Origin of the sequence: Cryobacterium sp. TMS1-20-1, from assembly GCF_004402355.1 — a bacterium.
Lineage (GTDB): Bacteria > Actinomycetota > Actinomycetes > Actinomycetales > Microbacteriaceae > Cryobacterium > Cryobacterium levicorallinum.
Genome location: NZ_SOGF01000024.1, coordinates 1 through 57671, shown reverse-complemented (window position 1 = coordinate 57671; position 57671 = coordinate 1). Strand labels below are relative to the sequence as shown.

55 protein-coding genes and 2 pseudogenes (1 of these 57 running past the window's edge) are annotated in these 57671 nt (G+C 63.7%); 46 read left to right on the top strand and 11 right to left on the bottom strand.

Translation table 11 applies throughout. The features are described from left to right. Positions 1-667, top strand: the 3' portion of a protein-coding gene (locus E3O45_RS05175) for an enoyl-CoA hydratase (protein ID WP_134442268.1). It extends 110 nt beyond the left edge of the window; the window shows 667 of its 777 coding nt (coding positions 111-777); its start codon lies off the left edge, out of view; it ends in the stop codon at positions 665-667. A 33-nt stretch (positions 668-700) separates the two neighbouring features. Continuing rightward, positions 701-1057 (top strand): annotated as a pseudogene (locus E3O45_RS18195) (MBL fold metallo-hydrolase); the annotation flags it as partial. A gap of 253 nt (positions 1058-1310) precedes the next feature. Here E3O45_RS18195 and E3O45_RS17920 read toward each other — a convergent pair. Further along, a complete protein-coding gene (locus E3O45_RS17920; RefSeq protein ID WP_241985232.1) occupies positions 1311-2153 on the bottom strand; it encodes an amidohydrolase family protein in 843 nt (280 codons plus the stop codon). A 436-nt stretch (positions 2154-2589) separates the two neighbouring features. On the opposite strand from E3O45_RS17920, the gene E3O45_RS05160 reads away from it, so the two are divergent. The 19 genes from E3O45_RS05160 (at position 2590) to E3O45_RS05070 (ending at position 21415) form a co-directional block, all read left to right on the top strand. Beyond that, the gene (locus E3O45_RS05160; protein ID WP_134442265.1) at positions 2590-3075 is read left to right on the top strand and encodes a MaoC family dehydratase N-terminal domain-containing protein; all 486 of its coding nucleotides are present in this window, start codon (positions 2590-2592) and stop codon (positions 3073-3075) included. A 7-nt stretch (positions 3076-3082) separates the two neighbouring features. After that, a complete protein-coding gene (locus tag E3O45_RS05155; protein WP_134442263.1) occupies positions 3083-3493 on the top strand; it encodes a MaoC/PaaZ C-terminal domain-containing protein in 411 nt (136 codons plus the stop codon). After that, positions 3490-4485, top strand: coding sequence for a thiamine pyrophosphate-dependent dehydrogenase E1 component subunit alpha (locus tag E3O45_RS05150; protein ID WP_241985231.1), 996 nt, complete (start codon positions 3490-3492; stop codon positions 4483-4485). The genes E3O45_RS05155 and E3O45_RS05150 overlap by 4 nt, the downstream gene beginning before the upstream one ends. After that, positions 4482-5465: an alpha-ketoacid dehydrogenase subunit beta gene (locus E3O45_RS05145; protein ID WP_134442261.1), complete on the top strand. Its 984-nt coding sequence runs from the start codon at positions 4482-4484 to the stop codon at positions 5463-5465. Before E3O45_RS05150 ends, E3O45_RS05145 begins: the two co-directional genes overlap by 4 nt. 10 nt (positions 5466-5475) lie before the next feature. Further along, positions 5476-5712 carry a biotin/lipoyl-containing protein gene (locus tag E3O45_RS05140; protein WP_134442260.1) on the top strand — a complete coding sequence of 79 codons (237 nt, stop codon included), beginning with the start codon at positions 5476-5478 and terminating at the stop codon, positions 5710-5712. A 106-nt stretch (positions 5713-5818) separates the two neighbouring features. Beyond that, a complete protein-coding gene (locus E3O45_RS05135; RefSeq protein WP_134442258.1) occupies positions 5819-6457 on the top strand; it encodes a TetR/AcrR family transcriptional regulator in 639 nt (212 codons plus the stop codon). A gap of 278 nt (positions 6458-6735) precedes the next feature. Then, the gene (locus E3O45_RS05130) at positions 6736-7887 is read left to right on the top strand and encodes an ABC transporter substrate-binding protein (RefSeq protein WP_166789407.1); all 1152 of its coding nucleotides are present in this window, start codon (positions 6736-6738) and stop codon (positions 7885-7887) included. Positions 7888-7979: 92 nt separating this feature from the next. Then, positions 7980-8993 (top strand): branched-chain amino acid ABC transporter permease, encoded by a 1014-nt coding sequence (locus tag E3O45_RS05125; protein WP_166789406.1) that lies wholly within the window; start codon positions 7980-7982, stop codon positions 8991-8993. Further along, complete coding sequence (locus E3O45_RS05120; RefSeq protein WP_134442359.1) at positions 8990-9760, top strand: ABC transporter ATP-binding protein; 771 nt, start codon at positions 8990-8992, stop codon at positions 9758-9760. The genes E3O45_RS05125 and E3O45_RS05120 overlap by 4 nt, the downstream gene beginning before the upstream one ends. Further along, positions 9753-10469, top strand: a complete 717-nt coding sequence (locus tag E3O45_RS05115; protein ID WP_134442252.1) for an ABC transporter ATP-binding protein — start codon at positions 9753-9755, stop codon at positions 10467-10469. Before E3O45_RS05120 ends, E3O45_RS05115 begins: the two co-directional genes overlap by 8 nt. A gap of 1 nt (position 10470) precedes the next feature. Beyond that, positions 10471-11337, top strand: a complete 867-nt coding sequence (locus tag E3O45_RS05110; protein WP_134442250.1) for a branched-chain amino acid ABC transporter permease — start codon at positions 10471-10473, stop codon at positions 11335-11337. A 4-nt stretch (positions 11338-11341) separates the two neighbouring features. Further along, the gene (locus E3O45_RS05105; RefSeq protein ID WP_134442248.1) at positions 11342-12136 is read left to right on the top strand and encodes an enoyl-CoA hydratase/isomerase family protein; all 795 of its coding nucleotides are present in this window, start codon (positions 11342-11344) and stop codon (positions 12134-12136) included. Then, positions 12133-13185 carry an alcohol dehydrogenase catalytic domain-containing protein gene (locus tag E3O45_RS05100; protein WP_134442246.1) on the top strand — a complete coding sequence of 351 codons (1053 nt, stop codon included), beginning with the start codon at positions 12133-12135 and terminating at the stop codon, positions 13183-13185. Before E3O45_RS05105 ends, E3O45_RS05100 begins: the two co-directional genes overlap by 4 nt. Next, positions 13182-14513, top strand: a complete 1332-nt coding sequence (locus E3O45_RS05095; RefSeq protein ID WP_134442244.1) for an MmgE/PrpD family protein — start codon at positions 13182-13184, stop codon at positions 14511-14513. Before E3O45_RS05100 ends, E3O45_RS05095 begins: the two co-directional genes overlap by 4 nt. Before the next feature lie 48 nt (positions 14514-14561). Further along, on the top strand, positions 14562-16136 hold the full coding sequence (locus E3O45_RS05090; RefSeq protein ID WP_198418219.1) for an AMP-binding protein: 1575 nt from the start codon (positions 14562-14564) through the stop codon (positions 16134-16136). Positions 16137-16184: 48 nt separating this feature from the next. Then, positions 16185-17345: an acyl-CoA dehydrogenase family protein gene (locus tag E3O45_RS05085; protein ID WP_134442242.1), complete on the top strand. Its 1161-nt coding sequence runs from the start codon at positions 16185-16187 to the stop codon at positions 17343-17345. Positions 17346-17354: 9 nt separating this feature from the next. Next, positions 17355-18926 (top strand): class I adenylate-forming enzyme family protein, encoded by a 1572-nt coding sequence (locus tag E3O45_RS05080; RefSeq protein WP_134442240.1) that lies wholly within the window; start codon positions 17355-17357, stop codon positions 18924-18926. After that, positions 18923-19939, top strand: coding sequence for an NADPH:quinone oxidoreductase family protein (locus E3O45_RS05075; protein ID WP_241985230.1), 1017 nt, complete (start codon positions 18923-18925; stop codon positions 19937-19939). The genes E3O45_RS05080 and E3O45_RS05075 overlap by 4 nt, the downstream gene beginning before the upstream one ends. 261 nt (positions 19940-20200) lie before the next feature. After that, positions 20201-21415, top strand: a complete 1215-nt coding sequence (locus tag E3O45_RS05070; protein ID WP_134442238.1) for a peroxiredoxin — start codon at positions 20201-20203, stop codon at positions 21413-21415. A gap of 401 nt (positions 21416-21816) precedes the next feature. Here the strand turns inward: E3O45_RS05070 and E3O45_RS05065 are convergent, their stop codons facing one another. Next, a complete protein-coding gene (locus tag E3O45_RS05065) occupies positions 21817-22998 on the bottom strand; it encodes an acetyl-CoA C-acyltransferase (RefSeq protein ID WP_134442236.1) in 1182 nt (393 codons plus the stop codon). 409 nt (positions 22999-23407) lie between these two features. Here E3O45_RS05065 and E3O45_RS05060 point away from each other — a divergent pair, with 409 nt between their 5' ends. The 5 genes from E3O45_RS05060 to E3O45_RS05040 all read left to right on the top strand — a co-directional run bounded on the left by E3O45_RS05060 (position 23408) and on the right by E3O45_RS05040 (position 30429). Further along, positions 23408-24424 carry an ABC transporter permease gene (locus E3O45_RS05060; RefSeq protein ID WP_166789405.1) on the top strand — a complete coding sequence of 339 codons (1017 nt, stop codon included), beginning with the start codon at positions 23408-23410 and terminating at the stop codon, positions 24422-24424. 114 nt (positions 24425-24538) lie between these two features. Next, positions 24539-25618: a sugar ABC transporter substrate-binding protein gene (locus E3O45_RS05055; protein WP_134442233.1), complete on the top strand. Its 1080-nt coding sequence runs from the start codon at positions 24539-24541 to the stop codon at positions 25616-25618. A 76-nt stretch (positions 25619-25694) separates the two neighbouring features. After that, positions 25695-27794 carry an SMP-30/gluconolactonase/LRE family protein gene (locus tag E3O45_RS05050; protein WP_166789404.1) on the top strand — a complete coding sequence of 700 codons (2100 nt, stop codon included), beginning with the start codon at positions 25695-25697 and terminating at the stop codon, positions 27792-27794. A 29-nt stretch (positions 27795-27823) separates the two neighbouring features. After that, a complete protein-coding gene (locus tag E3O45_RS05045) occupies positions 27824-28870 on the top strand; it encodes a hypothetical protein (RefSeq protein ID WP_134442230.1) in 1047 nt (348 codons plus the stop codon). Positions 28871-28872: 2 nt separating this feature from the next. Beyond that, positions 28873-30429, top strand: a complete 1557-nt coding sequence (locus E3O45_RS05040) for a sugar ABC transporter ATP-binding protein (RefSeq protein WP_134442228.1) — start codon at positions 28873-28875, stop codon at positions 30427-30429. A gap of 71 nt (positions 30430-30500) precedes the next feature. On the opposite strand, the gene E3O45_RS05035 is transcribed toward E3O45_RS05040, so the two are convergent. Continuing rightward, positions 30501-31883, bottom strand: coding sequence for a PLP-dependent aminotransferase family protein (locus E3O45_RS05035; protein ID WP_134442226.1), 1383 nt, complete (start codon positions 31881-31883; stop codon positions 30501-30503). 151 nt (positions 31884-32034) lie between these two features. Here E3O45_RS05035 and E3O45_RS05030 point away from each other — a divergent pair, with 151 nt between their 5' ends. The 9 genes from E3O45_RS05030 (at position 32035) to E3O45_RS04990 (ending at position 42247) form a co-directional block, all read left to right on the top strand. Continuing rightward, positions 32035-32910 carry a nitrilase-related carbon-nitrogen hydrolase gene (locus E3O45_RS05030; protein ID WP_134442224.1) on the top strand — a complete coding sequence of 292 codons (876 nt, stop codon included), beginning with the start codon at positions 32035-32037 and terminating at the stop codon, positions 32908-32910. 96 nt (positions 32911-33006) lie between these two features. Then, the gene (hydA, locus tag E3O45_RS05025; RefSeq protein ID WP_134442222.1) at positions 33007-34425 is read left to right on the top strand and encodes a dihydropyrimidinase; all 1419 of its coding nucleotides are present in this window, start codon (positions 33007-33009) and stop codon (positions 34423-34425) included. A gap of 10 nt (positions 34426-34435) precedes the next feature. Further along, the gene (locus E3O45_RS05020) at positions 34436-35452 is read left to right on the top strand and encodes a TIGR03842 family LLM class F420-dependent oxidoreductase (RefSeq protein ID WP_134442221.1); all 1017 of its coding nucleotides are present in this window, start codon (positions 34436-34438) and stop codon (positions 35450-35452) included. 8 nt (positions 35453-35460) lie between these two features. After that, complete coding sequence (locus E3O45_RS05015) at positions 35461-36420, top strand: ABC transporter permease (protein ID WP_134442219.1); 960 nt, start codon at positions 35461-35463, stop codon at positions 36418-36420. Between the two features lie 20 nt (positions 36421-36440). After that, complete coding sequence (locus E3O45_RS05010) at positions 36441-37271, top strand: ABC transporter ATP-binding protein (protein WP_198418218.1); 831 nt, start codon at positions 36441-36443, stop codon at positions 37269-37271. Next, positions 37268-38053: an ABC transporter permease gene (locus E3O45_RS05005; RefSeq protein ID WP_134442215.1), complete on the top strand. Its 786-nt coding sequence runs from the start codon at positions 37268-37270 to the stop codon at positions 38051-38053. The genes E3O45_RS05010 and E3O45_RS05005 overlap by 4 nt, the downstream gene beginning before the upstream one ends. Positions 38054-38101: 48 nt before the next feature. Next, entirely contained in the window at positions 38102-39247 is a 1146-nt protein-coding gene (locus E3O45_RS05000) for an ABC transporter substrate-binding protein (protein WP_134442213.1), read from the top strand. Positions 39248-39362: 115 nt separating this feature from the next. Beyond that, positions 39363-40718, top strand: coding sequence for an aspartate aminotransferase family protein (locus tag E3O45_RS04995; RefSeq protein WP_370450310.1), 1356 nt, complete (start codon positions 39363-39365; stop codon positions 40716-40718). Between the two features lie 29 nt (positions 40719-40747). Beyond that, positions 40748-42247, top strand: coding sequence for a CoA-acylating methylmalonate-semialdehyde dehydrogenase (locus tag E3O45_RS04990; protein ID WP_134442212.1), 1500 nt, complete (start codon positions 40748-40750; stop codon positions 42245-42247). Positions 42248-42319: 72 nt separating this feature from the next. On the opposite strand, the gene E3O45_RS04985 is transcribed toward E3O45_RS04990, so the two are convergent. Then, positions 42320-43234 (bottom strand): LysR family transcriptional regulator, encoded by a 915-nt coding sequence (locus E3O45_RS04985; RefSeq protein ID WP_134442210.1) that lies wholly within the window; start codon positions 43232-43234, stop codon positions 42320-42322. Positions 43235-43736: 502 nt separating this feature from the next. Here E3O45_RS04985 and pyrE point away from each other — a divergent pair. Together pyrE and E3O45_RS04975 are read left to right on the top strand one after the other, a co-directional pair. Further along, a complete protein-coding gene (pyrE, locus tag E3O45_RS04980; RefSeq protein ID WP_134442208.1) occupies positions 43737-44285 on the top strand; it encodes an orotate phosphoribosyltransferase in 549 nt (182 codons plus the stop codon). Continuing rightward, a complete protein-coding gene (locus E3O45_RS04975) occupies positions 44285-45379 on the top strand; it encodes a hypothetical protein (RefSeq protein WP_134442206.1) in 1095 nt (364 codons plus the stop codon). Before pyrE ends, E3O45_RS04975 begins: the two co-directional genes overlap by 1 nt. A 22-nt stretch (positions 45380-45401) precedes the next feature. Here the strand turns inward: E3O45_RS04975 and E3O45_RS04970 are convergent, their stop codons facing one another. The 6 genes from E3O45_RS04970 to E3O45_RS04950 form a co-directional block, all read right to left on the bottom strand. Beyond that, positions 45402-45686 carry a type II toxin-antitoxin system RelE/ParE family toxin gene (locus E3O45_RS04970; RefSeq protein ID WP_198418217.1) on the bottom strand — a complete coding sequence of 95 codons (285 nt, stop codon included), beginning with the start codon at positions 45684-45686 and terminating at the stop codon, positions 45402-45404. Continuing rightward, positions 45686-45955 carry a type II toxin-antitoxin system Phd/YefM family antitoxin gene (locus E3O45_RS04965; RefSeq protein ID WP_134442205.1) on the bottom strand — a complete coding sequence of 90 codons (270 nt, stop codon included), beginning with the start codon at positions 45953-45955 and terminating at the stop codon, positions 45686-45688. The genes E3O45_RS04970 and E3O45_RS04965 overlap by 1 nt, the downstream gene beginning before the upstream one ends. A gap of 203 nt (positions 45956-46158) precedes the next feature. Next, the gene (locus E3O45_RS17475; RefSeq protein ID WP_166789403.1) at positions 46159-46320 is read right to left on the bottom strand and encodes a hypothetical protein; all 162 of its coding nucleotides are present in this window, start codon (positions 46318-46320) and stop codon (positions 46159-46161) included. A gap of 99 nt (positions 46321-46419) precedes the next feature. Then, positions 46420-47220 carry an HAD-IIA family hydrolase gene (locus E3O45_RS04960; RefSeq protein ID WP_104131812.1) on the bottom strand — a complete coding sequence of 267 codons (801 nt, stop codon included), beginning with the start codon at positions 47218-47220 and terminating at the stop codon, positions 46420-46422. Positions 47221-47366: 146 nt separating this feature from the next. Further along, positions 47367-48011, bottom strand: a complete 645-nt coding sequence (locus E3O45_RS04955; RefSeq protein WP_134442203.1) for a metal-dependent transcriptional regulator — start codon at positions 48009-48011, stop codon at positions 47367-47369. Between the two features lie 36 nt (positions 48012-48047). Next, positions 48048-49319 carry an Nramp family divalent metal transporter gene (locus tag E3O45_RS04950; protein ID WP_134442201.1) on the bottom strand — a complete coding sequence of 424 codons (1272 nt, stop codon included), beginning with the start codon at positions 49317-49319 and terminating at the stop codon, positions 48048-48050. Positions 49320-49396: 77 nt separating this feature from the next. Here E3O45_RS04950 and E3O45_RS04945 point away from each other — a divergent pair, with 77 nt between their 5' ends. The 9 genes and pseudogenes from E3O45_RS04945 (at position 49397) to E3O45_RS04905 (ending at position 57099) form a co-directional block, all read left to right on the top strand. Further along, a complete protein-coding gene (locus E3O45_RS04945; protein WP_134442351.1) occupies positions 49397-50044 on the top strand; it encodes an RNA methyltransferase in 648 nt (215 codons plus the stop codon). A 42-nt stretch (positions 50045-50086) separates the two neighbouring features. Beyond that, a complete protein-coding gene (locus tag E3O45_RS04940; protein ID WP_104135897.1) occupies positions 50087-50455 on the top strand; it encodes a nuclear transport factor 2 family protein in 369 nt (122 codons plus the stop codon). Positions 50456-50652: 197 nt separating this feature from the next. Next, positions 50653-51138, top strand: coding sequence for a DUF3151 domain-containing protein (locus E3O45_RS04935; RefSeq protein ID WP_092447899.1), 486 nt, complete (start codon positions 50653-50655; stop codon positions 51136-51138). After that, complete coding sequence (locus tag E3O45_RS04930; RefSeq protein WP_134442198.1) at positions 51139-52425, top strand: adenylosuccinate synthase; 1287 nt, start codon at positions 51139-51141, stop codon at positions 52423-52425. Between the two features lie 41 nt (positions 52426-52466). Then, positions 52467-53282, top strand: coding sequence for a GNAT family N-acetyltransferase (locus E3O45_RS04925; protein ID WP_134442196.1), 816 nt, complete (start codon positions 52467-52469; stop codon positions 53280-53282). Positions 53283-53474: 192 nt separating this feature from the next. After that, on the top strand, positions 53475-54434 hold the full coding sequence (locus E3O45_RS04920; protein ID WP_370450309.1) for a DMT family transporter: 960 nt from the start codon (positions 53475-53477) through the stop codon (positions 54432-54434). Between the two features lie 28 nt (positions 54435-54462). Beyond that, positions 54463-54774, top strand: a pseudogene (locus E3O45_RS17765) (chorismate mutase); the annotation flags it as partial. Between the two features lie 262 nt (positions 54775-55036). Beyond that, a complete protein-coding gene (locus E3O45_RS04910; protein ID WP_241985229.1) occupies positions 55037-55972 on the top strand; it encodes an SDR family NAD(P)-dependent oxidoreductase in 936 nt (311 codons plus the stop codon). A gap of 116 nt (positions 55973-56088) precedes the next feature. Next, positions 56089-57099: an aldo/keto reductase gene (locus E3O45_RS04905; RefSeq protein ID WP_134442195.1), complete on the top strand. Its 1011-nt coding sequence runs from the start codon at positions 56089-56091 to the stop codon at positions 57097-57099. A 75-nt stretch (positions 57100-57174) separates the two neighbouring features. On the opposite strand, the gene E3O45_RS04900 is transcribed toward E3O45_RS04905, so the two are convergent. Beyond that, complete coding sequence (locus E3O45_RS04900; protein WP_166789401.1) at positions 57175-57546, bottom strand: DUF559 domain-containing protein; 372 nt, start codon at positions 57544-57546, stop codon at positions 57175-57177. Positions 57547-57671: the final 125 nt, after the last annotated feature.

Below are 57671 nucleotides of genomic sequence, written 5' to 3'. Positions count from 1 at the left end.
GGTGACGGCTGCCAGAGAGTTTGATGTCGACACAGAAATCGGGGCAATCATCCTGACCGGTTCCGAACGCGCGTTCGCCGCCGGTGCGGACATCAAAGAAATGTCGAGCAAGAGCTATCAGGACGCCTACCTCGGCAACATGTTCGCTGGCTGGGACGGCTTCACGTCGGTTCGCACGCCGACCATTGCAGCGGTCTCGGGGTATGCACTCGGTGGAGGCTGTGAGCTCGCCATGATGTGCGATTTCATCCTGGCCTCCGACACCGCAAAATTTGGCCAGCCCGAGATTAACCTCGGGGTCATTCCCGGAATGGGCGGAACCCAGCGGCTCACCCGCGCGATCGGCAAGGCCAAAGCGATGGAGTTGATCCTTACCGGGCGAATTATGGATGCGGAGGAGGCCGAGCGCGCCGGGCTTGTCGCACGCATTATTCCAGTAGCGGCACTGCTCGATGACGCCATCAAAACCGCTACCGCGATCGCCGGCAAATCGCTTCCCGTCGCCTACGCCGCTAAAGAATCGGTAAATGTCGCCTTCGAGTCCACGCTTGCCGAAGGCATCCGCTTCGAGCGGCGGGCGATCCACGCCACCTTTGGCCTGCACGATCAGAAAGAGGGCATGGCCGCATTTATCGAGAAGCGAGATCCCCAGTTCACCCATCGGTGAAAGCCATCAGTTCGGAGCTGCGGAACGTGCGCGGTGATTGAGGTAACCGGCACCGCGGCGAAGCATGCGTGGAATGCCAAGATCCTGCCCCCGGTGGAACAGGTTGCACCCCTCGTGTGGTCGATCCCCATCGTCTTTCCCGTCAATTCAGTTCGCTACACCTTCTGCTACGTGCTGATCGCGCCGTCCGGTGAGTGTGTCGTACTGGACCCGGGCTGGGATACTTCGGCGGGCTGGGCCCAGCTGTTGAACGGGCTGGCCGCTGCCGGCCAACCCCTTAAATCCGTGGTTGGTATCGTGTCGACCCACAGCCACGCAGACCATCTCGGTCTGGTGCGCCGACTCACCGATGCAACCGACGCATGGGTGGCCATGCTCGGACCAGAGAGCGATGCTCTGACCAGAAGAACGGATGCTGCCGCCACCCACAGGCTCGAGCGCACCTGGCTGAGGGGGTGCGGAGTACCCGACGGTACTGTGTCGTCGCTTCTGTCGGACGAAACCGAGTTGAACGCTGCCGGGCATGTCGCCTACCCAACCATGTTGTTGGCTCACAACGATCTGCTTTCACTGCCTGGTCGTACCCTGCGCCCATTTGGAGTACCTCGACCCGGATCGTCTGCCACTGGTCGGAAATCACCTGCTAGATACCCGCGCGCGCGTCACCGAACAACCGGGTCGCGTTATCCCAGCAAACGGCTCGCATCCAGTCGTCACCGAGACCCAACCGCTCGAGTGCCTCGAGCTGGTGCAGGTAGGGGTGTGGAATGATCGGAAAGTCGGTTCCGAGCATGATTCGGTCCCGCAGGTGCGGCAGTCGCGGGAGCAGGCTGTCGGGGAACGAGGTGCCCGTTGCCGTGAGGTCGGTGAACACGAGGGTTGTGTCTAAGTAAACGGACCCGAACGCTTCCGCGAGGTCCACGAAGGCCTCGAAATCGGGCTCGCCCATATGAGCGAGGATGATGACGAGCGCGGGGAAACGTTCGAGCACCGCACGCATCGGTGCCGGGCCAGTGAACTGGTTGGCGACCGGGGCGCCGCCGGCGTGGACGAGGATCGGCGTGCGCGACCGTTCGAGAAACGCCCACACGGGGTCCAGCATCGGGTCGTCGAGGAAGTAGCGGCCGACCTGCACGTGCACCTTGAAAATCTCTACACCCTCCTCAACGAGCTTGGCTACGTAGCCCGGGGCCGTGGGCTCCGGATAAAACGTGCCCGACCAGATGGATTCCGGGACGCGCTCGGCGAAGGCGCGCGCCCAGTCGTTGAAGAAGCCTGCGATGCCGGGCTTGTGTGCGTACGGCAGGGAGGTGAACCTGCGGACGCCGAACTGCCGGAGCAACTCGAGCCGCTGCTCCTGCGGTTCGCTGTAGCAAATATCCCAGCCGTCGACTGAGAATGGGCCCCCGCCGGAGAGTTTCTCCCAGACCCGGCGTTCGATGTTCGGCGGGAGAAAATGCGCGTGGATATCAACCAAGCCGGGCACGCCGAGCCGGTCCGTGAAGGCGCGGACAGCCGCTACTTCCTGGGCTCGCCCTGGTGCGATCTGTCCCGGTGCGGCTACTGCGTTCGCATCTGCCTCCGCCGCCCCAGTAGGCGAGGGTGCCCCCTCGTTCGCAGCGTAGCCGTGCCGTAAAACCTTCACGTAGCCGATGGCAGCCTCCTTGTTCAGTCCTTCGATCGTCAGTGAGCGCTCTCGACCGACTAGTCAGCCGAGAGTAATTCACTGCCCAACGCTCGGTCAACCCGGACGGGATCTACTTGCAGTCCAGCGCGACCAACTCGTCGGATAGGCAGTACTGCACCCAAAGCTGCGGTCCGCGGCCACGGTAAAGGCGCCCAAATCGGCACTTTCGGTTTGTGAAACGAAGTGCTAACGTCATATTCGACCGACTAGTCGGTCGCAATCATTCGGAGCAGCTATGAACGATGAAGTTTCAGCAATCCGCCTCGTGGCGCAGTCCATCGCGCACCAAGTCGGCACCCAGGAGCGATGCTACCTGGGCGCGATCACGGAGCGCGATTCCGCGCGGTTCCACGTGACGATTCAAGGCGCGGTTCCGGGCGATGATCGGAAACAGACGGGGATGCATCCGCTCATGCCGAGCGCGGTGCTGGCTTGGGGCGAGGGGCCTCCAGAGGATGACTTGATCGCAGACGGCAACGTCAAAGACGTCTTCGCCGGCGTCGACTTGGGCGGTCTCCGGCTCATGGGCGGTGGCCAGGATCTCGTGTTCCACCAGCCGGTCGAGCCAGGGACTGAACTCTGGATGGACGTGCAGGTCGAGGACGTCCAGCTAAAACAGGGCCGCTCCGGTGAGTTCATCACGCTACTTATCCTGCGCGAGTTCCGCGATGCCGCTGGCACGACCTACACGACCTGCCACGAAACTTTCCTGGCGAGATAGGAACGCGATGATCGACAAACTGGCTGCCGGGCAGCCAATCCAGGAACTGCGGGCCGAGCCAACCGCCATCAGCCTGTTCCGCTTCAGCGCGGTTACGTGGAACCCGCACCGCATCCACTACGACGCCGCCTATGCCGCGACGGAGGGTTACTCAGGTGCGCTCGTGCAGTCCCACCTGCACGGCGCGTTCATCCTCGAGTGTGTCCTGCGATGGGCGCCACCCGAATCTCGACTCTCCTCATTCTCCTGGCAGAACCGCGGCCCCGCGATTGCCGGAACCACGCTAACTGTCCGCGGCTCGATCGAATCCGTCGAGGGCCGTCTCGTGACGTGCGTGCTCGAGGAGGCCAACGAAGATGGCGCACTCTGCGCCACAGGACGCGCGACCCTCGAATTGAAGGAAGGACCAACATCGTGACCACCACCCCAACCACGGCGCCGACTATTGCGGTCGATCAGGGCCTCAAGTTATATCGGAGCATGTTCCGTATCCGGCGTTTCGAGACCACCGCCGGTGAACTCTTCGCTGGCGGCAGGCTGCCCGGGTTCATCCATCTCTCCCTCGGCCAGGAGGCCGTCGCGACCGGCGTGTGCAGTGCGCTCGACGACCACGACACCGTGTCGACGACGCACCGTGGCCACGGCCACTGCCTCGCTAAGGGCGGGGACCTGCAACAGATGATGGCCGAACTGTATGGCAAGGAGGGTGGCGTGACGCGCGGCCGGGCCGGGTCCATGCACGCTTCTGACAGCTCCGTCGGTATCCTCGGCGCGAACGGGATCGTCGGCGGTGGCATTCCGATGGCAGTTGGCTCGGCCCTCGCGGCGCAGCTGGATGGCAAGGGCCGCGTCTCGGTCGCATTCTTCGGGGACGGCGCCGTGGGCGAAGGCGTCTTCACCGAGTCGGTAAACCTCGCGACGCTCTGGAAGCTGCCAATGATCTTCGTCTGCGAGAACAACGGCTACGCCGAGCTGACTCCGACGACCGTCCACCTTGCCAACACCAGGATCATCGAGCTCGCCCGCCCGTATGGCATCGCCGTGGAGGCAGTTGACGGTAACGACGTGCTCGCCGTGCTCGCCGCGGCGACGCGAGCGGTCGCGAGAGGGCGGCGCGGCGAAGGCCCGACCCTGCTCGAGATGGACACTACCCGCTGGCAGGGGCACTTCGAGGGAGACCCACAGCGCTACCGCTCGAAGGAAGAACTCCGGGCGATGATAGACCGCGACCCCGTCGCTACTTGGCGCACGGGTCTAATCGAACTCGGCGTGAACGAGGAGAGCCTCGACGCCATCGAGGCTGAGGTGGCCGCCGAGGTGCAGGCCGCCGTGCAAGTAGTGGAGCAGATGGCCCCGAGTCGCGCCGATGAATTGCTGCGCGACGTCTATCCGGAAGGGAACCGCGCATGACCGCGCTCAAGTACTGGCAGGCTGTCAACACCGCGATGCGGGAGGAGATGGAGCGCGACCCCAAGGTGATCCTCTTCGGCGAGGACGTCGCTGCGCCCGGTGGTTCGTTCGGCGCCTCGAAGGGGCTCTTAGATGCATTCGGGCCGGAGCGGGTGCGTGACACGCCGATCAGTGAGGCGACCATCGTCGGTACGGCGCTCGGTGCAGCGATGACCGGGTACCGACCCATCGTGGAGATCATGTTCTTCGATTTTGTGGCCGTGGCGATGGATCAGATAGTCAACCAGGCCGCCAAGATCTCCTACATGTCCGCGGGCGGATATGCTGCGCCCATGGTCATTCGCACCATCTGCGCCGCCGGTCGCCGTACCGGCCCCCAGCATTCGCAGAACCTGGAGGTATTGTTCGCTCACATCCCAGGGCTCAAGGTCGTCTGGGGATCGACTCCGGCTGACGTGCGGGGACTGCTTAAGGCAGCCATCCGTGACGACGCCCCGGTGCTCGCCATCGAGAGCCTCGTTGAGTGGTCGAGCCGCGGCGAGGTTGACGAGGCAGACGGCATCGTGCCCATCGGCTCGGCGGCCGTTCGCACGCAGGGCGACGACATTACTGTCCTCTCTTGGGGTGGCGCAGCACCCAAGACCGTGCGTGCGCTCGAGGAGCTCGGTGACGTCAGCGTTGAGCTCATCGACCTCCGGACGATCAGCCCGTGGGATCGTGCGACAGTGCTCGCCTCGGTCGAGAAGACCGGACGCTTGCTTATCGTTCACGATGCGGTCGTCGACTTCGGCGTTGGTGCCGAGATCGCTGCGACCGTAGGTAAGGAACTCTTTGGACGCCTGCGGGCCCCGATCGAGCGACTCGGTGCGCTAAGCGCACCCGCGCCGTTCGCGCCGCACCTCGAGGATGCCTACCTCCCCCAGCCCAGCGATATCGCTGCCGCGGTCCGCGACATCGTTCGACCGTCCGACAATACCTAAGGAGAACCTGATGATTGATGTATCGATCCCCCAATGGGGGCTCACGATGGACGATGCCGTGCTGGAACAGTGGTTTAAGAAGGTCGGCGACACCGTCAGCCAGGGCGAATCGCTCGCTGACATCGAAACCGACAAGATCACTTCCGAACTCGAGGCGCCCGTGTCGGGAGTTATCGCCGAGTTGCTCGTCGGCGACGGCGACACGGTAACCCAGGGCCAGATCGTCGCGCGAATCGACGAAAGTTAAACTCCTCTCGGTGCACCGAGCACTGGAAAAATCACCGGGGCGCCCAGGCCGTAGACTTGGAATACATTTCGCTCACTTCAGTTCAGTGACGTAGGAAGAAGGGCACGTGGCCAAGCAGCCGGCTCCACCCACGAGACAGGGCGAGATCACCGATGTCGCGGCGCGCCTGTTCAATGAGCAAGGTCTTGCGGGCACCTCGATGACAGATATCGCAGATGCGCTCGGCATAAAGAAACCCACGCTCTACCATTACGTGCAGAGCAAGGCGCAGATCGTGGGCTGGATCCATGAGGAATGCGTGCGAGCCATCCACCCCTCGTTGACGCGGTATATCGCCGACGGCCTACCTCCAACCGAGACTCTTTTCCTCGTCGCTCGCGATATTCTCGCCCTGCTCGTGGACAAGCCGGGGTACCTGCGCGTGTACTTCGAGAACCATCGGGATCTTGACTCGGCCGAACAGGAGCGCATCGTCCCGATGCGCGATGACTACTTCGACAAAGTGAAAATCGTGCTACGTAGTGGGCAAGAGTCTGGTGAATTCAGGCTCGAAGACGTGGACATCGCTGCTCTCGCCTACTTTGGCATGTGCAACTGGGCGTACCAATGGTACAACCCTCAGGGGCGAGTGTCGACCGAAGATCTGGCGCTTCAGCTCTGGCGCATCTACATCCAGGGTGTCAGCTTCCGCACAGATTCGGACGCCGAGAGGATCCCTGCGAGTTACGGACGCGTCGTTTCCTAGCGTGATGACGCGTGTCGGCGACCACCGCGGCACCGTTTTGCTGGGCACCTAGGCGTCCTGATCTGATCCTGGCCATGATTGAGGTCTGGCGCGAGCGAGCCCTGGCGCACGGGACCGTGTGAGCGGACGGTTAGGCGCCCAGCCGTCAGGGGAGCCAGGGAAGCTCCGGTCAGACCTAGAGCAGATTCAGGCTTGACCATTGGCCGTTCATGATGTTTACTACGTATGAACCGACCAGTCGGTCGAGACAATTTTTGAAGTTCAAAGGGGAGCTTTATATGATTCGGTCAACGAGATTTGCCATCACGGCATTGGCTGTCCTGGGCGTCACAGCACTCGCCGGTTGCGCCCAACCGGACGTCACCGACGTTGCCACTGGTGGGGATGGTGACAAGCCCACGTTCCGATTCGCCGTCGTCGCCGAGGAAACCGGCAACTTCGCCGGGTATGGTACCCAGCTGGTAGCTGGAGTTAAGGCTGCAGTCAAGGACATCAACGCCGCCGGCGAGTATAACTTCACCATGGAACCGGTCATCTACGATTGCCAGAGCGACCAGGCGATTTGCGTGCAGAAGACCCGTCAAGCGATCACGTCGGATGAATTACCGGTCGTAATCGGTCCGATCGTGAGTGTCGACATTATCCCTTCGGCTGAGGTCACCAACCGGGCAGGTGTTCCGCACTTGGTGATGGCGGTTCTGCCGGCGATCACCGCAGATTACGACAACACGTTCCGCTGGGGCACGCAGAATGACCGCAGCAACCAGACGGTCATTGACTACGTGGAGGGGAATCTGAAGACCGGTGAGGACGTCGCGATCGTGAACGCCACCACGGACTTTGGCAAGGGCGGCGCGGCCATTCAGACCGAGCAGCTCGCCGAGATCGGCGTCACGCCAGCGCTGACGATCGGGCACGACCCGGACCAGGCCGACTATACCCCGGTGATCACGCAGCTCAAGGAGCTGAACCCGCGTTACGTGCTGTTGAGTGACTCGAATCCGGCCGACGTGGCGAAGCTGCTGCGTCAGTCGAAGGAGCTCGGTCTGGAGTCGGAGTGGATCGGCGCTGACGCGTCGGGCTCCATCGACCTTGCAGGTGATGCCGCGATCGGCTACATGACGGTTTCACCGTGGTACCCAACCGAGGAGGCCAACTCTGCTTCGCTCGCCGAGAAACTGCAGGCCCAGGGTATCGAGATCCCGGGTTGGATCGCCGCCATGGCATACGACGCCACCATAGGTCTCGCCGAGGCGGTCGCGACCGGTGGAACGACGTCGGAGGAAATCTGGAGTGGGCTCGAGGGCCTCTCCGAATTCGACGGCCTCGCGCGGGATGGCTGGGACTTCTCCAAGGACCACATGGGCCTGACGTCCTCCACCATCGCGGTCTGGAACGGCGCTGGCTACGAGTCGGTCTGGCCAAACTAGCCTCTTTAGAACTGGAGCCAGGTGGGCTGCCGCACCGCGGTGCGGCAGCCCACCGAAGGGAAATACTTATGACCGACACGCTTTCACCCCCAATGACGGGGGAAACTGGACGCCGAGCGCCGAGCGCCAGCAAGCTCCTGCCGATAATAGGCGTGGGGGTAGCTGCGGCGGCCGCCATCCTGCCGATCCTCGTCGACGACTTCGCATTCAACTACCTGATGTCCTACATGGTCATCACGTGCATCCTCGCCCTGACCCTGCACCTTCTCATGGGGCTCGCCGGTGTCTTTTCACTCGGCCAGGCGGCTATGTTCGGCACCGGTGCCTACGCCGCGGTAATGATCATCGGCCAAGCCGGTATCGACGGGACCCTCGGCCTCATCCTCGTTGCCGTTGTGGGCGCGGTGATCGGCCTGCTCATGGGCCTCGTCACGCTTCGCACGACCGATCTCTATCTCGCGCTCACGACGTTGGCGTTCGGCTACATCGTTGAGAACCTCGTACGCAACGCGGACTGGCTTGGCGGCCCGCAGGGAATTACGGGCTTCGACATCACGTTTGCGGGCGGCTACCTCGACGAGCCCAAGCTTCTGTACTGGGTCGGGCTTGGTTTTCTTTACCTGCTCATCGTTATCATCATGAGCGTCCGGCGTAGCAAGGTCGGCCGCGCTCTTATGGCGACCAGAGAGAGCCCCATCGCAGCGCGCAGCATCGGCATCGACACTCGCCGCTACAAGCTCCTCGCCTTCGGCATCGCTGGTGCCTTCGCGGCCGTGGCGGGCGGGCTATACACCGCCTACGCACTCGTGGTTGATCCCTCCGTTTTCGGCATCGACCTCACCCTCTCGGTGCTCGCGATCGCCATTGTCGGCGGCCTGCGCTCGATGCCGGGCATCATCGTGGTCGCGATCGCCTTAACCTACTTCCGCAACTCTGCCGAGACGTTCGGTGCCTCGCAGTATGTGCTCCTCATCTACGGCCTGCTCATCGTTCTCACGCTGCGTTTCCTGCCGCAGGGCCTGGGCGGTCTGCTCACCTCGCCGCGGGTCCTCGAGGCTACACGCTTGATCGGTGATCGATTCCGCACTGGAGGAGGGACCCGATGACCTCGATCCTCGAGGCCCGTGGCCTGACTCGCAAGTTCGGTGGGCTCACCGCCGTCGACAATGCGGACATCACGGTCCATGAGCACTCGCTACACGGGCTCATCGGTCCCAATGGCGCTGGCAAGACGACCTTCGTCAACATGATCACGGGAGTCGATAGCATCGACGGCGGCATAGTGATGTTCGAAGGCAAAGACGTCACGGGGCTGCGTTCATTCCGCATGGCCTCGCTGGGGATGGCTAGGTCGTTCCAGACCTCGCAGCTCTTTGAGGAGGAAAGCGTGCTGAGCAACGTGATGGCGGGTCGTCACCGTCACATCGACTACGGCTTCCCGCACACGTTCTTCTACACGCCCAAGACGAGACGAGTCGAACATGCCAACCGCCAGCGTTGCATGGCCTTGCTCGAACAGCTCAATCTCGCCGACGACGCGAAGCGACTCGTCGCCGAGTTGCCGTACGGACGTCGACGGCTCGTGGAGATGGCACGTGCCATCGCGAGTGAACCGACATTGCTTGTGCTTGACGAGCCGGCTGCCGGACTACCAGGGTCGGACGTTGAGGCGCTCGGTGAGGCGCTCGTCTCGCTCAGCAAAAGCGGCTACACCGTCCTCATCATCGAACACAACCTCGGCCTGCTCATGAGCATTTGCGATCAACTCACCGTGCTCAGCGAGGGAAGGGTCATCGCCGACGGCGATCCAGGCGTCGTGCGCGCCGATCCCCAGGTCATCGAGGCCTACATCGGGAGGAGCGACGATGCTTGAGCTAAAGAATGCGCGTATCGGCTACGGCCCCGTCTCCGTCGTTCATAACCTCACCATCTCGGTAGGTGCCAGCGAGGCAGTGTTCCTCGTCGGGCCAAACGGAGCAGGCAAGTCGACGACCCTCCGAGGCATCATTGGACACAATCCTCTCACCAGTGGTTCGATCACGTGGGAGGGCAAGGACATCGGCAGGCTCGCCCCACACCAGCGTGCGCGCCTTGGCATCGCGCTGGTGCCAGAAGGCCGGCATGTGTTCCCACAACTGAGCGTGCTTGAGAACCTCGAGGTCGCCGCCCGTCTCGGGCCCAGTACGCGCGTAAAGGAGCGGATCGAGGGTATCTTCGACCGCTTTCCCCGGCTCGCAGGTCGTCGTAGCCAGAAGGCAGGCCTTCTCAGTGGCGGAGAGCAACAGATGCTCGCCATCGGCCGGGCGCTTGTGCAGGAACCCCGCCTGCTCGTCATCGACGAGTTGTCGCTGGGCCTCGCGCCCGTGATCTACCAGCAATTGGGCGAGTCCGTGCGCGGCCTCGCTCGCGATGGGCTCAGCGTGCTGCTCGTCGAACAGAACGCCGTGCTCGCGATGAAGATCTGCTCACGCGGCTATCTGCTCTCGGGAGGGACAGTGGTGCTCGAGGGCACGGTCGAGGAACTCAAGACCAAATCGGAGATGCGAGAGCTTTATCTCGGCGGACTAGGGAAGGGGAACTGACATGGAAACCTTCGTGCAACTCATCGCGGCCGGTCTCGTCACCGGCACCATCTATGCGCTGATCGCAGCCGGTTATGCGGTGCTCTACACCGCGACCGGATTCGTGAACTTCGCGCTCGGCGCCCAGGCCATGATCGGCGGATACCTCACGTACGTGTTCCTCCCGGAGCTTCCATTGCTTGTGCGCGTGCTGCTGGCGATAGTCGTGAGTATCCTCGTCTCGGTCGCATCGTGGACATTCTTCTACCGCCGGGTGGCAGAGAAAGATATGCTCTCCGCGGTAATCATGTCGTTTGGCTTCTCGATCGTGATGGCTGAGTTCATCCGCATCTTCGCTGGCGGCATTCCACTTCCGGCGGAGAGTCCTTTCGGATCAGGGGTACAGCAGATAGGCATCCTCTCGATCTCAAATCACAGCGTTGCGGTGCTCGTCGTTGGTGCTGTGCTGTTCGTGGCACTCGCACTCATATTCCGCAGCCGTGGTGGAATGTCGATCCGCGCAATGTTCCAAGACAAGGAGATGGCGGAGACCCTCGGCATCCCCACCAACCGCGTCATCATCGGACTGTTCATGTTTTCCGGTGTATTCGCGGCGGCAGCAGGCATCCTCACCGGGCCGATCCTCTCGATGAGCCCGCACATGGGTACAAGCCTCGCACTCATCGCATTCGTCGGGGCCATTCTCGGTGGCCTAGGACGTATCAGCACGGCGATTATCGGTGCGATCATGCTCGGCCTGCTGGAGACACTCTTCGCGGGATACGTTTCGCAGGGCTACCGCACGACGCTCGTGTTCGCGGTGTTCATCGTCGTGCTCATCCTACGACCGGCGGGAATCTTCGGATCCAATACGAAAGTGAAGGTGTAAGCACATGACCGAAAAAATCAAATTTGAGCGCCACGGCGATGTCGCTGTCATCACGCTTAACCGCCCGCAGCAGCTCAACGCGCTCGACCCACAGATGCTCGAGGAGCTTGTGGAAACGCTCGCCACCGTGGCTGGGTCATCAGTGAAGGCGCTCGTGCTCACCGGCAGCGGTCGCCTGTTCTCAGCGGGAGTCGATCTCTCGACTCCGTTCTTCATGGAAAACGTCGATGACCCATCGGTGTACTCCGGCAAGCGGCTCCTCGACTCGCAGCACCGGGTGATCCGGGCGATCTTCGACCTACCCGTGCCGACGCTCGCCGCAATGAACGGCCATGCCGTCGGTGGTGGCGGGTTCGGACTCGCGATGGCGTGCGACATCCGCTTCGCGGTGCGTGGTGCCCGTATGTGGATGGTGCCCGGTGCCCTCGATGTCGTGCAGGACTTCGGCCTCAGCTGGCTCGTGCAGCGGGTCATCGGTCCCTCGCGTGCCTACCATATGGCACTCACGGGATATCAGGTTCCTACCGAGGAGGCGGCACAGTGGGGGCTCGTGAATGAATTGCATGACGATGCTGCAGCGCTCGCGTCTCGCGTCGACGCGTTCATCGCCCAGATTAATGGCATGGGCGGCGACGCCGTCCGCATGCTCAAGACGGTGCTGAGGCTCGGCGAGACCTCGAACCTCAAGGAACAGCTGGAGGTCGAGGCGATTGCCAATGGTCTAGCCTTCCAGTCCGATGAGTTCAAGGCCCGCAAAGCCGCGTACGTCGAAACCAAGAACAGCAAGGGGAAGTCATGACCATGCGTGCAGCTCGTATCTGGGACGCCGATGGCGGCCCAAAGCTCGCTATCGACGTCGACGTCGCGATCCCGTCCCCTGGCCCCGATGAGGTACTCATTAAGGTGCGGGCCTGCGGTGTCAATCAAGTCGATTTACTGACCGTCGCAGGCCTCACGCCCCGTCCGGTCGAATTTCCACACATCTCCGGCACAGAGGTCGCCGGGGAGGTCGTCGCGCTCGGCTCGGAGGTCACAGACTGGAAGCCCGGCGACCGCGTGGTCGTTGACCCGGTACTTACCTGCGGCCGCTGTGAATACTGCATCACCGGCCGCAACAACCTGTGCCTCTACGGGGAGATCTTTGGTGTGCTTACCCAGGGCGGCTACGCCGAATACACGACGGCCCCTGCCCGGCAACTGCTGCGCATCCCCGAGAACCTGAGTTACGCCGGAGCCGCGTCACTCGCGGTAACCGGACCAACCGCGTGGCACATGCTGCACCGTCGTGCTGGACTGCGCGCGGGAGAGACCGTGCTCGTGATCGCAGCGGGTGCCGGCATCGGCGTGGTCGCCGTGCAGATCGCCAAGCTCGCCGGTGCACGCGTGATCGCCACCGCTGGCGGGCCAGAAAAGGTGCAGAAGGCCCGCGATCTCGGCGCTGACTTCGTCGTCGACCACAACGAACCAGACTGGCCCGCAAAGGTGCGCGAATATACCGACCGCCGGGGCGTGGATGTCGTGTTTGAGCACGTCGGCAAGGCCACATGGGAGGGCAGCGTGGCATCCATGGCCCGCAACGGACGGCTCGTCACCTCGGGCGGCCACGCGGGCTTCGACGTGAACATCAACCTGTGGCACCTGTTCATCAAAGAACTTACAGTGATCGGCTCGTACGCGGGCACGCGGCAGGACTTCCTCGACATCATGGGTCTGGCCGGGCGCGGACTGATTTCCCCGGTCATTCATGCTACCTTCCCGCTCGAACGCGCTGCAGAAGCGCAGGCACTGCTGCGCGACCGCGGCGTCTTCGGCAAACTCCTCCTCGAACCGGCGGAGGCGATAAAATGAGCTCGGCATCGATGCTCGGTGCGTTCGTCGCCGACCTCAAACTGGCCACCGTACCGGAGGACGTCGTCGAGAAGGCGCGTTGCGCGCTCTTACACAACCTCAGCGTTGCCGCCGCCGGCGGAATCCTTGCGCCTGTGGCGGCACAGTGGGCCGCCACGAGAATCGGTGGAACGGGTGCGCGCGCCCTCATCTCGGGACTCAAGCTGGCACCCGCGGATGCTGCCTTTGCAAACGGATGCCTCACTCACGCGCGCGCGCAGGATGACGTGTACTTTCCCGGCCTGACGCATGTCGGCGCAACCACGATCCCGGCCGTGCTCGCTCTCGCCGAGCAGCGTGGCTCGACGCTCGGGGAAGTGCTACTCGCCATCGTCGCTGGATACGAGGTCGCTGGCGCTGTGAGCACCCCCACCGCACAACAGACCACGGGCTTTGGATTCCGCGCGACCGGCATCTACGGGGTCTTCGGCGCCGCCGCAGCGTGCGGGAAACTGCTCGGCCTGGACGCGGCGAAGGCGGCGAACGCGATCGCGATCGCCGCCTCCTTCTCCGCCGGCACAAACCAGGCCTGGGTTGACGGCTCCCAGGAGTGGCAATTCGAAGTCGGCCAGGCCGCGAGGTCTGGGCTAGAAGCTGCGTTGCTCGCGGAAGCCGGGGGAGTGGGAGCCACTCAAGCGTTCGAGGGGACCTCGGGCTTCTACGCCGCGTTCGCGCGCGATGCCGACGCTGGGCGCAACCTAGCCACGCCACTTGGTACGACGTGGTTCACCCGTGCCGTGACTTTCAAGCCTTACCCGGTCTGCGCGATCTTGCAGGCTCCCGTCGTCGAAGCGACCAAGCTGCACGCGGAACTCGCGGGCGCGTCGTTCGTGACTGCGAGCATCCGCTTATCACCCCCAGAGGCGCACTACCCAGGCACCGAGGGATGCGCTCCCTTCGATGACCCAGGTTCCGCACTCATGAGCGCCAGCTATTGCCTCGCGGTAGCACTGACCGAAGGAACAGTCATTGCCAGCGACCTGTTTCGCTCCGATGAGAACGGCCTTCGGGACAGCTCGCACCGGATCGACGTAATCGCGGACGAGTCACTCGGTCGGCAGAGTTTCGTGCTGGACGTCGACTTCGGCGACGCCGGAACTCGGCATGTCGAACATGTGGGTGACGGCACGACGTTCAACTGGCAGCGCGCTGAGCTCGAGCAGAACGTGCAGCGACTTGCCGGAGAGATGCCAGAAGGCATCGATCTCGACGCGCTCATCGAGCGCTGCTTCGCCGACCTCGGCATGCCAGTGGCCTTGGTAGTCGACGCAGTCATAGCCGGGCATTAACGTTCACCAGCGGTCGCGGTCGCGCCCGAATCAGAATAGAAATGAGCAATGATGGCACTGGACATAGTCGGCAACCGCACTCTGCGCGATTTGCTCGATGAGCGCGTGGAGCGAAACGGCGACAAGGTCTTCGTTGTCTACGAGAACCGTGATGGTGACGTCAGTGAGCTGTCGTACGCCCAGTTTCAAGCCAGGGTCGACAGGCTCGCCTCCGGGCTATGGGACCTCGGAATTCGTCAGGGGGATCGGGTTACCGTATTCCTCGCAAACTGCCCGGAGATCTTGGAGACGTGGTTTGCGCTCGCGACCATTGGTGCGGTGATGGTGCCGTCGAACATTGCTAATACCGTCTCGGAATTGGGCTACGTACTGGACTTCTCCGGCTCGGTGGCGGTCGTCACTGAACCACGATTTCTGGACGTCGTCGGGCCCGCAGCCGACGACGTGCCAGCGGTGCGGCACCGTATCCTCGTTCGAAGCGCAGAGGCAGTGCCTGGAACCATCAGTTTCGACGAGGTTCGGAAGTCCATGACGGTGCGCCCTGCGATCGACATCGACTCCGAGTCGGTCGTGCAGATGCTGTTCACGAGCGGAACAACTTCGCGACCGAAAGCGGTTCTCCTCACGCACGCGAACGCCCTCCACGGCGGCCAGCGTGAGTCGACCGGGCTCGCGATGGACTCGACGGATCGCGCTATTACCTCCCTGCCGGTGTTCCATGTGAACGCCCAAGTCATCACAGTATTGTCGACGCTCTCGGTCGGCGGGACCTGCATCCTCCTCGAGGAGTACCGCGCGACAAAGTTTTGGGATCAGGTGCGCAGGCACCGCGCAACCCAGGTGAGCATCGTCGCGATGCAGGCGCGCACGCTCCTCGCACAGCCCGAGCGCGAGACCGATTCACAGCATGCTGTGCGGCGCACCTTCTACGCCCTGAACATCTCCGTCGAAGAGAAGGATCGTTTTGAGAAGCGGTTCGCTGTTGAGCTCATCAACGCCTATGGGCTCTCCGAGGCCATGACGCTCGTCACGATCGCGCCGGTATTTGGACCAAAGCACTGGCCCTCGATCGGTTTGCCGAGCGCAGGCCGGGTGGTCCGCCTCGTCGGGGACGACGGCCAGGATGTGGCGGTCGGCGAGCCCGGCGAGATCGTCGTGTCCGGGATTCCCGGTCGCACGATCATGAAGGGATACCACAACAACCCCGAGGCCACTGCGAAGGCCATTAGGGATGGCTGGCTCTACACCGGGGATAGCGCATTCGCCGACGAGAACGGCTACCTGTACTGGTTCGACCGCAGTGTCGACGTGATCAAGCGTGCCGGCGAGAACATCTCGACACTCGAGGTCGAGGGTGTACTCAACGAACACCCAGCCGTCGCCGAGGCTGCCGTCATCGGAATTCCCGACCCGATCAGAGACGAGGCGGTCAAGGCGGTCGTCGTGCTCGTGGCCGGCGCCACGGCTACTGCAGCCGAGCTCTCGGAGTTCTGCGCACAGCGACTATCCAAATTCAAGGTGCCAACGGAGTACGCGTTTCGTGATGCTCTTCCCAAGACCTCAATTGGCAAGGTCGTGAAGGGAGAACTGCGCTCCGAGCCCGTTTCTGTGTGCGGCAACTGACCGCCCACAACCACATCACCCATCACACTTACCAAAAGGAGATTCACCGTGGACTTTGCACTTACCGATGAGCAGGAGGAGTTGCGCTCGGGTTTGCACGCCTGGGTCGACAAGAAACTGCCCAAAAACCTGGCCAGGGAGTGGGAGGCACGCGAGGGCGAGTACCCTTTCGAACTCTGGGACCTCATGACGGAACAGGGCCTGCACGCTGTCGGCCTGCCTGAGGAGTACGGCGGCGCTGGTGGCGACGTGATGTCGCAGGTCATTATCGGCCGCGAACTCTCGCGAACTCTCGGCGGCCTCGTGTGGATTTGGGGCCTATCGTCCTTCTGCGCCCGTTCAATCGCGCACTCCGCAACCGAGGAAGTCAAGCAAGATCTGCTACCGAAGCTCGCCGAAGGCGAGATTCGGATTGCTATCGCCGTGACCGAGCCCTCGGGTGGCACCGACCTGCTGGGCTCCATGAAGACAAAAGCCGTAAAGGTTGACGGCGGCTGGAGCATTACCGGGCAGAAGATTTGGTCGACAGCGGCGCATGTCTCTGACTACTTGCTGCTGCTTGCGCTCACCGACCCGGAAGCCGGGAAGCCCAGCCGCGGAGTCACGCTGTTCCTCGTCCCGAACCCCGCAAAGGGACTAGAGATTCGTAAGATCCCCAAGCTCGGCATGAAATCCGTCAGTTCTTGCGAGATTTTCCTCGACGAGGTTTTCGTTGAAGACAAGTACGTGGTCGGTGACGTCAATGGAGGCTGGCGTCACATCCTTGAGAGCCTCAACAACGAGCGCATCATCGTGAGTTCCCTGTGCCTGGGCGTGCTCGATGGAGTGCTCGAGGACGCCGTGGACTACATGAAGGTGCGTGAGGCCTTCGGCAAACCGATCGGTGCCTTCCAATCCCTCCAGCACTATGTCGCAGACATCGCAATGTGGCAGAAGCAGGCGGAGTTGATGACGTACGACGCCGCCTGGCGACAGCAGAACGGGCTCCCGTGTGGCGTCGAGGCAACGATGGCGAAAGTCATCGCGTCGGACTACGCGACACAGGCAGCTGATCTCGGCATCCAGATCCTTGGAGGCATGGGCTACGCGCTTGAGACCGACATGCAGCGCTACTGGCGTGACGTGCGGCTGTACCGTATCGGGCCCATCACAAATGAGATGGGCCGGAACCTCATTGCGGAGTCGTTCGGGCTCCCCCGATCCTTCTGATCGCGACTCGTGGCCGCTCGCTGGGACTCGCTGGACCTTCTCGACATCGTCGCCCGCAACGCACTCGATCCGACCAGAGTCGCCCTGTCACTCGGCGGCGACGAGCTGACCTACACGCAGCTCGTCAACCGTGCCACCACGCTGGCCCGCGCGCTCCGGGTGCGTTGCGGCCTACAGCGCGGTGATCGTGTCGCGCTTCTGTGCCGAAACCGGCTTGAGTACTTCGAGGTCGAGTTGGGTGTCACGCGCGCGGGCGGCATCCTTGTTGCGATGAGTTGGCGTTACTCGGCGGAAGAGTGTATCTCGGTGCTTCGGCGCAGCGGGGCTCGCATCGCGATCGTCGATGCCGAGTTCGAGGGAGTTCTCAACGACGCGCGGAACGCCGGAAAGCTCCCAGCTCTGCAGGTGCTGGTCGCGTTTGCGCCGGCAGCAGCCGCGGATCTCGAGTACGACGAGCTCGTTGTCGCCCCCCCTGGAGCCGGCGAGGCGATCCCACTGGCCGGGCGCACACTAGACGATCCTCACGAGATCATCTTCACCTCGGGCACCACTGGCACGCCGAAGGGCGCGGTCTGGACCAATGGCGGGGTGATCTGGAACGCCCTCCAACAGATCCTAGACTTCGGTATCGACCGGGACAGTGTGACATTCGTCGCATTTGACTTGAACTACATCGGAGGCCGCCACCAGTTCGTCTGGGGGGTCCTCCATCGCGGTGGAATCGTGCATATCAAGGAGTCTGGCGGATTTGACGCCGGGCGCGTGCTGGCCGCCATTGAACGGAACCGGGTCAGTCATATCCTGCTGGTGCCGACGATGCTGCACGATCTCCTGGCGACCCCGGAGCTATCGATGACGGACACGTCGTCGCTGCGAACGATAATGACCGGTGGGGCCGCTGTCTCGACGGAGCTGCTCGCTGCCGCCCGTGCGGCTTTGCCAGGAGTTCACATTATGCAGGTCTACGGTCTCACCGAGGGTGGCGGGACCGTCAGCTATGCTCCCGCATCGTTGCCGGATATCAAGGGCGGGTCGGCAGGTCATGCGTCGACGCACGCCAGCATCCGCATCGTGGACGATTCCGGCAGCGTGCTTGGACCGGACGCGATTGGCGAAATTCAGCTTCAGGCTCCAACCGTGTGCGCGGGGTACTGGGACGACTCGGACGCCACAAGCCAACTCTTCGACGCGGACTGGCTGCGCACCGGTGACCTCGGCCTGCTCGATGCCGAGGGCTACCTCTTCATCACTGGGCGAAAGAAGGATCTGATTATCTCGGGTGGCATGAACATTTTCCCGATCGAGATCGAGGCTGTGCTCGAACGGCATCCGCACGTTCGCGCGGCGGCTGTGTTCGGGATGCCCCACGAGCGCTGGGGGGAGTCGGTGTGCGCCGCCGTCGAACTGAAGCCCGGATATACCGTGAGCGCCAAGGAGCTAACGGCACTGTGTCGCGAGAGCCTCGCGAGTTACAAGAAGCCGACCCGCATCGAGTTCCTGACCGCATTGCCCCGCACCTCCTCTGGCAAGATCAGCAAGGGGGACCTGCCGACGATGTTCGGATCAGGGCTGCCAGCATGAACATGTTGGCGTGGACCTTTCGCGAGTTTGGTGACCCTTCGGCCGTGCTCGAACTCGCGTCGGTGCCGGTGCCACACCCCCGGCCGGGCCAGGTGCTCGTGCGAGTGGATGCAGCGGCAGTCAACTTCGCGGATGGGCTCCTGGTGCGGGGTGACTACCAGATTCGACCCCCACTTCCCGCGATCGCCGGAGTCGAACTGGCCGGGCGCGTGGTCGTGGCGGATCCAGCCGGCGGCGGCCCAGAGCGGAGAACGTTGGTGGCAGGGATGGCGAGTGGTATGACCGGAGCATTTGCAGGCTTTGCCGTGCTCGACCGGGCCGACGCCCAGACGGTGCCGGCATCCTTCGATGCCGTCTCGGCGGCATCCTTTACCGTGTCGTACCAGACGGCATGGTTCACCCTGCACCGCCGATGCGGCTTGCAAGCGGGCGAGACCGTGCTCGTTCACGCCGCCGCGGGTGGTGTCGGATCGGCCAGTGTGCAACTCGCGAAGGCGCACGGCGCGACCGTGATCGGGCTCGTCGGCAGCGCAGCCAAACGCGCGGCGGCTCTCGACCTGGGCTGCGATCAGGTACTGATACGGGGCGAGGACGACCCTGTGGCGGTCGTTAAGGAACTCACCGCTGGCCGAGGCGTCGACGTCGTAGTCGACCCGGTCGGCGGCTCGTCCCACACGATCTCGGAGCGCGTTGTCGGTTTCGAGGGGCGCATAGCGATCGTCGGCTTCGCCAGCGGCACCTTTCCTGTTGTGCGCGCCGAGCGTGCCCTCGTCAAGAACTACTCGATCATCGGGGTGCACTTCGGCCTGTACCGCACCAAACGACCAGATCTCGTCGAGCGCGGCTACCGCGAGCTTTGCGACACCGTCGAACGCTTCGGTATCGAGCCGCTCGTCTCGGCCGTGCGGCCATTCCGCGATGCACCAGCGGCGCTCGCGGATGTCGCATCCGGGACCTCGCTCGGTCGTGTCGTTCTCGAGATTTCCGAGGATGCCGCGGGTTCGGTCCGTTGACCTCGCTAACACTTCCGTCGAGGGATATTTCGGTAGTTCTTGACAGCCTCGGTGTGATCTGAATAGCCTTGCGTCTACCGAATGGTCGGTCGACTGGGCTGGCCAGATTGAAAGGATCTCGTCCATGACTTTCAGCCAACTTGTTAACACTGCACCGAGGACACCCCTATCAGCCAGATCGTCCAGAGTTGGCAGTGTTAGCCTGCCGTGGATTCAGACCGCGATTTCTCTCTCGCGCACGGGTAACGAAATAGTGTCCCGATGAGTGTGACGATTTTCTTCCAGGAGGAAGGTCAGATCCTGCAGGATGCCCGTGCGGACGGCGATCAGCTGTGGGTAAGTCCGGACGAGCTCGAAGTCGTGTCCGGTTGGATTGTCAAGCCCCAGGGTCTGTGTAAGACAGACGCTTGCGTTCCGCTCCCCGCTGATGGGTCGTGGCGCGACGCCGAGGGACGAATCAACCTCGTCGCGTTCGCTGAGCGGCTTGGGCGGTCCGTTGTTCGCGACGAAGAGCACTCTATTTGGGCCTTCGGCGAGAGCGTTGGTGCTCACCTTTCGGCCACGCTCTCCGCAGAGGCGCCAGAATTTACGCTCCCAGATTTGGAGGGAAAGATGCACTCGCTCTCGACTTACCGAGGCAAGAAGGTCTTCCTGTACTCCTGGGGCAGCTATTGCGGGTGCAGTTTTGACCTGCCCGTGTGGCAAGTGATCTATGAGGAGCTCAAGGATCAGAACTTCGAGATCATCTCGGTGGCACTGGATACGGCGGGAAGCGACGCAGTCGAAGCGAGGATTCACCCAGATCTTGCTGAGCGTCCAGAGGTCATGCAGCGGCTGAGGGGGTGGAGTGACGATGAGTGGTCACGCCAAGCTGCGCCGGCCTACCCCTGTCTGATAGATGAAGAGCACGTCATTGCCGACCTGTACGGAATGACGAACGTACCCATGGCGGTCTGGATCGACGAAGCCGGCCAAGTCGTGCGTCCAGCCGAACCTGCCGGTGTCAGTGACCACTTCCGTCGCCTGGACGCGGAAACTTTCGCGATTCCCGATGAAGATGCCACATCGCTCCAGGCTAACCGGCGCCTTTACGTCGACGCCCTCCGGGACTGGGTGCAAAAGGGTGCCAAGAGCGAGTATGTACTGTCGACTGATGAAGTCGTCGCCCGGACACGACGCCCCAGCGAGAACGACGTCCGCGCCGCCGCACATGTTCGGATCGCACGGCACCTCTACCAGGAGGGTGCCAGCGAGGCCGCAAAACAGCATCTCGAGACAGCCGCTCGTCTCTGCCCGGAGAAGGAAACCTACCGCCGTCAGAGTAGAGTGCTCGAACCGGACCTGGTTGGCTCCATCGACGTCTCCGCTCAGTATTTTGAGGCGCAGAACACACGCGACGGCAGCACATTTTACCCGACTGTCAACATGCCAGGAGTTATCGGTCCTCCGGCCTGGCTGAGCGGCGTCCAGTCGTAAGGACCCGCCAAAAGAGCGGTCGGCGTTGCGCGTTGGGTGCATTATCGTTCTGGACGGGCCTGTTCACGTAGGCCCGTCCAGCTTCTCGCCCATTACGCCGAGCGACCGCACTGGGCCGCTAGTGTCGCGTGCTCCCTCTTAATCCCTACTACGAGCCTCTTCGGGCAACGCATGCAGAATACCCTCCCGGCAAACTCACTTCGTATAAGCGGAAGATTGCCTTCCATCGCTACCCAGTCCTCGCTACAGTGCATCGCCGTCATACCGAGGCATGAACTGGTTCGTACCGGAACGTGATCGGGCGCGATGGTGTGCCCTCCAACTTAAAGTCATCCATGGTCTGACCGAGACGGGACGGGGGTGTCTCGCAGACACTCCCCGGCGTAAATCGAGCGTGATGGTCAAGGAACGCGGATGATCATTGCGTCACCTTGGCCGCCACCGCCGCACAGGGCAGCAGCACCGATGCCGCCGCCACGCCTCCGCAGCTCAAGCGCGAGCGTGAGCACCAGGCGAGCGCCACTCATTCCAACCGGATGGCCCAGGGCGATTGCGCCACCATTCGGGTTCACGCGGTCCAGGTCGAGACCTAGCTGACGACTAGACAGCAAGGCGACGCTGGCGAATGCCTCGTTGATCTCTACGACGTCAAGATCTTTGACGGTGAGCGAGCCGGAGCGACTGAGGGCATTGTCGATTGCACCAGCAGGCTGCAGCAACAGCGAGGCATCGGGGCCTGCGACGGTGCCATAACTGACAATTTCAGCCAACCATTCGAGGCCACGTCGCCGGGCTTCCTCCTTGCTCATAATGATGAGAGCCGCTGCGCCGTCCGACAATTGCGACGCAGACCCGGCAGTAATCGTTCCGTCACGCGAGAACGCCGGCCTGAGCAGTGCCAGAGTTTCCGGCGTGGTACCAGGCCGCACCCCTTCATCGGTGTCGATGACTACATCGCCCTTTCGACTGGCGACCGTCACCGGTGTTATTTCCTCGGCGAACCGGCCAGCAGCGATCGCGGCGGAAGCCTTCGAGTGTGAGGACGCTGCGAACGAGTCCTGCTCCTCACGCGTCAGGTTGAACGGTGCTTGCTGGCGCTCAGTGGCAGCGCCCATAATCTCATCTTCGAAACCACAGATGAGCGCGTCACGATCCAGCGAGTCTTCAAGGCTACTGGGCCCGTACTTGAAGCCAGTGCGGGCGCCGCGGAGGAGGTGCGGTGCATTTGACATCGATTCCATGCCGCCAGCTAAGCCCGTAGTGAAGTACCCGGCGCGAATGGCGAGGTCAACCTGTGCGATCGCTGTCATCCCCGAGAGACACTGCTTGTTTATGGTGGTAGCCGAAACTGACATGGGAACCCCGCCATTGTGTGCTGCCAGCCGGGCCGGGTTGGGGCCAACGCCTGCCTGCACGACATTGCCGAAGATTGTCGCGTCGAGTGAGTCAGCAGCGACCCCCGCGCGTTCTAGCGCGGCCTGCACCGCCATTCCGCCAAGCTGAGCGGCGGTGAGGGATGCTAGCGAACCGAGTAGCTTGCCAATTGGCGTTCGTGCGCCATTTACGATCACAGAGGTGGTCACTTCTATGTACTCCCGCCGATTGATCCGGAACCTGTTCGTCCGAATATACGTTTACGTCCTTGTAAATGCTTTGTATTCCAAAAATTGTAGCTACGCGGCCTGAGCTTTCTAGTTCTCCCGAGTTGTTGTTTTCGGAGGGTGACGCATTGAACTGACAGGTCTTCGGTAAAGAACGTTGACGATTCGTTGACATTGCCATCGACGCTACGTAATCTTAGACCGTCCGGTCGGTCGAATGACAGTGAGGTCATCATCCAATGGTTTTAAGCAACCAATTTGCGGCCCCCTTTCGGGGGGCAATTTGCCGTGGAGGGAAATTTGGCGCGGGTCAACTGAGAAGGTTCCATGCCTGCCATTCTCAAGCGGTCGCCGCCGTGTTCGGTGCCACCGATTTTCTCGTTGGTGCACGATGAGTATCCTGCTCGAACGGCGCCGTACCCGAACTTCGTTGCGCTCTCGCCTTGAGGCATTGGATCAGGGCACGCTAGTCCTCGGGTTGATTGTCGCCATGTTGATCCTCGGCGGGCTCACCACCCAGGGCTTCCTGACCACGGGAAATCTTTCAGTCGTGCTTCGATTTTCGGCGGCGATCGGAGTCGTCGCCATTGCTCAGGCATTCGTCGTGCTTGGTCGTGGGGTCGACCTCTCGGTAGGTGCGATGGCTCTCGTGGCCGGCCAGGTCACCCTGGAGTTGATGTCTAGAGGGTGGCCGGAACTTGCTGCGATAGGTGCGACCGTGGGGGTGGCCCTGATCCTCGGTCTCGTGAATGGCTTTCTTGTCGCTGTTGTCGGCGTGCCTGCATTGTTGGCAACCTTGGGCACAGGGCAGCTCCTGCTCGGCGGAATCAAGGTAGGCCTCCTTCAAACCAATCTCTACTCCGTTTCGCCCGACGCGCTACTGCGGCGGCTGGGTATGGGGAACATCTTGGGAATCCCCACGGCAGTATTCTGGCTGCTCGTCGTCATCGCGCTGAGCTGGTTCTGCTGGACCTATACATCGTTTGGCCGGTTGCTCCGGGCAATAGGAGATAACCCGGACACCGCCTGGCAGATGGGAGGGCCGGTGCGCCGAGTACAGATCGGCAGCTATTTGATTGCCGCGCTGCTTTCCGCTTTCGCCGGGTACTTGATCATGGCCCGTGAGGGAAGCGTGACCACTACCGGAACGGCATTCAGCCCTCTGCTCTTTGCAGCGCTAACCGCGGTAGTGATCGGTGGAGTCTCGCTGTCCGGCGGTCGCGGAAGCGTGTTAGGGATTGTCGCAGGAACGATCTTCATCAGCCTGATCGTGAACCTGTTGACCCTCAATAGCCTTAGCCCTGCCTTACAGGACCTCGCCAACGCCCTCACTTTGGTGGTCGCCATTGTGCTCGATGCGTGGCTCCATCCTCGTGACGAAGAGACCGCCAAAAGCGGTGACCTTTGATCAAGTAGATTGCCCGTTTGCTCAAAAAGCCCTGCGGCAGTTTTCAGATGTCGTGTACGGGTGCAGGCTCAATTTTCCACCCATCAATCATCAATTGAAAAGTAAGGAAGACACATGAAACTAAAGACAGTAGCCATGATTGCATTCTTGGCTGTCGTCCTCACCGGTTGCACGAGTGGGCGGCCAGATGCTGCCTCTGTCGATACGGCCGATGCGGGATCGATCAGTTTGACCGGCGGCGTTCCCGAAGTCGTTCAGCCGCTCGAGGTCCGCCAGCTCGTGCACGACACGATGAAAGACAAGCGCGTAGCCTTTATCCCTTTGCTCTATAAGGGGTTCAAAATAACCACAGAGTGGGGCATCCAGATGCAGCGCGGGTTCGAATCTCTGGGTTCGACGTTCACCGTGTATGACTCCAACTTTGACACTGACCAGATGGTGCGGATCATTGACGATCTCATCAAGTCGGACAAAGCCGACGTGCTGATCCTTCACAACCCTGACCTCAATGTGCTTACGCAGCAGATCAAGGAGGCTCAGGCTGCCGGAATCTACGTGGTGGTGCTCAACATGACCTCCAACCAGTCTGGGGACGTCTTCATCGGTGCCGACCTCGTCAGCATGGCAGAGGAAATCACGAATAAGGCAGCCGAAGACTGCAAGGCCGAGGGTAAGAATCAGATCGCCCTCATCAACGGGCCGGCGACGGACCCCTGGAACGTTCTCTATGAAGAGGGTGTCAAGACCGCTGCACAGGAGCAGGGACTCGAGATCGTCGATACGACGGACTCAAAGTGGCAGGCAGATCTCGCCAGCCAGCAGGCTGCGACGATGATCGAGCGGCACAGTGCTGGCCTCTGTGCACTGATGGTCCCCTGGGATGTCATCGCGCTGCCGGCCGGCAACGCGGTGAAAACCGCCGAGAGTGAAGGCCGGGTCGCAGAAGGCCAGGTTGGCGTCTACGCCATTGACTCATCGTCGGATGGTTGCGGAGGAATCTCGGACGGCTTGATCCGCGCCTCCATCGCCTACGACCAGTCAGGCATTGGCACCGGCGCCCTCCTTGCAGTGCAGCAACTGTTCGAATTGGGCAATGCACCGGGATCTCAGAGAAGTGTGGCTTACGTGCCTCACGTTCTCATCGAGAAGGCAAACATGGGTCAGGTTACATTCGCCTGCTACTTCGGGTCCTGATCTGATGGCGATCACGCCCCGGCGATCCCGCCCAATTGACGCATTCCCACTCACAGGCCAGGGGTGGCTAGGAAGGATGGCTCCGTCACGGGCGATCTCCGACCTCTTCGGAAAGTCCTGGATGGAGGCTGCGGTCCCACTGTTCCTGGCCTTGATTCTGAGCGTGGCAATTGTGGTTATGGTTCCTCTCGGCATCAACGACGCGGGGTCGATCATGGAAGAGGTGGCCACAAAGGGCCTCCTTGCGATCGGTCTCACGATTGTTCTGGTGTCCGGAGGTATCGACCTCTCCATTGGATCGATCCTCGGCGTGACCGCCCTCAGTACGCTCATCCTGGATCGTGTCTACAACGTTCCGATGCTTTTGGTCGTGGTGCTGGCACCGCTCATCGGTGCCGCCTTCGGTGCAATAAACGGCTTCCTGATCGCCAAGATCAAGACCCGGCCGTTCATCACAACTCTGGTGACTCTCATCGCTTTTCGCGGAGTGGCGAAATGGCTGGAGGACACGTACTCCTCCAGCTTGGTCGCTCCATCCACGAGTGACGTTTGGTACTTTCTCGGCCAAGGCACCCTTCTGGGACTGCCAACGGCCACGACCCTTTTCATCATCATTCTCCTCGTCGCGCATCTCTCGCTCACCAGATCACGGTGGGGCTGGCATGTGACGTCGGTCGGCTCCGATCGGCGTTCGGCGCGGCGAAACGGAATCAATGTCGAACGCTCCGTGTTCAGCGCCTACGTACTCTCGGGAGCGCTTGCCGGATTTGCCGGCTTGCTCGCCTCTGCGCGATTCGGCCGCGCTGACTCCGGAGTCGGCCTGGGTTTCGAAATCATCGTGCTGACGGCCGTGGTCTTGGGTGGCGTGAGCCTCAGTGGGGGGCGAGGATCCGTCATCCGCGCGGTAGTGGGAATGTTCGTCGTGACGATCATTCAGCAGGCGACAATCGTGCTGCGCCTGGACAACGGCTACTTCGCGACCCTCCTGGCCATCGTTCTTCTGTTCTTTGCCGTCCTGGATCTCAAATGGGGAACCTATCGGGAGCGCTTCGCGGCGAAGTTGTCGCTCGACCCGGGGAAGACCGCCGTCGGGCCGCTGATCGATGTGACAGTTCCCAACACGCTGTGGACGGTCAACGGGCGTTTGACGGATGCCCCGCCGATTGGGCTTGGACTCATCGAGGGAGCGGAGGACTGCGCCATTGATGAGGACGGCCACCTGTATTGCGGTGACCGACGTGGTTGGATTTGGCGCTTCGAGGGCCCCGACCATGCGCAAGGGAAAGTCTTTGCACGAACGGGCGGGCTGCCACTCGGCCACGCCTGGGACCTCAACGGCAATCTTCTGGTCGCGGTGGGAGGGATGGGAGTGCAGCGCATTCTGGCGGATGGCACCACCGAGCTTGTCGCGAACCAGGTCAAGCGCAGCCGATTCAAGCTGCACGACGACTCGGCGCTGCGATTTGCCGATGACCTCGATGTCGCACCCGATGGATCTATCTACGTGTCGGAGCTCTCTGCTCGGACCAGCGCAGCGGAGTACATGCTCGAGTTCGTTGAGTGTCGGCCCAATGGTCGTCTGATCCGAATTGACCCCGATGGCAGCACCGAGGTCGTCATCAAGAACTATGTCTCGCCCAACGGCGTCTGCACGAGCCATGACGGTCAGTCGATACTCGTCGCCAGTACAGGACTCTTCAGGGTGGACCGACTGTGGATTTCAGGGCCGAAAAAGGGCCAGTTGGAACCGGTGCTCCAGGATTTGCCCGGCTACCCCGACAACATGAACCGTGCTTCAGACGGCAACTACTGGATGTCTTTCGTCGCGATGCGCACCCCGGTTTCGGATCTTCTCATGAAGTACCCTGCCATGCGTCGGCGCATGACCAAAGAACTGCCGGTCGACGAGTGGTTCGTGCCTCAGCTGAACGTGTCCTGCGTGCTGAAGTTCACCGACAGCGGCGAGGTGCTCAAGGTCTTGTGGGACGAATCGCTGGAGAACTATCCGATGGTGACGTCGATCAACGAACATGAAGGGTCCCTCTACCTCAGTGGCGTTCAGAACAACCGCATCGGTCGTCTGAAATTGGATTCCGAAGATTTGGGAAGTATCGACACCAGACGGGTTCCGACTACCCAACAGACTAGAACGTCCTTCTCGGAGGCCCTGAAGTGAACCGCATATTCAGCAATATCCTGGAATTCGTGAACCCGGCCGCAGTGGTGCGCTCCTCCGTTCCTCCCATGGACGGCGGACTGCGCGCCAATGATCTCCTCGACGATGCGATCCCGCTGCTCCTCGTGGAAGGTTTTGCGCCCGATGACGTCGTGGTGCTCGCCGACGGTCAGGTCTATTTCTCTTCGGGGACTAGCCTTTGGCGGCTTGAGGGGAAATCTGCGAGCCGGCTGGCGGATCTTGGCGGGCAGGTGAGTTCGCTGGCTCGGATGGACGACGTCATTATTGCCGCCGTCGATGGTCGCGGACTGGTCGAGATCGACGCTCACGGCACGGTGCTCGAGTATTGCAGTGACGAACTCGTCCGGGAGTGTGTCACCGATCTTGCAGTTCGAGTCCCTGGACAAATCATCGCAAGCGTCGGTTCCAGAAAGCACAGTGCGTCCGGCTGGGCGCGCTCGCTGCTCGAGGGCGATCGTTCGGGCGCCATCGTTGAAGTGCTGTCGCGATCGGCGCGCTCGATAGCCGAGGGTCTCGCCTGGCCCTCTGGGCTCGCGTTTGACGACGACGGTGCTCTGCTCGTTTCGCTGTCGTTCACCTACCGGATCGAGAGGCGCAACCTCTCCAACCCGCAGGCCCAGCCAGCCGTGGTCCTGCGCAATCTACCGTTCTACCCCGGGCGAATCCGAGCGGGTCGAGAGGGGTGGTGGGTGTCTGTGCCATTCGTCAGGAATCGGGCCACAGAACTGATTCTTGATGAGCCGGGCCTGTGCCAGGACCTGATCTCCGAAGTCGCGGAGGGTGAATGGCCGGTTCCCCGGTTACGTCAGGAGAATCTCTACCGGGAGCCCATGCAGCTGGGACAGCTGCGGGTACTCGGAGTTCTCAAGCCGTGGGCACCAGCTCGCAGCTACGGGCTGGTGTTCCTACTCGGGCGCGACGGGCGCGTGCAGCGCAGCTTTCACTCCAGAGTCGGTGGGACGAGACACGGGGTCACCGGGATCGTCGAGGACGGCGACCGCCTGATCGTTGCCGCTCGCGGCGCAGGAAATCTATTGGAACTGGGAGAGTTGTAATCATGGTACGTCTTGATCCGCCTACGCTCCTGCCCGGTACGGACCCCGCTGCAGCGGATTATCCGGCTGCAACGGTGCCGGTGCTCCAACTCACCGGGATCAGCAAAATCTACGGCCAGGATTATGCCGTTCGTGAGGTAGATTTCGAGGTTCGGGCTGGAGAGGTCCATGCGCTCCTCGGCGAGAATGGCGCGGGCAAATCCACGCTGGCCAAGATCATCGCCGGCGTCACGAAGCACGATCAGGGGACTCTTCTCTTCGACGGGGTCTCGCGAACATACTCGGCGCCAGTGGAGGCATCCGCTGCCGGTGTGACGATGGTCTACCAGGAGACGTCCCTTGTGGAGACGATGACGGTCGCGCAGAACCTGTTCCTCGGAAACGAAAAGTTGTTCAACCGGATGTCACCGCTGAATATCGCTGCGCGCGGCCTGCTGGTGGCGCACAACTTTCATATCAGGCCAGAGGCCGTCGTCGCGTCGCTGGGCGCAGCCCAGAAGCAGATGGTCGAGATAGCCCGCGGAATCCACCGCCAGGCGAAACTTCTTATTCTGGATGAGCCGACGGCATCCGTGACGCCGGAAGAGAAAGTTCAGCTCTTTCTCTCCATGGAGCAGGCGAAGCAGCGCGGTGTGGCCATCATTTTCATCACCCACAACCTCGAGGAGGCACTGGCTGTCTCTGACCGGGTGACGGTTCTTCGAGACGGAGTTGTTCAGGCGACTCGTCCGACCGCAGAACTCGATCGTGAATCAATTGTTCGGATGATGGTGGGTCGAGACGTGGAGTACATGCGTCACCCTGCAGGCCGCGAAGCGGAACCGATCCCGTCCCTGGAAGTTGACAACGTCACCCTCCTGCCCATGGTACGGAACATGTCGTTTTCGGTCTACGCAGGTCAGATTCTTGGTATCGCCGGGCTGGTCGGGGCCGGGCGCAGTGAGGTCGCAATGATCGTCGCGGGAATCAGCAAACGTCGTCGTCTCGGCGGGGGGCAGATCAGGCTCGACGGCAGGCCCGTCCGATATCGAACGCCTCGGCAGGCACGTCGGGATGGCATCGTGTACATTACCGAGGATCGGAAGGCTTCGGGATTCTTCAGCCAAATGTCGATCGTAGAAAACATTCACCTCGGGCACATCAGCGCGCAAGGTCGTTTGCCACTGCTGGCAACGCCGCGTGAGCGTAAAACGGTGGGGGAGCGCTTCGTAGAGCGCTTCGCCATCCGAACGCTCAATCCGGCCAGGGCGAAGCTGGTCGAGCTCAGCGGTGGTAACCAACAAAAGGTCGTTCTCGCCAAAGGCCTGACAATTCGGCCGAAAGTGGTAATTATCGACGAGCCCACTCGCGGGGTCGACGTGGGGGCAATTGCGGAGATCCACGCAATTATCCGGGGTCTTGCCGATGATGGAGTGGCCGTCGTCGTTATTTCGTCCTACCTCCCGGAGATCCTTGCCCTGTCAGACCGGGTGCTCGTTGCCAGGAACGGGAGCATTGTCGCAGAGTTTGACGCGGACGATGCCGACGAGGAAAACATTATGTTTGCCGCCGTCCACTAGCTTGGCCAGCGCCGCTTTCTCGGATCGAGCCCGCTCGTTTCGTCCACGCCCAGACGAGCGGTTTTCGGGCGCTACGACCAGCGTTCGCCCACCGAGTGCACGACGATATCAGACGGATGCGCCGCCGCGGCCAGGGCCTCGGCCACCGGCCGAATATCGTCGGGCAGGGCCCCGGCGGTCACGCGAATGAACGCGGGTCCGCCGGTGCTGGAAAGGTACGGGGTTGCGAGAAACGGCGAGCCGCCGGCCACCCGAATGCCGGAGGCGGCCAGGCGCACCATGGCGTCCCGTTCGTTTTGCACCGGCAGCCAGGTGTTGATACCGTCGGCCTGCATCACGTCGAGGCCGAATTCGCCCAGGGCATCGGCGAGGGCACGCTGCCGGGCGAAGTAGATGCGCCGGGCCTCGCTGATCTGCGCCATACTCTCGCCGTTGGTGAGCAGGTCGTGCAAAATTGTCTGCAGCATGCGGCTGGTCCACCCCGGGCCGAGCATCCTGCGGGACACGATCGGGTCGATCAATGCGGCCGGACCGCCGAGGGCGGCCATGCGGAGGTCGGGGCCGTGCGACTTCGAAAAGCTGCGCACGTGCAGGGTTCGTTCGGGCAGCCAGACGCCGAGACTCACGTCGGGGGCGATGCTGATCTCGGCAGAGTGGTCGTCTTCGATCACGATGGTGTCGGCGCTGGCCGCCGTTGTGCGCAGCAGGTGGGCGAGTTCCTCGGCCCGCTGCACGGTCATCGACGCGCCGGTGGGATTGTGCGCGCGCGGCTGCAGGAGCACGACGGCCGGACCGAGCTTGAGGGCTTCGGCGAAGTCGGCCGGAATGATGCCGTGCTCGTCGACGGCCACCGGCAGCCGTTCCAGGCCGAGCTGGTCGAGCAGGTCGAAGAACGGCGGGAACGATGGGTTCTCCACGATTACCCGGTCGCCGAAGCGAGCGACCGCATCGAGGCTGCGCGAGATGGCGTCGAGGGCACCGTCGACGATGGTGATCGTCTCCACCGGGTACGGCCACGAAGTCCGCAGTACCTCGAGCAGCTCCGGAATAATGGGCAGATCCTGATAGCTCGGCGTTTCCGCGCGCTGCGCTACCCGGGAGAGCGCCGGCCCCAGCGCGGGCAACAACCGCGGGTCTGGCGTGCCGCGGGAGAGGTCGAGGCGTGCCGGACCGACCGCGCCGATCATGGACTGGCTGCGGGCCGGCAACCACCTGGGCGCGGCATCCTGAACAAAGGTGCCGCCGCGACCACGCGACACGATCAGGCCGACCGCGGAGAGCGCCTGCCAAGCGTGGCTGACGGTCGCGGGGCTCACGCCGAGCTCGCCGGCCAGCAGTCGCACGGTGGGCAGGCGGTCGCCCGGTGCGAGGCGACCGGAGGCGATCAGCCGCCCGATGGCCGCGGCGATCCCCGAGGGGGTGCGCTGCTCAATTTCGTCGATAAAGTTCTGCATTGCCCTTGCCCCTGGGTGCGTTGGCCGACAGGATGATTAATGCGTGCGATACACAGAGAAACACATTTGAAATGTTTACGTCAAATAATAACAATACGAACAGCGCGGTTCGTTACGGTCATTGGCTAACGAAGCAAGTGGAAGGCACAGCATGAGTAACGGCACCACCTCCGACACCAGAAACATCGTTCGAACGGCGATCACTCAGGCCACCTGGACCGGTGATGAAGAATCCATGATTCAGAAGCACGAGGGATTCGTGCGCACCGCGGCCGCCCAGGGCGTTCAGGTGATCTGCTTTCAGGAACTGTTTCACGGCCCCTACTTCGGCATCGTGCAGGACGCCAAATACTACGACTACGCTCAGCCCGTTCCCGGCCCCATCGTCGAGCGGTTTCAAAAGCTTGCGAGCGAGTACAACATGGTCATCGTCGTTCCGATGTACGAAGAAGAACAGCCCGGCGTGCTCTACAACACCGCCGCGGTCATCGATGCCGACGGAACCTATCTCGGCAAGTACCGCAAGCACCACATTCCGCACCTGCCCCAGTTCTGGGAAAAATTCTACTTTCGCCCCGGCAACACCGACTACCCGGTTTTCGACACCAAGTACGGCAAGATCGGCGTCTATATTTGCTACGACCGCCACTTTCCGGAGGGCTGGCGCGCGCTCGGCCTGAACGGCGCCGAGATCGTGTTCAATCCCTCGGCCACCAAGCCGGGGCTGTCCAACCGGCTGTGGGAGCTCGAGCAGCCGGCCGCCGCGGTCGCCAACCAGTACTACGTCGGCGCGAACAACCGCATCGGCAACGAAGAGGCCGAGTTTGGCGACGAGGCCGTGACGTTTTACGGCAGCTCGTACTTCGTTGATCCCAAGGGCAACTACGTGGGCGAGCGGGCCTCGACCGACACCGAGGAGATCGTCGTGCGTGACCTCGACCTCGGCGTCATTCGCGAGGTGCGCCGCGACTGGCAGTTCTACCGCGACCGTCGCCCCGACTCCTACGAGCCCCTCGTCGCCCCTTAAAGCGCACGGCGCAGTTAAATCAGCACTGCGGATTCTGTCGACCGACCCGGTCGGCAGAATCCGCTATCCCTGACACTTTTGAGCGAAGAGGATGCCATGAAGACTTTGATCAAGAACGGCACCGTGGTCAATGCCACGGGCCGAGGACTCGCCGATGTGCTGATCGACGGGGAGAAAATCGCTGCCGTGCTCGCGCCCGGCTCGAACCTGCTCGGTTTCGATGTGGCGGGCAATGTTGACCGTGTCATCGACGCCGGCGGCAAGTACGTCATTCCCGGCGGCATCGACGCCCACACCCACATGGAGATGCCGTTCGGCGGCACCCAGGCCAGCGACACCTTCGAAACCGGAACCCGCGCCGCCGCCTGGGGCGGAACCACGAGCATCGTCGACTTCGTCGTGCAGTACGCCGGCGAGGACGTGCTCGAGCGCTACGCCGCCTGGCAACAGAAGGCTGCCGGACAGTGCGCCATCGACTACGGCTTTCATCAGATCCTCAGTGACGTGCAGGATAGCTCCCTCACCGCGATGGACGAACTCGTCGACGAGGGCGTCTCGAGCTTCAAACTGTTCATGGCCTACAAGGGTGTGTTTCTCAGCGACGACGGTCAGATCGTCAAGGCCATGCAGCGCGCGGCCACCAACGGCAGCATGATCATGATGCACGCCGAGAACGGCAGCGTCATCGACCTGCTCGTCCAGCAGGCCGTCGCCGCCGGCAACACCAGCCCGCTGTACCACGGCCTCACTAGACCCTGGCAGGCCGAAGAAGAAGCCACGCACCGGGCGATCATGCTCGCCAACCTCACCGGCGCTCCTCTCTATATAGTGCACGTGTCTGCCAAGCAAGCCGTAGACCAGATCGCTCAGGCCAGGGACAACGGCCAGAACGTCTTCGGCGAAACCTGCCCGCAATACCTGTACCTCTCGCTCGAGGACAATCTCGCTGCTCCCGGGTTTGAGGGCGCGAAATGGGTGTGCTCGACGCCGCTGCGCGCCAAGGCCGAGGGCCACCAGCACCACATGTGGCAGAGCCTCGCCACGAACGACATCCAGATGGTCTCCACCGACCACTGCCCGTTCTGCATGAAGGGTCAGAAGGACATGGGCCTGACCGACTTCTCTAAAATTCCCAACGGCATCGGCTCGGTCGAACACCGCATGGACCTGATCTACCAGGGCGTGGTCGACGGCAAAATCTCACTCGAACGCTGGGTCGAGGTCTGCTCCACCACCCCGGCGCGCATGTTCGGCATGTACGGCCAGAAGGGCGTGATTCAGCCCGGCGCTGACGGCGATGTGGTCATCTACGACCCGAACGGGCACACCTCGATTGGTGTCGATAAGACTCACCACATGAACATGGACTACTCCGCCTGGGAGGGCTACGAGATCGACGGCCACGTCGACACCGTCATCTCCCGCGGCAAGGTCGTCGTCGACGGCTTCGCCTACCTCGGCACCAAGGGTGACGGCCGCTACATCAAGCGCGGCCTGAGCCAGTATCTGATTTAAGGGGGAAGATATGGATTTCGGAGCAGTACTACAGACCAACCCGCCGTCGGCGCGCACCGTGCAACTGGCCAAACTAGCCGAGGCACACGGGTACAGCCACGTCTGGACCTTCGACTCGCATCTGCTCTGGCAGGAACCCTATGTGATCTACAGCCGTATCCTGGCCGAGACCAGCAAGATCATCGTCGGCCCCATGGTCACCAACCCGGCGACTCGTGACTGGACGGTCACGGCATCCACTTATGCAACTCTCAACGAGATGTACGGCAACCGCACCATCTGCGGCATCGGGCGCGGCGACTCGGCCGTGCGCACCACCAACGGCGCGCCGACCACGCTGAAGACCCTGCGTGAGTCGATCCATGTCATTCGGGAGCTTGCCAACTCCCGCCCGGTCGAATACAACGGCGCCACGGTGCAGTTTCCGTGGAGCCGCGGATCGAGCCTGGAGGTCTGGGTCGCCGCCTACGGTCCGCTCGCGCTCAAACTCGCCGGCGAGGTCGGCGACGGCTTCATTCTGCAGATGGCCGACCTCGACGTCGCCCAGTGGATGATCGAGAGCGTGCGCACCGCAGCCTCCAACGCCGGGCGCGACCCGATGGCGATCAAGTTCTGCGTCGCCGCCCCCGCCTATGTCGGTTCGGACTGGGAACACATGCGCAACCAGTGCCGCTGGTTCGGCGGAATGGTCGGCAACCACGTGGCCGACATCGTGGCCAAGTACGGCACCGATTCCAATGTTCCTGCGGCCCTCACCGACTACATCAAAAACCGTGAGGGCTACGACTACAACCAGCACGGCAAGGCGGGCAACGCGCACGCCGCGTTCGTGCCCGACGAGATCGTCGACCGATTCTGCCTGCTCGGCACCGCGAAAGACCACATCGAGAAGCTCGAGGCACTCAAAGACCTCGGCGTCGACCAGTTCGCCAGCTATCTGCAGCACGACAACAAGGAAGAAACGATGCGCGTCTACGGCGAAACCGTGATTCCGGCCATGACCGATTCCATCATGGCCACAAAATAGCCAAGCGGATGCCGGCCACCAGCGAGCAGACCGCCCCGCTCACACGCGGCGCGCTTGGAGTGCCTAAACTGCGCGTACCCCGCCGCCGGGCGGTCGTGCACCCGCGCCTGCGCGGGAGCCTGTTCGGCCTGGCCGGACTCGCGCTGCTCGCCCTGATCTGGGAGCTCTACAAGACCTTCGGCCCGGCTGACGGCGTGATCCTCGGCGGCGTCACGGTCCTGCCGCGTACGAGCGATCTCGCCATGCCCCACCTCTGGGTGATGTTCGAGCGAGTCCTCGATCCGGTGACCGGCGCGGCATCCGCTCTGCCGCTGTGGCAGGCGGTGCTGCACGGGTCGCTGTTCACCCTCGGCATCGCGGCCGTTGGCTGGTTGGTCGGCGTGGCCGTCGGCCTGGCGCTCGCGCTGCTCATGCAGCGGTTTCGGCTGGCCGAGTCGGCGATTTTGCCGTGGATCATTTTGAGCCAGACCGTGCCACTGATCGCGATCGCCCCGCTGGTTCGGCGCTGGGGCGCGCAGATCCAGTTCGGCGAGTTCACCTGGGAGAGCTGGATGTCGGTGGCCCTGATCGCCTCCTACCTCGCGTTCTTTCCGGTGTCGATCGGCGCCCTGCGCGGCCTCGGCTCGCCCGACGCCAATCACGTCGACCTCATGCACTGCTACGCGGCGGGCTGGTGGAAGACCCTCTGGCGACTGCGCTTGCCGGCCAGCGTCGGCTATCTGCTGCCGGCCCTGCGCCTGGCCGCGGTCAGCGCGGTCATCGGCAGCGTCGTCGCGGAGGTGTCGATCGGGCTGCGCGGCGGTATCGGCCGACTCATCGTGGAATACGCCGGTGCGGCCGGCAACGACCCAGGAAAGCCCTGGGCACCCATCTTTGGATCGATCCTGGTCGGCCTGGTCGCCGCAGGTTTTGTGGGTCTGATCGGCCTGTTCCTTCGTCGTTTTCGCAGGGGAGAGGCCACGATATGACCAACAGCGGAATGACCGACATGACTACGCCTGCTATTAATGTGCCGGCTGTTGACATACGTGGCGTCAGCCGCATCTTCGCCGCCCGCAAGGGCCCGGGCGTCACCGCCCTCGACGACGTGAGCCTCACGGTCGCGCCCGGCGAATTCGTTTCCCTGATCGGGCCGAGCGGATGCGGCAAGAGCACGTTGCTGAGGCTCGTCGCCGACCTCGACGTGCCCACGAGCGGCAGCATCGAGGTGTTCGGCAAGCCGGCCCGGCAGGCCCGCGTCGACCAGGACTACGGTATTGCCTTTCAGCAGGCCGGCCTACTGCCCTGGCGCACCGTGGCCGGTAATATCGAGCTTCCGCTCGAGTTGCATGGAGTGGGCCGGGCGGCCCGGCGTCAGCGTGCGGCCGAACTGATCGCCCTGGTCGGGCTGTCCGACTTCGCGAGTCACTATCCCGACCAGCTCTCCGGCGGTATGCAGCAGCGCGTCGCGATCGCCCGCTCGCTCGCCGAAAGCCCGAGTCTGCTGCTCATGGACGAACCGTTCGGCGCCCTCGACGAGATGACCCGCGAGCGCATGCAGAACGAACTCGTGCGCATCTGCGCCGAGACGAAAGCGGCCGTCGTGTTTGTCACGCACTCCATTCCCGAGGCGGTGTTCCTGTCCAATCGGGTGGTGGTCATGTCGCCGCGCCCCGGACGCATCCGCTCGATTGTCAGTGTCGGGCTCGGCGACATGGCTGGCCGGGGTGAAGACCTGCGCGAAGACGAGGGCTTCTTTCACTCGCTCAGCGAGGTACGCGAGCTGCTGCACGGCGACGAGCCTGCTCCGACCGGTGCCCGCGGAGTCGAGACCCGATGAGAACGACCCAGCCGCGCCGTGCCCACAACACCGTGCTTCAGACCGTGCTCGCCCCGATCGTGTTCGGGGTGGCCGTGATTCTGCTGTGGCAGGGCCTCGTCACCGGGCTGGCCATTAAGGCGTTCATTCTGCCCGCGCCGTTCGCCATCGGCGCCGAATTCGCCGCAAACCTGCCGAACGTGGCAGACGGCATGCTCATCACCGGCCGCAATTCCCTGATCGGGCTGCTGATCGGGGCCGTCCTCGGCATCCTCCTGGCCATCATCTCAGCGCTCACGCGCGTGTTCGACGAGATGGCAGCGCCGGTCGTCGCCGCACTCTCGGTGGTGCCGATCGTGGCGCTCGCCCCGGTGCTGTACACGATGTTCGGCGCCGGGGCCGAGACCGCAAGGCAGCTCGTCGCGGCGCTCGCCGTGTTCGTGCCGGTCTACTTCAACACCCTCAAGGGGCTGCGTCAGGTGCGACCGGTGCACCGCGACCTGATGCGCGCCTATGCGGCATCGAGCTGGCAGGCGACGCGGGTGGTCACCCTGCCGACCGCGCTGCCCTTCGTCTTCACCGGACTGCGCATTGCCTCGTCGCTCGCCGTCATCAGCGCCCTCATCGCCGAATACTTCGGCGGACCGGTCGGCGGCCTCGGCAAGTCGATCACCTCGGCCGCGTCGAGCAGCAACTATGGGCTGGCCTGGGCCTATGTGCTCGGCTCGATCATTCTCGGACTCCTCTTTTATTGCGCAGCTCTCGCCGTGGAGAAGCTCGTGACCCGTCGATCCGGTAGCTAATCGATTACCCCAGAACCAACCACAGCACCAGCAATCTAGGAGGCAGTCATGAAACATCGCATCAAATGGCTTGGCACACTCGGTTCACTCGCGGCAGTCGGTGCCCTGGTGCTCAGCGGATGCAGCGGCCCCACCACGCCCAGTTCGAGTGACGAGAGTGGCGACCTCACCCCGATCACCCTCCAATTGCAGTGGTTCGCGCAGGCCCAGTTCGCCGGCTACTACGCCGCCCTCGATCAGGGCTATTACGAGGATGAAGGCCTCGACGTGACCATCGACGAGGGTGGCGCCGACATCGTTCCGCAAGACGTGCTCGCCGCCGGCGACGCCGACTACGCCATCTCCTGGGTGCCCAAGGTGCTCGGCTCGATCGAGCAGGGCGCCAACATCACCGATGTGGCTCAAATCTTTGAGCGCAGTGCCACCACCCAGATCTCCTTCAAGGACAAGAACATCACCACGGCGGCCGACCTCAAGGGCAAGAACGTCGGCAGCTGGGGCTACGGCAACGAGTGGGAACTCTTCGCCGGCATGCAGAAGAGCGACGTTGAGCTCGGCGACATCAACCTCATTCAGCAGGCCTTCGACATGACCGGGTTCCTGGCCGGCGACATCGACGCGGCCCAGGCCATGACCTACAACGAGTACGCCCAGGTTCTGGAAACCGTCAACCCCGACACCGGCGAGCTCTTTCAGCCCGACGAACTCAACGTCATCGACTGGAACGACGAGGGCACCGCGATGCTCCAGGACTCCATCTGGGCCAACGCCGACAAGCTTGAGAGCGACGCGGACTACGCCGACAACACGGTGAAATTCATCAAGGCATCGATCAAGGGCTGGATCTACGCCGCCAACAACCCGGCAGAGGCCGCCGGTATCGTCACGGCAGCCGGATCGACCCTCGGTGAGAGCCACCAGCTGTGGATGACCAACGAGGTCAGCAAACTGATCTTCCCATCGACCGCTGGCGTGGGAATGATCGACGACGCGGCCTGGGCCAACACCGTCGACATCGCCCTGAACACCAAGAACGAGACCGGCGCCACCATCATCACGGCCGAGCCGCCCGCCACGGCGTACTCGAACGAGTACGTGACGAAAGCACTCGACGAGCTGAAAGCCGAGGGCGTCGACGTGATGGGCACCGATTGGACGCCCACCGAGGTCACCCTCAACGAGGGCGGCAACTAACACTGCCCGAATTACTGCACAACGGCCGGGCGGCGCGAGTCGCCCGGCCTCCAGAAATTTACCGTTACGACAACCACCACCACCACCACCACCACATAGAAAGCCAGCGATATCCGTGACTGATACCAGTACACACACCGTTTCCCCCGCATCCATCGACTCGGCGCCGAGTCTCAATGCGCGCACCGGCGAACTCGATCGCGCCCACGTGTTCCATTCCTGGTCGGCGCAGGCGGCGCTGAAGCCGCTCGTCATCGCCGGCGGGCTCGGCTGCCGCGTCTGGGACCACGATGGTCGCAGCTATCTTGACTTTTCGAGTCAGTTGGTCAACGTGAATATCGGCCACCAGCATCCGTCTGTCGTGAAAGCCATCACCGAGCAGGCCGCTCTGCTGACCACCATTGCGCCGTCGACGGCGAACCTGGCCCGCGGCGAAGCAGCCCAGCGCATCACCGATCGCGCCCCGGCCGGGTTCAACAAGGTCTTCTTCACCAACGGGGGAGCGGATGCGAATGAAAACGCCATGCGCATGGCCCGCCTGCACACGGGTCGCGACAAGGTGCTCTCCCTCTATAAGTCGTATCACGGCAACACCGGGGCGGCCGTGGTCGCCACCGGCGACTGGCGCCGCATTCCCAACGAGTACGCGCGCGGCCACGTGCACTTCTTCGGACCGTTCCTCTACCGCAGCGAATTCTGGGCGAGCAGCGAAGAGGAGGAATGCGCTCGCGCGCTGCACCACCTCGAACGTGTCATCCAGGGCGAGGGCGTGGCCTCGGTTGCCGCTATTCTGCTCGAGTCGATTCCCGGCACCGCCGGAATCATGATGCCGCCGGTCGGCTACCTGCCCGGGGTACGCGCGCTCTGCGACAAGTACGGCATCATGCTGATCCTCGACGAGGTCATGTGCGGCTTCGGGCGCACGGGCCACTGGTTCGCTTTTCAGGCCTATGACGTCGTGCCCGACCTGATCACCTTCGCCAAGGGCGTCAACTCCGGCTATGTACCGACCGGCGGCGTGATCATCTCCGATGCCATCGCGGCAACCTTCGACGAGACGGTCTTTCCCGGCGGACTCACCTACAGCGGGCATCCGCTCGCCATGGCGTCGATCGTCGGTGCGCTCGACGCGATGGAGGCCGAGGGAATCGTCGAGAACGCGGCCCGCATCGGCAGCGACGTGCTCGAGCCTGGGCTGAAAGCCCTGCAGGCCAAGCACCCGATTATTGGCGAGGTGCGCGGGGTCGGCGTGTTCTGGGCGCTCGAACTCGTCGCCGACCCGGCAACTCGCGAGCCGGTGAGCGGCGCCGTCATGGCCCGCGTGAAAGCCGAGCTGCTCGGGCGCGGCCTGCTGCCTTTCCTTATGGAGAACCGCATCCACGTCGTGCCGCCCTGCGTCGTCACCGACGGTGAAGTTGCCGAGGCGCTCGCCATCTACGACGAGGTGCTCAGCCTCGACCTGCTTTCCTAACCGAATTCAACCCTGAAGGACGTTTCACCATGACCGACACCCCCACCATTCAGCACTACATCGACGGCGCAGCTGCCGCCGGCACCTCCACCCGCACCGCGCCGGTTTACAACCCGGCCACCGGTAAAGTCGCCAAGAACGTATTGCTCGCGAGCACGGCCGACCTCGACGCTGCCGTCGCGGTCGCCCAGGCCGCCTACCCGGCCTGGCGCGACATGAGCCAGGCTCGCCGCCAGACCATCATGTTCAATTTCCGCGAACTGCTCAACGCACGCAAGGGCGACCTGGCCGAAATTCTCACGGCCGAACACGGCAAGGTCACCTCCGATGCGCTCGGTGAGATCATTCGCGGCCTCGAGGTCGTCGAATTCGCGCTCGGCATGCCGCACCTCTCCAAGGGCGAGTACTCCGAGAACGTCTCGACCGGCGTCGACGTGTACACGCTGCGCCAGCCGCTCGGCGTGGTCGGCATTATCAGCCCGTTCAACTTTCCGGCGATGGTGCCGCTCTGGTACTTCCCGATCGCCATCGCGGCCGGCAACACCGTCGTGCTCAAGCCGAGTGAGAAAGACCCCAGTGCGTCGAACTGGCTGGCCGAGCTGTTCACCGAGGCCGGCCTGCCCGCCGGTGTGCTCAACGTCGTGCACGGCGACAAGGAAGCCGTCGACGCACTGCTCGTGCACCCCGACGTGCAGGCGATCTCCTTCGTCGGCTCCACCCCGATCGCCCGCTACATCTATGAGCAGGCCGCCAAGCACGGCAAGCGCGTGCAGTCCCTCGGTGGCGCCAAAAACCACATGCTCGTGCTGCCGGATGCCGACCTCGACCTGGCAGCGGATGCCGGCGTCAACGCCGGGTTCGGATCCGCCGGTGAGCGCTGCATGGCCATCAGCGTCATTGTGGCCGTCGAGCCCGTCGCCGATGAGCTCATCGCGAAGATCGCCGAGCGCGTCAAGGGCCTCACGGTCGGTGACGGCACGCGCGGCTGCGACATGGGCCCGCTGATCACCAAGGTGCACCGCGACAAGGTCGCCGGCTACATCGACATCGCCACGGCGGACGGTGCCGACGTCGTCATCGACGGTCGCGACATAGAGGTTGATGGAGACGCCGACGGCTTCTGGCTCGGCCCGACCCTGTTCGACAAGGTCAGCGTGGACTCCGCCGTGTACCTCGACGAGATCTTCGGACCGGTCCTGTCGATCGTGCGCGTCGCCAGCTACCAGGAGGGCCTCGACCTCATCAACGCGAGCCAGTACGGCAACGGCACCGCGATCTTCACCAATGACGGCGGGGCCGCTCGTCGGTTCCAGAACGAGGTGCAGGTCGGCATGGTCGGCATCAACGTGCCGATTCCGGTTCCGGTGGCGTACCACTCCTTCGGCGGCTGGAAGAACTCACTGTTCGGCGACGCGAAGGCCTACGGCCCCGCCGGAGTCAACTTCTTCACCCGAGAGAAGGCCGTAACGAGCCGCTGGCTCGACCCGAGCCACGGCGGCATCAACCTCGGCTTCCCCCAGAACCACTAGTTCCTCCCCGCGAGAGCGCAAAAAGTGCCCGATTGGAACCTCCAATCGGGCACTTTTTGCGCTCTCGGCGGCCTAGTGGGCGGTGTGGGACTGCTGCACCCTTGCGGCTTCGGATTGCAGGGCTTCTATTACGGTGCGCACGGCCAGGCGCTCGGCCCGGTCGGGGCGCATGAGGGCCACGATTTGGCGCTCGGATTCGATTCCGCGCAGGGGCTTCAGCACGAGGCGGCCGGGCTGGCCGCCGCCGGAGGTGTAACGCGGCACCAGCGCGATGCCGAGCCCGGCGATCACGAACGATTCGATCAGGGCGAGGTCGGCGAACCGCTGTGACATCGACAGCCGCGCGCCCGCCTCCTGCTCGATCGCGTGCAGAATGCGCTCGAACGGATACCCGTCGGTCACGCCGATCCAGGTCTCGCCGATCAGGTCGCTCGGACGCACCCAGGCGCGATCGGCAAGCGGATGCCCCACCGGCAGCCCCACATCCAGCGGCTCGGTCATCAGCGGCACCACTTTCAGGCCGCGGCCGGCCCAGGAAAGCTGCCCACTCATCGAGTGGGCCAGCACGATGTCGTACTCTGCTGTGAACGCGGGAAAGTCGCTCAGTTCGGGGTCTTCGTCGGCGCAATTGAGCACGAGGCCGGGCCTCAGGTGCTTGATCACGCCGGGCAGCAGCATCTGGCCGGCGGTGGGAAAGGTGACGAGGCTGACTTCGCCGGTGGCGAGGTTCCGAAATTCGTCCCAGAGGGCGGTCGCCTTCGCGAGTGACACCGCGACATCCGTTGCGCTGCGGGCGAGGGCACGGCCGGCGTCGGTGAGCACGAGGCCGCGACCCTGACGCTGGGTGAGCGGCAGACCGGCTTCGCGTTCGAGCACCTTGAGCTGTTGGGAGACCGCCGAGGGGGTGCGGTGGGTGGCCAGGGCGACCGCTGTGACGCTGCCGCGGTCGGCGAGTTCGCGGAGTAGTTCGAGTCGTTGCACGTCCATGTAGTTAGCCTAAACAGTTCATGCAACATAAAGCGATTGTGCTGCACGGTTGCTGGTGGTCTACTAAAAGAGTCATACACGAGCAATGTCGCCTCCGTGCCGGGCCACTCCATCTCCTCTGAAAGGCACCTCGTGTTCATCCTCATCGCACTCCTGTCCGTTGCCGTTGTCTCCATCGCCGCCCTCGTCGTTGAGGTTCGCCGCGATGGCTACCGTCAGATCGAGCGTCGTAATCTCGTGCGCGCCTTCTAACTCCCACCGCCTCGTCTTTTCACTTACCGCTCTCGCGTGAGGTTGAGGGGTTGGCGCGAGCATCCGCCCCTCGCAGGGCCGATTTCGAAACCGAGCCATCTGCGTCCTCACTGGCTGCGCTTGTGAACTCCTTCATGGGGATCGGCGGTGGCAGGGTCACCTGCTCCTCGATCAAAACTCGCAACCCCGCAGGAAATCCCGCCCCGCCTTGTCTCTTGGGGGCTGTGAGCCATGCTCTAAACTGGCGAGCGTGACTGATACGCGGCAGAAACTCATCGACTTCATCTCGGCCGAGGCCGTTTTTCACGGCGACTTCGTTCTCACGAGCGGCAAGAAGGCTACGTACTACGTGGACATGCGCCGGGTGAGCCTTGACCATCGGGTCGCCCCGCTCATCGGGCAGGTCATGCTCGACCTGATTCAGGACGTTCCCGACGTCGTCGCCGTCGGCGGCATGACCATGGGCGCCGACCCGATCGCCGCCGCCGTCATGCACCAGGGCGTGGCCCGTGGCGCCAACTACGACGCATTCGTCGTGCGCAAGGAGCCGAAGGACCACGGACGGGGCCGCCAGGTCGAAGGCCCCGAACTCGCCGGCAAGCGCGTGATCGTGCTCGAAGACACCTCGACGACCGGCGGGTCGCCCCTCGCCGCCATCGAAGCCCTGCTCAAGATCGGCGCTGAGATCGCTGGCGTCGCCGTGGTGGTCGACCGCAACACCGGTGCCCGTGAAGTGATTGAAGCCGCCGGCTACTCCTATTTCGCCGCGATCTCCCTTGAGGACCTGGGGCTGAACTAGTGGCGCCAGACGACGACGAGCTCGGAATCGACTGGCTCGCGTCGCAGCTCGGCACGCCCGTCGGCGCGTCGGGTGCGGAATCCGGTGCCGATTCGCTGGCGGCGTCCGATGCTGACGATGCGGATGCCGCCGCTCCCATTGTTCCGGTCACACCCATTTCGGACGAGCTCGGGCGAAGAGGCCACCGCGCCGCTGAGGCACAGGCCGAACCGGTTGCCGCCGTCGAGCCGGCGCCCGTCGCCCCCGAAGTCCCCGCAGCGACCGTCGACCTGCCCAGTTCTGAAACGGATGCTGGTCCGCAGGGCCCGGCGGCGAGCATCCGCTCTCAGCCCGGTGAGGACGTCGGCGATCAGCCGACCGAGCTGCTGACCGCACCGGGCACGTTCGGTGCCACCGAGTCTGCGGCCAGCGGTGCTGCGGCCGCCACGACCGTCATCGCCGGCGCCGCGATCCCGATCGCGGCGCCGACAGCTACCGAGCCGCCGAGCCGCCACCGCTCCCGGCGGGGTACCGGCGGTGCCCGCCAGGCCGGCCTGGTCTGGACCGCCGTCGGACTGCTCGCGGCCATCGTTCTCGCTGGACTGTTCTATCTGGGCCAACGGCTCGTTGCGAGCCCGGTTCCGGTGGCGGCGCCCACTCAATCCGCTTCGCCCACACCGACACCAACTCCCACGCCGACTCCGACGCCGGAGATTGCCGCGGTACAGCCGGCCGGCGTGCACGAGTGGAACACCCTGTTCGGCGGGGAATGCCTCGAACCCTACGTCTCGCCGTGGGAAGAAGACTTCACGGTCGTCGATTGCGCAGCTTCGCATACGGGGCAGCTGGTGTTCCGAGGCGACTTCGGCGGCGACGCAACCACGGTCTTTCCAGGCGAAGCCGCACTGGCCGCGCAGATCAACCTGCTGTGCACGAGCCCCGGAATTCTGGACCTGAACGCCGCCGGCGCCTACCCGAACCTGCAGATGCAGGGCAGCTATCCGATCACCGAAGACCAGTGGACCGACGGTCCACGCAACTTCTACTGCTTCGCCAGCCGGGCCTCGGCTGAGCCGATTAGCATGAGCATCATGGGAGCCGGCCCCGGGGTCTAGATTAGCGCGGCGCGGAGCGTGGCTACGAGCGGATGCCGTACACGTCGGCACGGTGCGCGATGCGGAGTACGTGGACGATTCGGGTCTCTTCGTCGATTCTGACGAGAACGCGATAGGCAATGCCGACGTAGCCGCTGCGCATGTCGGCGAGTTCGGCGCCGAGCGGCTTGGTCACTCGCAACGGGTTATCCGCCAGGGGGCCGTCGCAGAATCGGAGTACAGCATCGGCCAGCTTGGGCGGTAGTCGACCGAGGGCGCGCACAGCGGGGCCGGTCAGCCGCACATCGAAGGGCCCTGGGGCGGTCACTATCGGCGTGCCAACTGGGCGCGCACTTCGTCAAGGCTGAGAGTGCGGCCTGCCGCGATGTCGGCTTCCGCTTCGGCGACTTCGGCGTGGTGATGGGGGTCGGCCAGCCAGCTCAGCGTTTCTGTGAGCGACTCGAAGTCATCCGGCGACAGCAGAATGGCAGCCGGTTTGCCGTGGCGTGTGATGACGACAGCGTCATGGGTTGCTTCGACGCTTTCGACGAGCGCAGAGAGTTTGTCTTTCGCTTCACTGACCGACACGGTTTGCATGCTCACATATTAGCCGAGATTTGCTCCCGTTTTCTAGGCGAAAAACTGGCCATAGCAAAGACGTTTGTCAGGTTACTGGGACAGACCCGACGTTGCTGCCATGCCACGAAGAGGCGTTTTTGCCAGTCGCAGTGCCCACGAACCTTCGCGCTAGCCGGGCTTGAGTTGCGCCTGCGCACGCCCGACCATTTCTTGACGAACTTTTAGGGCACGGCGTGAATGTCGAGGCCGCTGAGCACCGACACTTGAGTTAGCCGCAGAGAATCGCCGGCGTAGTAGCTGTCTTGCAGTAGCCGCTTGTGGGTGCGAGCCAGGTCGGCGATGGTGGCGAACTCGACGTTGTGATTTGCACCGGATTTTTTCACCTGTTCCAGGAGCCTTCTCAGAGCGGGCGAGGGCTGCTCCCGCCTGTAGCCCGGAAGATGGGGAGCATCCGCTTGATCACCCGTCTGGGGAGAGGTGGGCTAGAGCTCGTCGCTCTCGATCAGTTCGGTCACGAGCAGCTCGTGCACCCCGGCCACGATCTCGTCTGGCCGAAACGGGTAGCGGTTGATCTCGGCCTCGTCGCTGATGCCGGTCATTACGAGAATCGTGTGCAGCCCGGCCTCGATGCCGGCGACGATGTCGGTGTCCATGCGGTCTCCGATCATGCCGGTGTTCTCGGAGTGCGCGCCGATCTTGTTCATCGCGGAACGGAACATCATGGGGTTGGGCTTGCCGACGACATAGGGTTCCATGCCGGTGGCCTTGGTGATAAGCGCCGCAATTGCCCCGGTCGCTGGCATCGGGCCGTCTTTGCTCGGTCCGGTGGCATCCGGATTCGTCGCGATGAACCGTGCGCCGCCCAGAATTAGCCGAATCGCCTTGGTGATGGCCTCGAACGAATAGTTGCGCGTCTCACCAACCACGACATAGTCGGGAGCGGTTTCGGTCATTATAAAGCCGGCCTCGTGCAGGGCAGTGGTGATTCCGGCCTCGCCGATCACGAACGCCGTGCCACCAGGCATCTGCGATTTAAGAAAGTCTGCCGTCGCGAGCGCCGAGGTCCAGATGCGGTCCTCCGGCACGTTCAGCCCGCTCGAACGCAGCCGGGCGCTCAGGTCACGCGGCGTGAAAATGGAGTTATTGGTGAGCACCAGAAACGGGGTGCCAGAATCCGTCCACTGCTGCAGCAGTTCGGAGGCCCCGGGGAGGGCCTCATTCTCGTGCACGAGCACACCGTCCATGTCGGTGAGCCAGCATTCGATTTCGTCGCGTCGTGCCATCGGGCGCTCCTTCATGTCGACTCTCAGCCTAGCTGCGCGAGGTTTCGCCTCGGTTACATCTGAGGCAATGAAGCGGATGCTGCGGCCCCACCCGAAATCGCCCGTGCCGGCACGACGGCCGAAACTGCCGAAAGCTGGCCAGCGCCTCAGGCGGTGACCCAGATCGACGCCGCAGCCGCCGGCGTGACCAGCCGGCTCTGGCCATCCGCTAACACAATGGTCAACGGCGCCGCGAGCGTGAACGCGGTGCCTGGTCCGATCAGATCCACGGCGAGCTCGCGCAGCACTGCGGGGTCGCGGTCGCTGATGCGCAGCACGACTCCGGCGTGCCCGACCGCGGCCTCGGCCAGCAGCACGGACGGCTCGCGCACGACCGAGCCGTCGGCGGCCGGAATCGCATCGCCGTGCGGATCGTGCGTCGGAAATCCGAGCCGGGCGTTGATCGCTTCGAGCAGCCGATCCGAGATGGAGTGCTCAAGAATCTCAGCCTCGTCGTGCACCTGGTCCCAGTCGTAGCCCATTTCGCCGACCAGCCAGGCCTCGATCAGGCGGTGCCGGCGCACGACCGCGGTCGCGCGCAGCCGGCCGGCATCCGTCAGCGCCAGCGGCCCGTACGGAACGTGGGTGATGAGCCCGCTCGCGGCGAGCTTCTTCACCATTTCGGTCACGGATGACGGCGCCACCCCCAGTCGCACGGCCAGCGCCGACGGGGTGATCAGGTCGCTCTGCCACTCAGTGTGGGCGTAGATGGTCTTGAGGTAGTCCTCGGCGGCGCCGGTCGTGTAGGTCATATCGCTTTAAGGGTAACCGCTCACGCTCTGGTGAACTCAGGCTCCGGTGAAGACGAGTACGAGCAGCAGCACGTTGAGGGCGACCAGCGCCAGCGCGCACACTACACCGGCGGCGGTCGTGAACCAGCGGTTGGTGAACGTGCCGAGCAGGCCGCGCTGCGCCGTCAGCCAGACCAGCGGAATCAGCGCGAACGGAATGCCGAACGAGAGCACCACCTGGCTGAGCACGAGCGCCTGGGTGGGGTCGAATCCGACGCCCAGAATGAGCAGAGCCGGAATCAGCGTGACCAGCCGTCGCAACAAGAGCGGAATGCGCACGTGCAGCAGACCGTGCATAATCTCGGCCCCGGCATAGGCGCCGACCGAGGTTGAGGCGAGCCCCGATGCGAGCAGTCCCACCGCAAACAGCGTCGCGACGATCGGTCCAAGCGTGTCCTTGAGTGCCGCATAGGCTCCCTCGAGCGTGTCGGTTCCGTCTACACCCTGCAAAGCGGATGCTGCGAGCAGCAGAATCGCCAGATTCACCGTTCCGGCGATGGCCATCGCGATCGTGACGTCCCATTTCGTGGCCCAGAGCAGGCGGCGGGTCGCGACCACGCCCTGCCATTCCGGGAATCGGTCGCGGGTGAGCGAGGAGTGCGCATAGATGGCGTGCGGCATGATCGTCGCGCCGAGAATGGACGCGGCGAGCAGCACCGAGTTGCTGCCCTCGAAGCGCGGAACCAGACCGTCGAGAACGCCGCCGGCATCGGGTGGGGAGACGAAGACGCCGGCCGTGAAACCGATGGTGATAATGAGCATGAGCATGATGATGACGCGTTCGAAAATGCGCGGTCCCCGCCGCGAGTGCACCATGAGCACGATCATCGAGATGGTTCCGGTGATCACGCCGCCCCAGATCAGCGGCAGGTTGAACAGCAGGTTGAGGGCGACCGCGCCGCCGATGATCTCGGCGAGGTCGGTGGCCATGGCGACGAGTTCGGCCTGAATCCAATACAGCCGCCGCGCGGTGGGCCGTTTCATGCGCACCCCGAGAATCTCGGGGAGGCTCTGCCCGGTGACGATCCCAAGCTTGGCCGAGAGGTACTGAATGAGCCAGGCCATCACGTTGCCGGCCACGACCACCCAGACCAGCAGATAGCCGTAACGGGCTCCGGCGGTCATATTGCTCGCGACATTGCCCGGGTCGAGGTAGGCGACCCCGGCGACGAGGGCCGGTCCGAGCAGCCACAGCAGGCGGCTGGAGGCGACCGTGGTGGGAGCCTGGGCGAGCACGCGATCGGGAGCGGGGGCATCCGTTTTAGCCATGCCGAAACCCTAGCCGAAATTTAGGCACACCGAAAGCCCGAATCTGGGTTCGGCCGGCGGGTTACGGTTAAGCAGTGATCGAACCAGCCGCCCCCACCTTCGCCGTCGACAGCTCTTCCCCCGAACGCTCCACCTACGGGGTCGGCCCGTGGCCGGGGGAGTGGCCGAGCGAAGACCGGTACGACGCCGAGCTGCTCGAGCACGGCGACACCCGCAACGTGATCGACCGGTATCGCTACTGGAATATGGCCGCGATTGTGGCTGACCTGGATGAGCACCGGCATCCGTTTCACGTGGCGATTGAGAACTGGCAGCACGACATGAACATCGGTTCGATCGTGCGCAGCGCTAACGCGTTCGGCGCCGACACCGTGCACATTATCGGGCGCAAACGCTGGAACAAGCGCGGTGCCATGGTTACCGACCGGTACCAGCACGTGCTGCACCACACGGATGTCGCCGCGTTCGTGCAATGGTGTGCCGCAGAGGCGCTGCCGGTGATCGCGATCGACAACGTGCCAGGAAGCGTCATCATCGAGACCTTCAGCTTCCCAGAGCGCTGCGTGCTTCTGTTCGGCCAGGAGGGCCCCGGACTGTCGGAGCAGGCCATCGCCGCCGCGGAATCCGTCGTCGAAATCAGCCAGTTCGGGTCGACTCGCTCGATCAACGCCTCGGCCGCCGCGGCCGTCACCATGCATTCCTGGGTGGTTCAGCACCGGTTCTGATTTTTCCTTCATTCGGTGACGGTTTGGGGCTAGCGTGACGGTATGACTGCGATCACTGACGATCTACCCGCCCGCCTGCTGCACGAAGAAAACGCCGGATGGGAGGCCATTCTGGGCGGTACGGGCGGCGCCTACTACCAGCGCGAAATGACCGACGACGGGTTGATGATCGTGCCGGGCGCTGTCATCACGCGCGACCAGGTCACCGCCTACTTTGATCAGGCGGCGCCGTGGGAGAGCTACGGCATTCACGAACCCGCCATCATTCGCCTCGGCGAGCACGCCGGTGTCGTCGTCTACAAAGCAATTGCCCGGCGCGGCGAGGTGGTGGCCGAACTGAACATGTCGACCACCTATCTGTTCGTCAACGGTGGCTGGCGCGTCGCCGCCCGGCAGCAGAGCCCAGCGTAGCCTGGCCCATCCGTTCAGCAGTCTGGCGTGCATGAGCGCGCCCGATGTGGGTGCTCGCTACGGCAACCGTACGTAGCTCCCACCGATATCGGGCGCGGTCACGCGATGTCGGGCGGGCGCGAGACATGGGGCGCGGTCACGAGACAGGGGCGGCAGCGCACCGAAAGCGGCGGCCTGCGGTCTTGGTAGGATTCAGTGTGACCGGCGACAATTTGATTTCAGAGCCCGAGACCCTTCTTCCCGCGGAACCGGAGGTGCTCGAGGCCCTTCGCCGAACCGCGTGGAGCGAGATCGCCGCTGTGGTGCAGGTGCACCCGACGTCGCCGCTGGCCTGGGCTGAGCTGGCCGATGCCACCCATTCCGAGGGCCGTGTGCTCGAGTCGTACGCCTATGCTCGGGTTGGTTATCACCGCGGACTCGACGCCCTGCGCAAGGCCGGCTGGCGCGGCCACGGCCCCATTCCGTGGCGCCACGAACCCAACCGCGGGGTGCTTCGCGCCCTGTTCGCGCTGCGCCGCGGTGCCGAAGAGATCGGTGAGGCCGACGAGGTCATCCGTCTCACCGCTTTTTTGACGGATGCCGATGCGAGCGCCATTGACATCATCGGAGCCCGTTACACCGGCAGCCCCGGCTTCGACCCGGCGCCGCCGACCGAAGCCTTCGTTATTCGAGGAGAAGACTAAATGCCCGCGATCGTACTCATCGGAGCCCAGTGGGGCGACGAGGGCAAGGGCAAGGCCACCGACCTGCTCGGTAGCCGGGTCGACTATGTCGTCAAGTTCAACGGCGGCAACAACGCCGGACACACCGTTGTCATCGGTGATGAGAAGTATGCGCTGCACCTGCTGCCGTCGGGCATCCTGAGCCCCGGAGTGACCCCGGTCATCGCGAACGGCGTGGTCGTCGACGTCGAGGTGCTGTTCGAAGAGCTCGACGCGCTGATGGAGCGCGGTGTCGACGTCTCCCGGCTCAAGGTCAGCCTGAACGCGCACGTCATCACGGCGTACCACCGCACCCTCGACAAGGTCACCGAGCGTTTTCTCGGAAAACGCCAGATCGGCACCACCGGGCGCGGTATCGGCCCGGCGTACGCCGACAAGATCAACCGCGTCGGCATCCGCGTGCAGGACCTGTTCGACGAGAACATTTTGCGCCAGAAGGTCGAGGGCGCCCTGGACCAGAAAAACCACATGCTGGTCAAGGTGTACAACCGTCGCGCCATCGAGGCCGAGGAGATCGTCACCGAGCTGCTCGGTTACGCCGAACGCCTGCGCCCGATGGTCACCGACACCGCGTTGCTGCTGCACCAGGCGCTGATGGCCGGCAAGACCGTCTTGTTCGAGGGGGGCCAGGCCACCATGCTCGACGTCGACCACGGCACCTACCCCTTCGTCACGTCGTCGAACGCCACCTCGGGCGGCGCGGTGACCGGTTCCGGTATCGCACCCAACCGCATCGACCGCGTCATCGCCGTGGTCAAGGCCTACACGACCCGCGTCGGCAGCGGGCCGTTCCCGACCGAGCTGTTCGACGAGTCCGGCGAGTACCTGCGCGCCAACGGTTTCGAGTTCGGCACCACGACCGGTCGTCCGCGTCGCTGCGGCTGGTACGACGCCCCGATCGCCCGGTACACCGCCCGCATCAACGGTGTCACCGACTTCGTGCTCACCAAGCTCGACGTGCTCACCGGCCTGGCCGAGATTCCGGTCTGCGTGGCCTACTCGGTCGACGGCGTGCGCGTCGACGAGGTGCCCGTCTCGCAGAGCGACTTTCACCACGCCGTGCCGATCTACGAGAACTTTCCCGGTTGGACCGAGGACATCACCGGTGTGCGCACGTTCGAGGAGCTGCCGCAAGCCGCGCAGAACTACGTGCTCGCGCTCGAAGCCATGAGCGGATCGCGCATGTCGGCGATCGGCGTCGGCCCGGGCCGTGAAGCCATCGTGGTGCGGCACGACCTGATCGACTAAAGCCGCTACCCGTTTCGGGGTTGACCTGCCACACTGGGCGGGTGAGCGCCCTGAGACCCCATTCCGTGACCCTGACCGGTCGTTTTGTGCAGCTGCAACCGCTCGGCAGCGCGGTGCTGCCCGACCTGCACCGCGCCATCGCTCGCCCCGAGGTGTTCGCCGCCGGCTTCGGCGGTGGCCCGGCAGCGTTGCGCCGGGACGTGGACGGGTTTATCCAATGGGCCGACACCTACTTTCAGTGGGAGAGTCTGCCCTACGTGGTGCGCCTGCTCGGCGGCGCGCACGACGGCGACGTCGTCGGCACCACGACCCTCGGCGACATCGATGTCGTCAACGAGTCGATTCACCTCGGCTGGACCGCCTACGACCCCCGCGTCTGGGGCACCGCCGTCAACGCGGAGACCAAGCTGCTCGTGCTCGGCACCGCCTTCGACAATGGTTTCGGCCGGGTCAAAATTCAAGCGGATGCCATCAACGAGCGTTCCCGCGCCGCCATCCTCGGTATCGGAGCCACCTTTGAGGGCATCCTCCGCCGGGATCGCCCCCGCGCCGACGGCACCTGGCGGGACAGCGCGGTCTACTCGATCCTCGCCGATGAGTGGCCGGCCGTTCGCGCCGGACTCGAGGCCCGCCTCTCCGCATTCGAGTCCCGGTTCGTGTCCTATCGGAGCCTGCGCAAGGCCGGGCCGGGCGGCACGATCAGCGGCGGTGGCCCGCAGAGCGGCGTGCGCAGCAGCGTGAACGGCGGGAGCGCGCCGGATCTGCCGGGGGCGGCGCCCGGAGCCGCGCCGGGTTCGACCCGTGCGGCGGCCGGCTTTGACGCGGAACGAAATGCCGGGGCCGATACCTCGCAGTAGTGGCCTGGGGGCGTTCGTGCCCTCCACGAGGTGCTCGGCGCGCTGAAAATCACCGAATTGTGCGGCGGTTGATCCCCGATTGGCGGGAATTCCCGCCGGCCGGGTGCGGCATCCGCTGCCATTCTTCGGCGCTTTTCAGACGTTGAGCTCGGCGGGGCGCTGGTGCGCCGACGCCCACTATAGGCTCGGACCGTGCCCCCACAGCCTGCCGCCAGCAAGACCCTCGTCACCCTGCAATTTCTCGGTATGGGGCTGATCTGGGGCTCCAGCTTTCTGTTCATCAAGATCGCGCTCGACGGGGTCAGCTTCGGTCAGGTCGCTTGGTCCAGACTCGTGCTCGGCGGACTCACCCTCGGCCTGATCGTGCTCGTGAACCGGCCGCGGGTGAACAACGGGCCGGTGCTGCCGCGCGAAGGCGTGGTCTGGCTGCACTTTCTGGTCATTGCGATCACCGGATGCGTGATTCCGCACCTGCTCTTCGCCTGGGCCGAACAGTACGTCTCGTCGAGCCTGGCGAGCATCTACAACGCGGTCACTCCGATCATGACGGCGCTCCTGGCGACGCTGGCGTTTCGGGTGGAGAAGCTCGCGCGCGCCCAGGTGGCCGGGGTAATGCTCGGCATTTTCGGCGTCGTCGTGATCATCGGCCCGTGGCAATATTCCTCGCTCACCGGCGACTTCTGGGGTCAGCTCGCCTGCCTCGGCGCGGCCGTCAGCTACGGCTTCACCTATGGCTACACGCGTCGTTTCCTGAGCGGCCGGCCGATCGCCGGCAGCACCTTCGCCTTTCTCAATATCGGCATCGGCGGCGGCATTATGTTGCTGCTGACTCCCGTGCTGGCCTGGAGCCCGGTGCAATTGACGCTGCCGATCGTGCTGTGTCTGCTGGCTTTGGGTGCCCTCGGCACCGGAGTCACCTACATCTGGAACATCAACGTGCTGCGCGCGCGGGGCCCGACCAACGCGTCCACGGTGACCTACGTGACACCCGTCGTCGGCGTTATTCTCGGGGTGCTCGTGCTGACCGAAACGTTCTCCTGGCACGAACCGACCGGGGCGCTGCTGGTGCTCATGGGCATCCTGCTCACGCAGAAACGGTTGCGGCTCGGGTGGTTTGGGGTGCGGGGCCGGGAGGCGGCGGCATCCGTTTGACGCGGGCAGCATGCATTATCGTAAAACCATGGCCGTACACGAGGAACTACCCCCAGAAGCCGACGCGGCTGCGATCGACCAGCTGCACAGCATTCGCGAGAGCATCGATAATATCGACGCCGCGCTCATTCATCTGCTGGCCGAGCGGTTCAAATTCACCCAGCAGGTCGGGCGTCTGAAGGCCACCCACGGGTTGCCGGCCGCCGACCCGGCGCGTGAACTCATGCAGATCGATCGCCTGCGCGGGCTCGCCGAAGAAGCGCACCTCGACCCGGCCTTCGCCGAGAAGTTCCTCAATTTCATCATCGCCGAGGTGATCCACCACCACGTGAAGATCGCCGGCGGCGAGCCGGTCGTGGTGGGACGCGCCGCTGGGGCTGCGGCCGGGCTTCCGGCTGGGTCGGCGACTGTGACTGCTAAGACTGCTGTGCCCGCTGTGCCCGCTGTGCCCGCTGCGACTGCTGCGGCTGCTGTGCCCGCTGTGCCCGCTAAGACTGCTGTGCCCGCTGTGCCCGCTGCGACGCACCCGGTGCCGCACCCGCCGACCGCGCATGCACCGATCCGGGCGTCGTGATCGTTCGGCGCCGCGCTGTGGGAACCGTGTGGTCAGCAACGTGACCTGGGATCCGCGCTCCCTCCCCGACCAGAGCGGCAAGACCTTCGTGGTCACCGGCGCCAACGCGGGCCTGGGCTATTTCACCAGTGAGCAACTCGCTGGGGCTGGCGCGCACGTCATTCTGGCCTGCCGCAACACCCTGAAAGCGGATGCCGCCGCGGCGGCCATCCGCGATCGCGCGCCCGGGGCATCCGTTTCTGTGCTGCAGCTGGATGTATCAGACCTGCAGTCGGTGCGCGAGGTCAGCGAGACCCTGCGTGCTCTGCCGCGTCTCGACGGTCTGATTCTGAACGCCGGAATCGTGCACCCGTCTGCCGACCGGCAGGTGAGCCTCGACGGCAACGAGCTCATCTTCGCGACGAACTTTCTGGGCCACTTCGCGCTCACCGCCGGCACCCTTACGGCCTTGCGCCGCACGCCCGGCAGCCGGGTCGTGTCGCTCGGGTCGCTGATTTCCCGACTGATGGACTCGTCCCTCGATGATCTGCAGCTCGCCACCACGTACAACGGGTGGAAGGCGTACGCGCAATCCAAGATCGCCATGCAGGTGTTCGGATTCGAACTCGACCGGAGGCTGCGGGCGACCGGCGCCGGCATGGTGCAATCCCTGGTTGCACATCCGGGATATTCCATTTCGGGGCTGACTCCGACCATTCCCGGTGTCAACAGCGTCTCGCGGATCAAACGGGTGATCGACGGTGCGCAAACCGTGGTCGGCGCGCAGGGCAAGCACCACGGCGCCTGGTCGACCGTGCGTGCTGCAATCGACCCGGATGCCCACGGTGGCGACTACTTCGGCCCGCGCCTGCTCACCCGTGGCCGCCCCGTGCGCCAGCCCGCCACCCGCACCTCCCGCGACCGTGCCGTGGCGGCGCGTCTCTGGGAGCGAGCCGAAACCCTCATCGACGAGCCCTTCCTTTAGTCCCTCACGCGAAAGCGCAAAAAGTGCCCGATTGAGAGGTCCAATCGGGCACTTTTTGCGCTCTCGCGTGACGTAATACGCGTGGCATCGTGTCGCCACGCCGCTATCCTGACCAAATGAGTACAACTCCCGCCACCCTGACCGCAGTCACACTGGGCGACGGCCTCACGGTCAGCCTGCAGGGCTACGGAGGCATGTCGCTCACTCCGGTCTACGGACCCATCGACCCCGATGACGCCCTGCGCACGGTGACGCATGCTGTTGACTCCGGCCTCACCTTCATCGACACGGCCAACGTCTACGGCAATGGGTTGAGCGAGCAGACCATCGCACGCTTGATCGCTACCCGGCGCGATGAGGTTCAGCTGGCGAGCAAGTTCGGCATCCTCTCTGGTGGCGGCATCGGAGCGCGCGGCATCCGCGGTGACCGTGCCTACGTGTTCGAGCAGATCGACCTGAGTCTCGCCCGCCTCGGCACCGACCACCTCGACCTCTATTACCAGCATCGGGTCGACCCCGAAGTGCCGATCGAAGAAACCGTCGGTGCACTAGCCGAGCTGGTTCAGGCGGGAAAGATTCGCCACATCGGCTTGTCCGAACCGACCGGTGATGAGCTGCGGCGCGCGGTGGCCGTGCACCCGATCGCTGCGGTGCAGTCTGAGTGGAGCATTATCAGCCGGGACGTCGAGCGGCACGTTATTCCGACGGCGATCGAGCTGGGAGTCGGGTTCGTTCCGTACTCGCCGCTCGGGCGCCAATGGCTCACCGGACTCTTCGACCGTGCCTCGCTCACCGACGGCGACGGTCGCCACAAGTTTCCCCGGTTCGCCCCTGAGGCTCTCGCCGCCAACCAGCCGGTGCTCGACGAGGTGCTGGCGGTGGCTCGTGAGGCCGGGGTCTCACCGGCTCAGGTGGCGCTCGCGTGGATTTATGACAAGGGTCGCGCTCTCGGGGTTGACGTGTCGCCCATCCCCGGCTCGAGGTTTATTGAGCGCGTGGATGAGAACCTGGCGGCCGCGGGCATCCGTCTCGATGCTGCGCACGTCGAGCGCCTGGACGTGCTCGCCGACCGCGTCGTCGCCGGCCGGTCATTCAACCCCCAGTGGGTCTCCGCCGGCCGCGAATAGCGACTCGCCTTCCTCGCGAGAGCGCAAAAAGTGCCCGATTGGACCTCTCAATCGGGCACTTTTTGCGCTCTCGGCTTACGGCCGCCAGCCGCCGGCCATGAGCGCCACCGTCACCCTGCGGATCACCTCGGGCGGATTGCGGAGGTGGGATTTGTTGATGCGGATGACCCGCCAGGTCTCCTCCATGAGCGCGTCGAGGCGGTCAACGTCCCAGTGGTACTGGTTCTCGTCGGTGCGATGCTGCCCGCCGTCGTACTCGAGCAGAACACGGTACCGGCGAAAGACCAGGTCCCCGGTGGCAAGTTTCACTCCGGTGCGGCCCAGAATCAGGCCATTGACCTCGGGCTCGGGCAGGCCGGACCGCACGATCAGCAGCCGCAGGTCGGTCTCGCGGGGTGAGTCGACGCCCGGTCGAATCCAAATCAGCGCCTCGCGCAGGAGCTTCACGCCCCGGTGTCCCGAATGGCCCTGCCCCCGTTGACTGGACACCTCACAAGAGAGAATGTTCACATGGGAAACACACGTCGGGAGTTCACTCCTGAGTACAAAGACGAAGCCGTGAAGCTGGTGAT

Excerpts from the sequence above, each read along its gene's own strand:
- E3O45_RS05160 (WP_134442265.1), top strand. The coding sequence starts at position 2,590 with ATGAACGATGAAGTTTCAGCAATCCGCCTCGTGGCGCAGTCCATCGCG.
- E3O45_RS05155 (WP_134442263.1), top strand. The coding sequence starts at position 3,083 with ATGATCGACAAACTGGCTGCCGGGCAGCCAATCCAGGAACTGCGGGCC.
- E3O45_RS05145 (WP_134442261.1), top strand. The coding sequence starts at position 4,482 with ATGACCGCGCTCAAGTACTGGCAGGCTGTCAACACCGCGATGCGGGAG.
- E3O45_RS05140 (WP_134442260.1), top strand. The coding sequence starts at position 5,476 with ATGATTGATGTATCGATCCCCCAATGGGGGCTCACGATGGACGATGCC.
- E3O45_RS05130 (WP_166789407.1), top strand. The coding sequence starts at position 6,736 with ATGATTCGGTCAACGAGATTTGCCATCACGGCATTGGCTGTCCTGGGC.
- E3O45_RS05125 (WP_166789406.1), top strand. The coding sequence starts at position 7,980 with ATGACGGGGGAAACTGGACGCCGAGCGCCGAGCGCCAGCAAGCTCCTG.
- E3O45_RS05120 (WP_134442359.1), top strand. The coding sequence starts at position 8,990 with ATGACCTCGATCCTCGAGGCCCGTGGCCTGACTCGCAAGTTCGGTGGG.
- E3O45_RS05115 (WP_134442252.1), top strand. The coding sequence starts at position 9,753 with ATGCTTGAGCTAAAGAATGCGCGTATCGGCTACGGCCCCGTCTCCGTC.
- E3O45_RS05110 (WP_134442250.1), top strand. The coding sequence starts at position 10,471 with ATGGAAACCTTCGTGCAACTCATCGCGGCCGGTCTCGTCACCGGCACC.
- E3O45_RS05105 (WP_134442248.1), top strand. The coding sequence starts at position 11,342 with ATGACCGAAAAAATCAAATTTGAGCGCCACGGCGATGTCGCTGTCATC.
- E3O45_RS05100 (WP_134442246.1), top strand. The coding sequence starts at position 12,133 with ATGACCATGCGTGCAGCTCGTATCTGGGACGCCGATGGCGGCCCAAAG.
- E3O45_RS05095 (WP_134442244.1), top strand. The coding sequence starts at position 13,182 with ATGAGCTCGGCATCGATGCTCGGTGCGTTCGTCGCCGACCTCAAACTG.
- E3O45_RS05090 (WP_198418219.1), top strand. The coding sequence starts at position 14,562 with ATGATGGCACTGGACATAGTCGGCAACCGCACTCTGCGCGATTTGCTC.
- E3O45_RS05075 (WP_241985230.1), top strand. The coding sequence starts at position 18,923 with ATGAACATGTTGGCGTGGACCTTTCGCGAGTTTGGTGACCCTTCGGCC.
- E3O45_RS05070 (WP_134442238.1), top strand. The coding sequence starts at position 20,201 with ATGAGTGTGACGATTTTCTTCCAGGAGGAAGGTCAGATCCTGCAGGAT.
- E3O45_RS05060 (WP_166789405.1), top strand. The coding sequence starts at position 23,408 with ATGAGTATCCTGCTCGAACGGCGCCGTACCCGAACTTCGTTGCGCTCT.
- E3O45_RS05055 (WP_134442233.1), top strand. The coding sequence starts at position 24,539 with ATGAAACTAAAGACAGTAGCCATGATTGCATTCTTGGCTGTCGTCCTC.
- E3O45_RS05050 (WP_166789404.1), top strand. The coding sequence starts at position 25,695 with ATGGCTCCGTCACGGGCGATCTCCGACCTCTTCGGAAAGTCCTGGATG.
- E3O45_RS05040 (WP_134442228.1), top strand. The coding sequence starts at position 28,873 with ATGGTACGTCTTGATCCGCCTACGCTCCTGCCCGGTACGGACCCCGCT.
- E3O45_RS05035 (WP_134442226.1), bottom strand. The coding sequence starts at position 31,883 with ATGCAGAACTTTATCGACGAAATTGAGCAGCGCACCCCCTCGGGGATC.
- E3O45_RS05030 (WP_134442224.1), top strand. The coding sequence starts at position 32,035 with ATGAGTAACGGCACCACCTCCGACACCAGAAACATCGTTCGAACGGCG.
- hydA (WP_134442222.1), top strand. The coding sequence starts at position 33,007 with ATGAAGACTTTGATCAAGAACGGCACCGTGGTCAATGCCACGGGCCGA.
- E3O45_RS05020 (WP_134442221.1), top strand. The coding sequence starts at position 34,436 with ATGGATTTCGGAGCAGTACTACAGACCAACCCGCCGTCGGCGCGCACC.
- E3O45_RS05015 (WP_134442219.1), top strand. The coding sequence starts at position 35,461 with ATGCCGGCCACCAGCGAGCAGACCGCCCCGCTCACACGCGGCGCGCTT.
- E3O45_RS05010 (WP_198418218.1), top strand. The coding sequence starts at position 36,441 with ATGACTACGCCTGCTATTAATGTGCCGGCTGTTGACATACGTGGCGTC.
- E3O45_RS05005 (WP_134442215.1), top strand. The coding sequence starts at position 37,268 with ATGAGAACGACCCAGCCGCGCCGTGCCCACAACACCGTGCTTCAGACC.
- E3O45_RS05000 (WP_134442213.1), top strand. The coding sequence starts at position 38,102 with ATGAAACATCGCATCAAATGGCTTGGCACACTCGGTTCACTCGCGGCA.
- E3O45_RS04990 (WP_134442212.1), top strand. The coding sequence starts at position 40,748 with ATGACCGACACCCCCACCATTCAGCACTACATCGACGGCGCAGCTGCC.
- E3O45_RS04985 (WP_134442210.1), bottom strand. The coding sequence starts at position 43,234 with ATGGACGTGCAACGACTCGAACTACTCCGCGAACTCGCCGACCGCGGC.
- E3O45_RS04965 (WP_134442205.1), bottom strand. The coding sequence starts at position 45,955 with ATGCAAACCGTGTCGGTCAGTGAAGCGAAAGACAAACTCTCTGCGCTC.
- E3O45_RS04960 (WP_104131812.1), bottom strand. The coding sequence starts at position 47,220 with ATGGCACGACGCGACGAAATCGAATGCTGGCTCACCGACATGGACGGT.
- E3O45_RS04955 (WP_134442203.1), bottom strand. The coding sequence starts at position 48,011 with ATGACCTACACGACCGGCGCCGCCGAGGACTACCTCAAGACCATCTAC.
- E3O45_RS04950 (WP_134442201.1), bottom strand. The coding sequence starts at position 49,319 with ATGGCTAAAACGGATGCCCCCGCTCCCGATCGCGTGCTCGCCCAGGCT.
- E3O45_RS04940 (WP_104135897.1), top strand. The coding sequence starts at position 50,087 with ATGACTGCGATCACTGACGATCTACCCGCCCGCCTGCTGCACGAAGAA.
- E3O45_RS04930 (WP_134442198.1), top strand. The coding sequence starts at position 51,139 with ATGCCCGCGATCGTACTCATCGGAGCCCAGTGGGGCGACGAGGGCAAG.
- E3O45_RS04905 (WP_134442195.1), top strand. The coding sequence starts at position 56,089 with ATGAGTACAACTCCCGCCACCCTGACCGCAGTCACACTGGGCGACGGC.